Below are 55,231 nucleotides of genomic sequence, written 5' to 3' on the forward strand. Positions count from 1 at the left end.
ACCAGAGCAGGAACGGATTCTGGTTATGAACGGGGACAAACCGGGGGCAAGGTCAACTCCGGTTGAATATTTAGTTCTGAATTAGAGTACATATTCATGAGCTCTCCAATGGTCATTTGAACGGTCTCTGTCGATACCGTTCTCTTGGCATCATCGATCTCATTTTTAAGCATCGCGAAATTTCCCGTTTGTAATTGAATGAGTGGCGGAATCGCTACGCCTCAAGATTAGACGATTTTTTAATCTCAAAACAGTCCCCCTGATTCCAGGGGGGGATAATGCTAAGGCCGCATCATTGTTGAATGAGTGGAACTGGGACCGAAAGCAGAGGCTCGAATTCTCATCCCGCCCTTACCCCTCACCCCACCCCCGGCGCCTCGTGCCCCGTCCTCTCCACGTACTCCCGATACCCGCCGCCGTACATGTGCACCCCCTCCGGGGTCAGCTCCAGCACGCGGTTGGAGAGTTCGGCGAGGAAATGCCGGTCGTGGCTGACGAAGAGCATGGCGCCTTCGTAATCGCCGAGCGCGGTGATCAGCATCTCCTTGGTGGCGAGGTCGAGGTGGTTGGTCGGCTCGTCGAGGACGAGGAAGTTCGGCGGGTCGAACAGCATCGCCGCCATGACGAGCCGCGCCTTCTCGCCGCCCGACAGCACCCGGCAGCGCTTCTCGACGTCGTCGCCGGAAAACCCGAAGGCGCCGCACAGCGCCCGGAGCGAGCCTTGCCCGGCCTGCGGGAACTTCGCCTCCAGCCACTGGAAGATCGTCGCCTCGCCGTCGAGCAGGTCCATGGCGTGCTGGGCGAAATAGCCCATCTTGACGCTGGTGCCGATCTTCACGTCGCCGGCATCGGGCTCGGCGGCGCCGGCGATCAGCTTCAGAAGCGTCGACTTGCCCGCCCCGTTCACCCCCATGACGCACCAGCGCTCGCGCCGGCGAACCTGGAAGTCGAGGTGCTCGTAGATCACGCGTGAGCCGTAGCGCTTGTCGACGTGTTTCAGCGTCGCCACGTCCTCGCCGCAGCGCGGCGCCGGCGGGAAGTCGAACTGCACCGTCTGGCGGCGGCGCGGCGGCTCGACCCGGTCGATCTTGTCGAGCTTCTTCACCCGGCTCTGCACCTGCGCCGCATGGGAGGCGCGCGCCTTGAAGCGCTCGATGAAGGCGAGTTCCTTGGCGAGCATCGCCTGCTGGCGCTCGAAGCGCGCCTGCGCCTGCTTCTCGGCGAGCGCGCGCTGCGCCTCGTAGAACTCGTAGTCGCCGGAATAGGAGGTGAGTTGGCCCGCGTCGATCTCGATGATGCGGTCGACGATCCGGTTCATGAAGGCCCGATCGTGCGAGGTCATCAGCAGCGCGCCCTCGTAGCCGCGCAGGAAATTCTCGAGCCAGATCAGACTCTCGAGGTCGAGATGGTTCGACGGCTCGTCGAGCAGCATGGCGTCGGGCCGCATGAGCAGGATGCGGGCGAGCGCCACGCGCATCTTCCAGCCGCCCGAGAGCTTGCCGACGTCGCCGTCCATCATGTCTTGTGAGAACGCGAGCCCGGCCAGCACCTCGCGGGCGCGCCCCTCCAGCGCATAGCCGTCGAGTTCCTCGAAGCGATGCTGCACCTCGCCATAGGCCTCGATGATCGCGTCCATGTCGTCGACGCGATCGGGATCGGCCATGGCGTGTTCGAGCGCATGCAGCTCGGCGGCGATCTCCGAGACCGGACCGGCGCCGTTCATCACCTCGGCGACGGCGGAATGGCCCGACATCTCGCCGACGTCCTGATCGAAATAGCCGATGGTGATGCCGCGATCGATCAGCACCTGCCCCTCGTCGGGGATCTCGCGCCCGGTGATCATCCGAAACAGCGTCGACTTGCCCGCCCCGTTCGGCCCGACGAGCCCGACCTTCTCACCCCGGAGTACCGCCGCCGAAGCCTCGACGAAGAGAAGCTGGTGGCTGTTCTGCTTGGAAATGGCGTCGAGACGGATCATGAGGCGGCCGAGCTACGGGTAGGGAAAAGACGGCGCGCCCCGGCCGAGTTCACGGACTTTCGGGGCGCGAGGTACGGCGCGTCTGTCGCATGCGAGAGGGGAGGGGGCAAGGGGGAAAGGGGAAGCGGCAAGGGGAAAGGGCGCCGCCGCGGCGCTCAGCCGTCCTCCGGCGGCGGCAGCTGGCCGGCCCAGGTGGTGAGCGCGGCGTGCCCGGCGGCGGTCAGCCCGTACACGCCGCGCTCCAGCCGCTCGAACCAGCCGTAGACGTTCGCCTGCAGGATCTTGGCCGCGTCGGGCGCCCGAGCGCGCAGGTCGCGCGGCCGCCCGGGCGCCGCGGCGAGGACGCGAGCGATCGCCAGCGCCTGCTGACGGTAGGCCGTCATCTGCGGCGTTCGCGTCGATCCGCCGAGGTTGGGATCGCCGGTGCGGCGGCGATGTTCCTCGACGAGGCGCGACCGGCGCTTGACGTCGCGGCGCGGCTTCCAGGGCGCCGGCTCGACCACCACCTCGACGCCGCCGGCCGGCAGCACGGTCAACAGGCCGAAGCCGAGGAAGCGGCAGAGCTTCTTCACCCGCGCGTCGCTCTCCCGCCCGCGCCCGCGTCGCGATGCGGCGACGGCGAGCCAGATCTCGTCAGAGGCCGCGGTGCGCTCGACCGCCTGCAACACCAGTTCGAGCGTGAAGGTCCGCTTCAACTCGCCGATCACGACGATTTCCGGCTCCGAGCCGGAGAGCGCCACCAGATCGCAGCCCCGCACCTCGCCCTTCACCTCGAAGCCGAGGGCCTCGAGATGGCGTTTCACCGGAAGGTAGAGGTCGGTTTCCAAGGGGCCTGTCTCGCGCGGGAATCATCGGCGCCCGAGTGTGCATGCCCGCCTCGTAGGGCGGAATAGGCGAAGCCGTATTCCGCCGACCGAGCCGGCGAGGGCACACACCAGCGTCCCCACATCGTCATCCTCGGGCTCGCCCCGGGGACCCATCGGCGCCCGTCACGCTTCCACCTTCGTTCGACGCTGCCCGAAAAGAACCGCCGGCCGCGAGCCTCCCCGCGGCCGGCGCTGTCGTGTCACGCAGGCGATCTCAGTCGACGACCTCGGCCCGGCCGGTGATCATCGAGGCCGGGTAGTCCCACCACGGCTTGCCGGTGAAGGCCATGTAGACGTGGGCGATGACGAAGGTCAGCATCAGGAAGGCCGCCGCCACGTGGACGAAGGCGACCGTCGCCAGCGACGGCGTCGCCCCGAGGAGGCCGCCGATCTCGTCGCGATACATGTAGACGAGGCCGGAGAGCCAGATCGCCGGCGCGATCACCAGATCGAGGAAGAGATAGGCGAGCCGTTGCAGCGGATTGTGCTTGGCGACGCGCCGCTTGCGATAGGGGTGGTGCACCGCCGGCTGGAAGATGCCGATGAGGTAGTAGCGCGCCACCGCCCCCAGCCCCTCGGTGGTCGGTGCGTATTGGCGCCACTCGCCGGTGATCAGGTGCCAGAAGATGGCGAAGGCCCACAGGATCATCAGCGCCCAGGCGAGGAGCGTGTGGGTGTTGGCCGCCATCCCCCAGTCGAGGAAGGAGATGGAGCCGTGCACCGTGAAGCCGGTGACGCCGAGCCCCGACACCAACACCGCCTGGGTCCAGTGCCAGAACCGTTCGAAGCGGGAGAAGACGACAGCGGTGCTCATGACTGCCTCGCACGGTTCGAGGAGACGAGACGGATGGCGAGATGCAGCAGGACGCCGGCGAGGGTGGCCGCCGCGAGCGCCCAGCCGAGGAGCTCGAGCCAGCCGAAGCGATCGCGACCGGGGATGTAGCCGCCCGGAAGATCCTTCAGTCGGCCGTCCTTGGCGTGACACTGCACGCAGGCCAGCGCCTTCTCCTTGGGCGCCACCATGTGGGTGATCGGCCAGTAGTAGACGCTCTCGACGAAGGCGAACTTGCCGGAATAGACCGCGTTGGTCGCCTTCGCGGCGAAGGCCAGCGCCTTACCCCAGTCGAAGTTGCCCCAGAAGGCCGAGTCGTCCTTGCCGAACACGTGGTTCATCAGGAGAGTCTTGTTCTCGGTGTCGTAGGGCTGCTTGCCGCGCATCGCCTTGAACGGCCAGATGCGGGACTTCGGATCGTCGGCCGAGCCGCCGAGGGTGTTGATCGGCACCACCTTGGTGTCGTCGGTCTTCTGGTCGGCCAGCGTGTAGGCGATGTCGCCGTTGAACCAGCGATAGGTCGGCACGACGTTCGAGGCCCACTCGAAATTGCCCTTCATCGTGTCGTAGGTCGCCTCGCCGTGTGCATCGGCGACGACGAAGGGCTTGCCGTCCTTCAGCTTGCCGGCGGTCGACCAGTCCCACAGGGTCTTGGTCGGCTTGGCACGAGCGAATTCGGGCACGTGGCAGGTCGAGCAGGCGACCCGATCGGTGTGGCGATTCATCTTCGCGGCCTGCGCGCCGCCCTTGTGCGGCGTCACGCCGTGGCAGGATTCGCAGGTGGCGCGATTGCCGTCGCCGCGCCCGGGAACGTCGATGCCGTCGGTGTCGATCGCCTTGGTGGCGAACCGCGAACCGGCGGTGATGTGCGCCCGGGTGGTGTGGCAGGTCGCGCACGAGAAGTTCGCGCCGTCCTTGCCCATGTGGACGTCGAGGTCACGGGTCGGTGCCTCGAGCGAGGTGTCGAGGTCGCCGTGCTTCACCGCGTCGCCGCCGCCGCCGAGGAAGTGGCAGGCGCCGCAGGTGTCGCGGCTCGTCTGCCCGACCCCTTGCGCCACCTTGACCAGATCCACCGCCGGCCAGGGCTTACCCTTGGGGAATTCCTTCGGCGTGTAGGCGGGATGGCCGGCGTCGGTCGGGAACTTTCGATAGGTCTTCGTCGTGTCGTGGCAGACGAGACAGTCGACGTTGGTCTCCGACGCGAAGTCGAACTTGTCGTCCTTCCAGCCGAAGCCGATGTGACAGGACGTGCACCGCGGTTCGTTGGTCGCCAGCGATCCGCAGAAGTTGTTGATGACGTTCTTCTTGCCGAGCTTCTGGCCGGTCGTCGGATTGGTGTAGTCCCAGGTCCAGTGGAGGCTCTTGTGAACCTGCTTCGACGCTTCCGTGTGGCAGCTCAGGCAGGCCTTGGTGACCTCCGGCCCACTGGCGAATGGGCCTTGCAGTTCCTTGAATTTCGTGTGGTCGGCCGTCGAGACCTGTCGCGCCGGACCGGCCTCCTTGCCCGGTCCGGCGGCATACGACGTTCCCGTCGCGATCAGTGAGAGAGTTAGAAGCAGTCCAGAAATCCAAGATCTTCTGCGATCGCGTGAAGTGCTCATGGGATACACTCCTTCCACGATCGGGAGTTCATTCCCGAGGGTCTCGGATCGCCATGACACAGCGCAAAAATTTTATTCGGGTGTCACGGCATTCCCTTGGAAGAGATGGAGTTCAAAACATATATGTTGCGTATATGATTGGAATTGTCACAAATCGAACGCGAACGACGATGTGAATACTATTCAGACGCGATGTAGAAACATTCGGTCCGTCGGATATATAAGGAATATCAGATGTTTTCCTGCATTATCGAATTTCAGTTTTTCCTGATGTTCCGATCGATCGACCTGCGCTGAACGCCGACCGCCGTCGGTGTCGTCGGCGTCGGCGGGATCGGCGCTGGCCGGAGGTCGATAGGGGCGCGCGGCGTGACTTGCGCCGACCCGCCGTTCGGGCACGCGCCGCATGCTTCGGGGGGACGCCTCCGTCGAAACGCGATCCGTATTCGGAGTTAGGTGAAATTCCGGGTGCGAACGCGGCTCCTGCGCTCGGATCGGCGTCGTCGGATCACCCCGCCGCCGTCTCCGGCCAGTCGAATCGTGCGAACTCCGGCAGCTCCAGCGCCAGAGTGACCCCGCCGGCCTCGATGGCGTCGCCCATGTCGATCGCCTCTTTCGCCCGGTCGAGGCGGACCAGCGCCAGGGCGAGGCCGTCGGCGGAGGATCCCAGCGTGCCGAGGGTCTTGTCGCCGCAGGTGATGTCGGTGCCGGCGTCGGGCCACGCCGGCCGCGCCTCGAGCGCCTTGGCGATGACGATACGCTTCCTCGCCGTGCCGCGATGCTTCATCCGCGACACCACCTCTTGGCCGATGAAACAGCCCTTCTTGAAGTCGACGCCCGAGAGGTCGTCCATGTCGGCGTCGTGCGGGAAGGTGTCGCCGAGCGGGAAATCGAGGCCGCTCTCCGGCACGCCGAGGGCGATGCGGTGGGCGTGCCAGTCGTGCATCGAGGCGGTGGCGGCGATCGAGGTCCCGGCCGGGGCGAGCACATGGGTCGCGAACCCGGGCAGGCGCGGGTCGGCGAAGGCGAGCCCGCCCGCCGGCGCCGCGGCGTCACCGAAGGCGTAGGCGACGGTGAAGTCGGCGGAGCGGTCGGCGAGGGTGACGGCGGCGCGCAGGCGATAGAAGGTCAGCCGCTTGAGGAGATCGGCGACCTTCGCCCGCTCGGTCTCGATCAGGTAGCCGGCCTCGGTCTTGGTGAGGAAGAAGTCGAAGAGGATCTTGCCCTGCGGGGTGAGCAGCGCCCCGAAACTCGCGTCGCCCGGGCCGAGCGATTTCACCGTCGCGGTCACGAGCCCGTGCAGGAGCTGCGCCGCCTCCGGCCCGCCGACCTCGATCACGCCGCGATCGGCCCGAACCACCACACCACCCGCCATAGCTCCGCGCTCCCTCTTTCGTCTCGCCCGATCGTGGTCCGCCGCAGGCCGGCTGTCACGCCCCGAGTGTGGGCGGATTGCCGCTTCGGCGGGCCGTGGCGGACATGGGGAGGGGAGGGCGGCTCGGCAAGGGCGGGGACGCGCCCGCCTCCGCCTCCTCCGCCCCGAGGAGCGAGGGCGATGTTCAGAAACGGGTTGTCAGCGCCGTCAGCCATTCGGGCGACAGGGCCACCAGATGGGCTTCGAGCTGCTTGTCGTAGCCGCCGACGACCGACACCCCGAGACCGACGAGAAGAACGCCGAGGGCGATCTTGGCGCCCTTGCCGCCGCTGATCAGTCGGTCCCGCCACGCCATCATGACGCTACGCGACACGAGGCCGAGCCCGACCAGCGGCAGCGCCGCGCCGATGCCGAAGACCGCCATGATGATCGCGACGCTCGTGAGCGAGGATCCCTGCGCCGCGAGCACCGAGGCCGCGCCGAGCGTCGGACCGACACAGGGGCTCCACACCGTGCCGAGCAGCGTTCCGACGCCGAACTGCGCGGCGAGACCGCTCGTCGACGTCCGCATGAGCCGTCGATTGGCCCAATCGGAGATCGGCCCGCCGGCCGCCGCCAACCGGACCTGGAGCGCCGGGATCGCCAGCACCAGGCCGACGGCGATCGCCGCCACCGCCGCGACCTTGCGGAAGACGTCGCCGTCGAGCCCGATCGAGAAGCCGATCGTGGCGACGAACAGGCCGATGGTGACGAAGGACGTCGCCACCCCGAGGGCGAGGACGAAGGGGCCGGCGCGATGCTCGCTCGCCGCGGCGCCGAGCACGATCGGCACCAGCGGCAGCACGCAGGGCGACAGGATCGACAGGAGGCCCGCCAGGAAGGCGAGGCCGGAATTGGCCAGGTCCATCGGAGATCACCTCGTCTCGGCGCCCGCCGCGGCGCGCGTCGGGCCCGGTCGCCGGCCGTCGCCCCGTGAGGCGCGGCCTTTCTCCGGGCTCCGCGGGCACCGCGGCGGCGCTGCGTCAGATCGCCTTCGCCAGCAGGGCGGCGATCGAGTCGCGGTTGGTGTCACCGACCGACCGGCCGGTTTCCTTACCGCCCTTGAAGGTGATCAGCGTGCTCTGCGTCCGCACGCCGAAGCGCTTCAGCGCGTCCTTCTGGCTGTCGAAATCGACCCGGAACACCTTCAGCTCGCCGAATTGCGGAGCCTTGCGCAGGTCCTCGAGGATGGGCGCCTGCGCCCGGCAGGTCGGGCACCACGGCGCGTGGACCTCGACCAGGATCGAGGCCCCGGCGCCGTGTGCCGCATCGAAGGCGGCGGCGTTGTAGGGAACGACGTCGCCGCCGGCGGCGGCCGGCAGGGCGGCGAAGAGCGAGGCGGTGGCGCAGGCGGCCAGAACGAGACGACGGGTGGGCATGACGGACATCCTCTGCGAAGCGGGAACGGCGCCGAAGCCGGCGCATCTCCTCTTCGCAGCGGTGCGGTCGTGCGTTACCGGTCGCCGGCCGGCTTCACGTCCATGTGACGACCCGTGACTCGGGATGCGCAAACGCGCCGCTGCGGCGCACCGTCTCGGGTGGGGGCCGTCCCTCCGCTCGCGGGATCGGCGCACCGGCACGGCGGTGGTGTCGCTGCGCTCAGTCGGCCAGCTTGAACCAGTGCCAGGTGCCGTCCGGGCCGATGCCGACGGTGTAGAAGGTGTATTTGCCGATGACCTTCATCTCCTCGAAGTCGGAGGAGGTGACGATCTTGTAGACCTCGACCAACTGGTCCGGCGTCAGCTTGTCCGGGGCCATGGCGACGAAGGCCGGCCACACGTACATCTCCTGCGGCGTTCCCGGCTTGATCCGCGTCCAGCCCGATTCGAGCACGTCGGTCAGGATGGCGAGCAGCTCGAAACCCTGGCCGTCGCCCGACTGCGACTTGAGGAACTCGACCGGGTCGCCGATCTCGTGGATCGACAGGACCGGCGGCATCTCGTTCGACTGCATGACGATCTTGATCTTCTGCAGATCGCCGGAATAGGCGGCGTCGAGCAGGCGGCGACGCATCTTTGCCACCGCCGGCGGCAGGCCCTCTTCGCCCTTGTGCATCTCCGCGATCGCCCCGTCGGCGGCCGGCGACGTCGGGCCGGCCTGCGCCGGCGCGGCGGGCGCGCCGGGGCCGACCGACGGCTTCGGATCGACGACGATGCGTTCGGTGCCGACCTTCTTCGGCGGGTCCGACGGCGCGGCGGCGAGCGGCGAGAAGGTCACGGCGAGGGCGAGCGCGACCACCGCGCCCCTTGCCAGCGACCGGGCCGGGCGCGTAACCATCGAGGTGGCCACAGGTGCGGGAAGACAGTCGAGCGAGGGTGCGAGAATGGCCATCGCGAGGCTCCGTGCGCCCGCCGCGGGCACGGCCGGCATGTTATCGCCCTACCGCTCGGATGGAAGGGCCACGTCGCCGCTCTTTCCTCGGCTGTGGCTTCCGCGCACCGGCCGAGGATCCGGATCCAGGGAGGGGAAGTGATCGACGTCTGGCTCCTGATCACCGGCATCGGCGTCGGCATCGTCTTCTCCGCGCCCGTCGGGCCGGTCAACATCCTGTGCGTCCAGCGCGCCTTCCGCGGCGGCTTCTTCTCGGGGCTCGCCGCCGGCCTCGGCGCCGCCACCGCCGACACCTTCTTCGCCGCCATCGCCGCCTACGGCGTCACCGCCGTCTCCGGTTTCGTGGAGGGCCATTCCGATTGGCTCCAGGCGATCGGCGGCCTCTTCCTGGTGATCTTCGGCCTGAGGATCGCCAACGCCCACCCCCATCTCGACGAGAACGCCCCCGAGCCCGCCTCGCTCCTCTCCACCACCATCGCCACCTTCGGTATGACCATCACCAATCCGGCGACGGTGCTCGGCTTCCTCGCCCTCTTCGGCTCGCTCGGCGACCTCGCGCCGCGACCGGGCGATTGGCTCGGCGCCGGCTTCTTCGTTCTCGGCGTCGCGGCGGGGGCGTCGGGCTGGTGGTTCTTCGTCTCCGCCGTCGTGGCGATGCTGCGCGACCGCATGACCGACGACACGCTCTTCCGCGTCAACCGCCTGGCCGGCGGTCTCCTCGTGCTCTTCGGCGTGGCCATGGTGGGCCGGCTCCTCATTCGCTGAGGACCCGGACGGGGCGTCACTGCATCCGGCGATCGATGGTGAATTCGCCGGTGAGCAGACGCTGCGGCAGCTTCTCGGCGAGTTCGGCGACGGCCGTCTCGCCCCAGGTCGAGACCAGATCGGTGAAGACGGCGAAGAGGGCGGCCTGGGCGACGATGTCGCGCTCGATCCCCTCCGCCTCGGCGTCGGCCATGGCGTCGGTGATCATCTCGAAAGCGGCGCGCTTCTTCTCGGCGACCGACCAATCGAGGTCTTGGAGGTGCGTTTCGTCGAGCATTCCGGTCTCGGCGTCCTGTGCGGGGTCGCCCTTCGGCCCCGCCGTCCCGTCGATCATCGATAGCACGATCGGACCGCGAACACCCCTCCGCGGTGGCGACAATGTTAACAGACGTTAAAGAACGTTGTTCGATGGTTAACGCGGCGGGCGAAAACGCCACGACTTCGCCGGCGTCACGACCGGCCCCAGCGCACCACCACCTCCTGCGCCAGCGCCGCCCCTTCCGCGGTGTAGCGCTCGATCAGCGTGCGCGCCGTGTCGGTGCAGGTGTGGTGGGTCGCGGCGAGGCCGCGATAGGAATGGTTGAAGCTCTCGACGAGCCGCCGGGCGCGCTCGGGGGAGGGCTGTTCGGCCTCCACCAGCGCCGTCATCTGGTCGCGCCAAGTCTGCGCCTCGTCGGTGGCCCCGCACAGCGGACGCAGGTGATGCAGCGCCCCGAGGATCTCCGCGAGCCGCATCAGCTTGTCGTCGTAAGGCGCTATTTCCTGAGCCCGGGCGGCGACCGGCATCGCCGCGACCATCGCCGCCACGACCATGACGGCGAAGCGCGCGGCGAAGGATCGCCCGCGTCGTGCCGTTCGTCCGTGGTCCGTCGGTCTCTGCCTCATCGGGTCCGCCACCCGCGGCCGGATTCGTCGCCGCCTGGAGGAGAGCGATAGCAGATCTTCACCGCTCGACACCATCGAAGAGACGCCGCGCCGCGCGAATCCACGGCTCCACCCCCGCCATCAGCGGCACCTCCGCGAGCCGATCGAGCGACACGAAGCGCGCCGCCGCCGCATCGGAGCCCGCCGCCGGCTCGCCCGCCACCCAGTCGGCGGCGAAGACCTCGAGCACGATCCGCCGTGGCCCGTCGGCCGGCGGCGGCTCGGGGCGGATCTCCCGGGTTCCGACCCGCCCGATCAGGCGGATGGCGACCGCCACCTCCTCGGCGACCTCGCGCAATGCCGCTTCTTCGGCGCTCTCCCCCGCCTCGATGCCACCGCCGACCGGCGCCCAGCGGCCGATGCCCGGCGCCTTGCCCCGCTCGATCAGCAACACCTCGTCGGCGCGGAAGATGCAGACGCTCACGCCGAGAAGGACGCGCTCGGGTGTCTCGTCGGTCGGGCCGGCCATGGCGGATCAGGGAAAGAGTTCGTCGACCGCCGCCTGGGCTTCCGATTCGCCCGGGTCGTGGATCGGCGAATGCAGCACCGGCGCGCCGTTGACGATGCCGCTCGCCGCGGCGATCCCCGGCTTCAGCCGGCCGTCGAGGATGTCGCGGATGCGGAAGGCGACCTCCGGATCGGACGGATCGTCGGCTTCGACCAGTTGCAGCGCTTCGGCCATGGCGCAGTCGAGATGGGTGATCGCCGCGTCGAACTCGTGGCGGATCGCCGGATCGGCGGCGTGATAGGCGGCGACGGCGAGGTCGCGTTCGCGGAAATGCGACGCGCGGAAATAATCTTCGTAGCTCGCCGGAGCCCAACCGAGGACCTCATCGGCCATGTCCGGCATGTCCGGCACGAGCTCGAGCAGCATCACCACGTTGTTGAAGTGGTTGAGGTAGTCCGTCGCCAGCCGGGTGACCGGGTTGATGTTGGCGGCGGCGAGCACGTCGGGCCGCAGACGGTCCGCCAGTGCCGCATCCTGTTCCGCCCGACCCATCACCCATCCACCTGATTTCACACTCGATCGACCGAGCGTAGTATGGCGGCGGTTACGATTTGCTTACGGTGGTTTTCCGCCGGCGACGGAGAGAAGGAGAGGGGTCCCGATGTGCGGTCGTTTCGCCCTCACCGCCACGCCGGACGAAGTCCGCCGCCTCTTCGCCTTCCTCGACCAGCCGAACTTTCCGGGACGCGACGACATCCGGCCGACCGAACCGATCGGCGTCGTCGTCGTCCGCCAGGGCGAGCGGCGCTTCGAGCTGGTGCGCTGGGGCTTCGTGCCCGGCTGGGTCGAGGACCCGCGCGAATTCTCGCTGCTGATCAACGCCCGCGCCGAGACCGCCGCCGAGAAGCCGTCGTTCCGCGGCGCCATGCGCCACGGTCGCTGCCTCGTCCCCGCCGACGGCTTCTACGAGTGGCGCGCCGAAGGGGCGGGACCGAAGCGGCCGTATTTCATTTCCCGCGCCGACGGCGGCCTCGTCGCCTTCGCCGGGCTGACCGAGACCTGGGCCGGCGCCGACGGCTCGGAGGTCGACACCGCCGCCATTCTCACCGTACCGGCCAACGAGGTGGTGGCGCCGATCCACGACCGCATGCCGGCGGTGATCCCGCCGGAACATTTCGCCGATTGGCTCGACACCGCCCATGTCGATGCGAAAGCGGCGGCGAAGCTGCTCGTCCCGGCCCCGGCCGATCTCTTCACCGCGACACCGCTGCCGACCGCGGCCGAGCGTCGCGCGAGCAGCCGGCCGAAACCGCCACCGAAACCGCCGGCGCCGCCGAAGAAGGCGGACGGCGGTCAGATGGACCTCTTCTGAAGCGATGCCGCGGTCGGCGCGTCGCGCGGCGAGGGATCAGTCCCGCACCGTTCCGCAGGCCCAGATGCGTTGCGCCGGCACGGTGCGGGTGCGGCACACGCCGTGGGAATCGCAGACGCGGATGGTCTTCGCCGCCCCCTGCACCCAGCGGCAGCCGGGTTGCTGACCGGCGCGCAGCGGCGAACTGATCCCCGCCTTGACGTTGGCGGCGATGCCGTCGCCGGCGGCGGCGAGCCAGACGAGCGACGCGGCGGCGAACACCGCGGCGCGTCGGGAGATGGTGGGGCGCGACGTCATCCTCTCTCCTTCCGATTCGGATCTCGAAAGACCCTGCCGGCCGATCGTGGCCATGGTTCGGCGGGCGTGCGACCCCGTCGTTCGGAGGAAAGCGCGTTTTCTCGCCGTTTCCGCCGGCCCGGCCCGCTTGCGGGGGCGCCCGCGTCCGTGCCATAGAACCCGCCGAACTCGAACGAAGACAAAAGGGCAGTTTCCATGGCCGACACCAAGGGCCTGATGGCCGGCAAGCGTGGCCTCGTGATGGGCGTCGCCAACAATCGCTCGATCGCCTGGGGCATCGCCAAGGCGGTGCGCGAGGCGGGGGCGGAAGTTGCGCTGACCTATCAGGGCGATGCGCTGAAGAAGCGCGTCGAGCCGCTCGCCGCCGAACTCGGCGGCATCGTCGCCGGCCACTGCGACGTCACCGACGCGGCCTCCATCGACGCGGTCTTCGCCGAAGTCGAGCGGGTGTGGGGCAAGATCGACTTCCTTGTCCACGCCATCGCCTTCTCCGACAAGGACCAGCTCACCGGCCGCTACGTCGACACCACGGCGGAGAACTTCGACAAGACCATGAACATCTCGGTCTACTCCTTCACGGCGGTCGCCCAGCGCGCCGAGAAGCTGATGACCGACGGCGGTTCGATGATCACGCTCACCTACTACGGTGCCGAGAAGGTCATGCCGCACTACAACGTCATGGGCGTCGCCAAGGCGGCCCTCGAGGCGTCGGTGCGCTATCTCGCCGTCGACCTCGGCGGCAAGGGTATCCGCGTCAACGCCATCTCCGCGGGCCCGATCAAGACGCTCGCCGCCTCCGGCATCGGCGACTTCCGCTACATTCTGAAGTGGAACGAGTACAACGCGCCCTTGAAGCGCACCGTGTCGATCGAGGAGGTCGGCGCTTCGGCGCTCTACCTCCTTTCCGACCTCGGCCGCGGCGTCTCCGGCGAGATCCACCACGTCGACGCCGGCTACCACGTCGTCGGCATGAAGGCGGTGGATGCGCCGGACATCTCGGTGGTCAAGGACTGAGATCGGGCGACGGTCGATACGAGAATTTTCGTCGGGCGCTCCGGGAAACCGGAGCGCCCGACGGCGTCTCGGGGAGCACGGAATCTGAGGCTGTTCCCTGCACGTGCATCGATCTTGTCAGTTCATTGAGGCCGAGTTCTGTTGGGGAACCTGTGGACAACGCGGTATGGGGAGTTCGGACTCTTTACAACTGAATCCTCGGCACCCCTACTACCCCTTGTGGGTTGAGACCATTGATTCGCTAATGGCGAGGTCTGCCCACGATGAAGCTCCCGTCCAAACCGAAGTCACCGCTCGCGTCCGATCCGGATCCCGTGTTCCGGTACGAGCGCGAGAAGCCATTGGATGGCGGCGGCCGTCAGGCGGTGACGATCGCACTGACGAACAAGACACTGCGTTGGCTGGTTCTGTCGAGCATCGCCGCTTTCGGGGCCTATCAAAACTTCGACGCGGCGCTCCCTCTTTTGACGCGCCTGCTTCTTCGCTGACCTCTCCTCCTCGTCATCCCCGGGCTCGACCCGGGGACCCATGGGCTGCGCGACGCTTCGATACACCGCCGGGTCGCCGGGTCGAGCCCGGCGATGACGGATGCGGAGAGGTTGGTTCAGGAGCGACGGAGATGCGGCGACACGTTCGCGGGCTCCCGCATCGACCCCGGTTGAGATCCCTCCCTCCCTCGGCTAAGACGCGGGCGACGCTCCGCATCCCGAGGTTCGGCCGGTGACCCGCACGATCTATCACATCCGCCACGGCCTGACCGACTGGAACGTCGCCAAGCGGCTGCAGGGGGCGCAGGACATCCCGCTCAACGCCACCGGCCGTGCCCAGGCCGAAGCCAACGGCGTCGCGCTCGCCGCCCATTTCGCCGAAACCGGCCGCGATCCCGCGTCTCTGCGCTGGGTGTCGAGCCCGCTGATGCGCGCCCACGAGACGATGGCGCGGATCCGCCGCGCCGTCGGTCTCGGCCCCGACGGGCACGAGACCGAACGCGATCTGCGCGAGGTCGGCTACGGCGTCTTCGAGGGCATGACCCACGCCGAGATCGCGGTCGCCGATCCCGAGGCGGAAGACGCGCTGAACAACGACAAATGGCACTACTGCCCGCCGCGCGGCGAGAGCTACGTCATGCTCGCCGACCGCGTCGCCCGCTGGTGGGCGACCACCGAGGGCGACATGGTGATCGTCTCGCACGGCGGAACCTTCCGGGCGCTGCGCATCGCCATCGAGAACAATCGCGATCCCGACCTCGCCGTATACTACGTTCCGCAGGACCGAATATTCCGCTGGCAGGACGCCCGGGGGGCGTGGTTATAGTGTTCCGCAGAAAGTTTTTCCCGATGTCGTGGCGTGCGACGGGGGGCTTTCGTGCCGGAGACACGGACCGGCGGTGAGACGGATCGAAGAGGATCCGCGGAAAGAACTTCGGGAGAGACGGAATGTGTACCCTGGATGGATGCGGGACCAAGAGCAATCTGCCGCCGATCGTCGTGCCGGAGGCCGATCGGCGCGCCTTCCTCGCCGGGCTGGCTTCTCTGCCCATCGCCGCCATCCTCGCCGACCCGGCGTTGGCGCAGGCGACCGCCTCGCGCGTCGAGATGGTGACGATCCCCACCCAGCGTGACCGCTCCCTGAGCCTCGCCGTCGCCTATCCGGCTCAGCCCAAGGGGCCGGCGGTGATCCTCGTCCACGAGTGGTGGGGTCTCAACGACCAGATCAAGTCGGTCGCCGCCGAACTCGCCAAAGAGGGCTATCTGGCGATCGCCGTCGATCTCTTCGGCAAGGTCGCCGGCAGCGCCGAGGAAGCCAAGGCGCAGATGCAGGCGCTCGATCCGGAATGGGCGACCCAGGCGATGGTCGCCGCGGTGCAATGGGCCCGTCGCCACGAGCGCTCCACCGGCAAGGTCGCGACCTGCGGCTGGTGCTTCGGCGGCGGCTGGTCGCTCAACACCTCGCTCGCCGTGCCTGTCGAGGCCACGGTGATCTACTACGGCAACGTCAAGAAGTCGCCCGAGCAACTGAAGGCGCTCGCCGGCCCGGTGATCGGTCACTTCGGCACCCTCGACAAGTCGATCGACGGCGCCATGGTCGCCGGTTTCGAAGCGGCGATGAAGCAGGCCGGCAAGGCCGACAATCTCACCGTCTACTGGTACGACGCCGACCACGCCTTCGCCAATCCGACCGGCGCCCGCTACGACGCCGAGGACGCCGCGCTCGCCTGGAGCCGCACCCTGCATTTCCTGAAACAGGCGCTGGCGTGAGACGGCCTCGGCGATTTGACCGCGCCGGGGCGATCCCCTAGATCGAAGGCTCGATCCGGGGACCGTCCATGTCGCACAACACCTTCGGCCATCTCTTCCGTGTCACCACCTGGGGCGAGAGCCACGGCCCGGCGCTCGGCGCCGTCGTCGACGGCTGCCCGCCCGGCATCCGGCTCGACGCTGCCGACATCCAGGCCGATCTCGATCGCCGCAAGCCCGGGCAGAGCCGTTTCGTCACCCAGCGCCGCGAGGACGATATCGTCGAGATCCTCTCCGGCGTCTTCGCGGACGACACCACCGACGGTCAGCGCACCACCGGGACGCCGATCTCGCTGATGATCCGCAACACCGACCAGCGCTCCAAGGACTACGGCGACATCCGCGACAAGTTCCGCCCCGGCCACGCCGACTTCACCTACGACGCCAAATACGGCATCCGCGACTACCGCGGCGGCGGCCGATCGTCGGCGCGCGAGACCGCGGCCCGCGTCGCCGCCGGTGGGGTGGCGCGCAAGGTGCTCGATGCGCTCGTCCCCGGTGGGGTGAAGGTCCGCGCCGCGGTGGTGCAGATCGGAACGGAAGCGATCGATCGCGCCAACTGGGACTGGTCGCAAGTCGGCATCAACCCGTTCTTCTGTCCCGACCCGGACGCGGTTCCCCGCTTCGAGGAGTATCTCGATCGCATCCGCAAGGCCGGCTCGTCGATCGGCGCGATCGTCGAGGTCCAGGCCGAGGGCGTGCCCGCCGGCTGGGGCGCGCCGATCTACGGCAAGCTCGATCAGGACATCGCCGCGGCGCTGATGTCGATCAACGCCGTCAAGGGCGTCGAGATCGGCGACGGCTTCGAAACGGCGGAACTGACCGGCGAGGAGAACGCCGACGAGATCTTCGCCGGCAACGACGGCCCGAACTTCCGCTCGAACCACGCCGGCGGCATCCTCGGCGGCATCTCCTCGGGCCAGACCATCGTCGCCCGTTTCGCGGTGAAGCCGACCTCGTCGATCCTCACCCCGCGCCACACCGTCGATCGCCAGGGCCGTGACACCGAACTGATCACTCGAGGACGCCACGACCCTTGTGTCGGCATCCGCGCGGTGCCGGTGGCGGAAGCCATGATGGCGATCGTACTGGCCGACCACGCGCTGCGCCATCGCGGCCAGACCGGCCGCTGACGTCGCCGCGACGAGATCGTCGCCGCAACGCGGCCCGCGGTCGCGAGAGGATCGAAGAGATGAGCGAAGCCGACCTGCCGATCGAGCCCGAGACCGATGTCGACATCCTCGCCCCCGGCACGCTGATCGCGCTGGTCGATCCGCTGTGCGGCTGGTGCTGGGGCGCGGCGCCGGCGCTGCAGAAGCTCGCGGCGAGCGGTCGTCGGCTCGAGGTGGTGGCCTCGGGCCTCTTCATCGGGGATCGCGAGTTGACCCCCGAGTTCGCCCGCTACGCCTGGGAGAACGACCAGAAGATCCACGCCCTCACCAGTCAGCCGTTCTCGCAAGCCTATCGCGAAAAAGTTCTCGGCCAGGAGGGCGGCAAGATCGACAGCGGCCCGGCGACGCTGGCGCTCACGGCGGTGCAGCTCGTCGAGCCGGAGAAGGGGCTCTCCATCCTCCATGCACTCCAGGCGGCACGCTGGGCCGATGGCCTCGACATCACGGCGGAGCCCGTGGTCGCCGACGTGCTGCGTCGCGCCGGGGCGAAGGAAGAGGCGATCGCCGCCTTCCTCGCCGAGGACGACGCGGTCATCGAAGCGCTCAACATGCGCGCCACGCTCGCCCGCGATCTCATGGAGAGCGTCGGCGCCCGCGGCGTCCCGACGCTGCTGCTCGTCACCGCGACCGGTGTCACCCGCGTCGACGGCCGCATCCTCTTCGAAGACGTCGAGAGCGTGGTGACGCGCGCGACCGCCTGAGCGGTCACGCCGCCCTCACTCCGCCGGCTGCGCCGCCGCGCCCGGCACCGGCCGTTCGACCGGCTCTTCGCGGATCGGCAGGTGGATGAAGCCGGCGAAGATGCCGAGCGCCACGCCGATCCACCACACCGGATCGTAGCTCTTGTTCAGGTCGTAGAGCCAACCGCCGAGCCACACGCCGAGGAACGAGCCGATCTGGTGGGAGAAGAAGACGATCCCGCCGAGCATCGCCAGATAGCGCGTGCCGAACATCAGTGCGACCAATGCGTTGGTCGGCGGCACGGTGGAGAGCCACAGGACGCCGAGCACCGAGGCGAAGATCACCACGCTCGTCGGCGTCGCCGGTACCAGCAGGAAGACGGTGAAGACCACAGAGCGGGCGAAATAGATGAAGCTCAGCAGCCAGCGCTTCGGCACCCGCATGCCGATGAAACCGGAGCCGAGCGAGCCGATCACATTGAAGGCGCCGATCAGCATCAGCGCGATCACACCCCACTTCGGCTCGAGCCCGACGTCGGCGAGATAGGCCGGAAAGTGGACGCCGATGAAGGCGACCTGGAAGCCGCAGACGAAGTAGCCGGCGGTGAGCAGCAGGTAGCTGCGATGACCGAGCGCTTCCCGGAGCGCCTCGCCGATCGACTGATCGTGGCCGTGGTACATCTTCGCCGGCGGCTTGCCCATCAGCGGGATGGCGAGAAGCGGGATCAGGGCCATCAGCGCCGCGAGGATGGTGAGGCTGTCGTACCAGCCGTAGGCCTGGATCAGCCCCTGCGTCACCGGCGAGAACAGGAACTGTCCGAACGAGCCGGCGGCGGTGGCGAAACCGAAGACCATCGTCCGCTTCTCGGGCGTCACCGCTCGGCCGAACGCCGCCATGACGATGCCGAAGGCCGACCCGGCGATGCCGAGGCCGACGGTGACGCCGGCGGCATGGAAGGCCAGCGGCGTCGTCGCCCAGCCCATGGCGAGGAGGCCGAGCGCGTAGAGACCGGCACCGATGGTCAGCGTCCTGGCGGTACCGAAACGGTCGGCGAAGGCGCCGAAGAAGGCGCCGCCGATGCCCCACAGGAGGTTCTGCCAAGCCATGGCGAGAGCGAAGGTCTCCCGCCCCCAGCCGCGATCCCCGGTGATCGGTGTCAGATAGAAGCCCATCGAAGCGCGCGGGCCGAAATTGATCACCGTGATCAGGCAACCGCACACCACGATCAGCCACAGCGGAAAGCGCGACCCTGTGTCGCTCGACGACTGCGTCATGCTCCGAAGCACCCCCTCGTGCCGACTCGCCAGCGCCGCGACCGGTCGTCGCGTCGGTGGTCCACTCGCGGCGATCTACGCAGGAATACGTGCCGGGGAAAAGTCAAAAGAGCCGAAGTCTCCCATTCGCCGCGTTGATGGGACGGCGGGCGGCGCGACGCGCATTTCGATGATGCGCGTATGACGACGGGGTCTGTTCAAACCGCTCACGAGCCCCTATATTGCCTGTCGCCCGCGTGAATGAGGGCGAACGCCGGATGTTCCCGGTGTTTTTTCGGGCCGTTGATATGCTCAATATGAGCATAAGTCCGGAAGGAGAAGTGGAATGACCGAGACGGTCGAGGCGACGAACGAAGTTTCCGTGGGCAAGGCCCCGGCTCGGCGCACCCGTGGCGCCGCGGCGAAGCCGACCACGCCCGCCGCCGGCCGCGGTCGGCGCAAGGCCGCCACCGCGACGTCCGACATCTCGACGTCCGACGCCGCGAAGACCGCCGCCGAGCGTTTCGGCGTGCTGCCTCGTCCGAACCTCGACTACACCCCCGAGGTCGCGGCCGCGACGGCGCATCTCTACGAGCGCGTCGCCCACGTCATCCCGGCGGTCGAATGGCCGTTCCATGCCCCTTACGTCAAGGCGATCAACGACCTGAAGAAGGTCCGCAACGCCGTCATCCTGGCGCACAACTACATGACGCCGGAGATCTACCACTGCGTCGCCGACGTCGTCGGCGACAGCCTGCAGCTCGCCCGCAAGGCGGCCGAGACCGACGCCGACGTCATCGTCCAGGGCGGCGTGCACTTCATGGCCGAGACCTCGAAGGTGCTGTCGCCGGAGAAGACCGTGCTGATCCCCGACGGCAGGGCCGGCTGCTCGCTCGCCGCCTCGATCACCGCGGCCGACGTGCGTCTGCTGCGCCGGCGTTTCCCCGGCGTGCCGATCGTCGCCTACGTCAACACCTCGGCCGAGGTGAAGGCGGAGGTCGACATGACCTGCACCTCCTCCAACGCCGTCGAGGTGGTCGAGAGCTTCGGCGTCGATCGCGTCATCTGCCTGCCCGACCAGTATCTGGCGCGCTGGGTGGCGGCCAATTCCAAGGTGAAGATCATCACCTGGAAGGGCTCCTGCGAGGTCCACGAGCGTTTCACCGGCGAGGAACTCGCCGCCTATCGCGACGCCGATCCGGGCGTGCGCATCATCGCCCACCCGGAGTGCCCGCCGGACGTCATCGCCGCCTCGGACTTCGCCGGTTCGACCGCCAAGATGATCGACTTCGTCAAGTCGGTCCCCGCCGGCGGCCGCGTCGTGCTGGTCACCGAGTGCTCGATGGCCGACAACGTCGCCTCCGAAGCGCCGCAGGTCGATTTCGTGCGGCCGTGCAATCTCTGCCCGCACATGAAGCGCATCACCCTGCCCAAGATTCTCGACGCGCTGCTCGAGATGAAGGAGGAGGTCACCGTCGACCCGAAGGTGGCCGAGCGTGCCAAGGCCGCCGTAGAGCGGATGATCCACCTGAAGAACTGAGGTCCCGATGTGGGGCGGCCCGTCCGCCCCACGTCGCCGGGCGCGTCGGCGCCCGCTCCCCCGGCGCCTCATCGCGCGCCGCTGCGTCCACCTCCGGGCGGAGGCCATCATGGCCGACAGCGCATTCCACGACATCTCCACCCCGCGCTCGCACGACGGCATCGACGATGTCGTCATCATCGGCGGCGGGCTCGCCGGCATCTTCTGCGCCCTGTCGTTGGCACCGCGCCCGGTGACGGTGTTGACCGCCGCGCCGCTCGGCGGCGGCGGGTCCTCGTGGTGGGCGCAAGGCGGCATGGCCGCCGCCGTCGGCCGCGGCGACAGCCCGGAGAAGCACCTCGCCGACACGGTCGCGGCGGGAGCCGGCACGGTCGACGCGCGCGTCGCCCGGTTGATGACCCGCGAGGCGGAAGCCCGCATCCAGGACCTGCTCGGCTACGGCGTGCCCTTCGACCGCGACGCGAGCGGCGATCTCGCCGTCGGCCGCGAGGCGGCCCATTCCGAACGCCGTATCGTCCACGTCAAGGGCGACCGCGCCGGCCAGGAGATCATGGCGGCGCTGGTCGAGCGGGCGCTGGCCACCCCGTCGATCCGCATCCTGCCCGGCTGGGTCGGCGAGAGCCTGACCCGCGACGGCCGGTCGATTCGCGGCGTCGTCGCCCGTCCGAGCGAAGGCCGGGCGCTGACCACGGTGGAGTTCCCGGCGCATGCCGTGGTGCTCGCCTCCGGCGGCATCGGCCATCTCTACCGGGTGACCACCAACCCGCCCCAGGCCAACGGCCAGGGCCTCGCCATGGCGGCGCGCGCCGGCGCGATCATGGCCGACACCGAATTCGTCCAGTTCCACCCGACCGCCATCGACATCGGCCGCGATCCGGCGCCGCTCGCCACCGAGGCGTTGCGCGGCGAGGGCGCCATCCTGGTGAACCGCGACGGCCGCCGCTTCATGGCCGACTATCACGGCGACCTCGAACTGGCGCCGCGCGACATCGTCGCCCGCGCCATCCATGCCGAGATCCTCGCCGGCCGTGGTGCCTTCCTCGACGCCCGCACCGCCGTCGGCGCCGCCTTCCCGCAGAAGTTCCCGACCGTGTGGGAGAGCTGCGTCTCCGCCGGCATCGATCCGACCCGCGACACCATCCCCGTCGCGCCGGCGCAGCACTACCACATGGGCGGCGTCCTCACCGACGCCAACGGCCGCACCTCCGTCGACGGCCTGTGGGCCTGCGGCGAGGTCGCCTCGACCGGCGTCCACGGCGCCAACCGGCTGGCCTCCAACTCGCTGCTCGAGGCGGTGGTCTTCGGCTCGCGCATCGCCCGCGACATCCAGGGGCTGATGCCCAGCCCGCGGGTGGCGCGCTGGTCGGTGCGCCGCGCCGACGAAGAGGCCGAGCTTCCCGGCCCGGCCGACCCCGGCACCATCGACATCATCCGCACCACCATGACCGACCACGTCGGCGTGGTACGCACCGGCGAGGGCCTGGCCAAGGCGCTGGCGATCTTCGACGAGCTCGAAGCCCGCACCCGCGACGTCGCCACCTCGAATTCGCTGATCGCCGCCCGCCTGATCGCCGCCGCTGCCTGGGGCCGTCGCGAGAGCCGCGGCGGCCACTGGCGCGCCGACTTCCCCGAGACCGATCCGGCCCGGGCGAAGCGCACCTATCTGACGCTGGCCGACGCCCGCCGCCTGTCGGTGGAGGCCCGCGCCTCTTCCACCCCGGAGACCATCCCCGCATGACCGAGGCTCGTGAGCCGGCGGCGCCCGCGCCCGCCTACCTGCCCGAACTGCCGCGCCTGTTCGTCGATCGTGCCGTCGAAGCCGCCCTCCTCGAGGATCTCGGCCGCGCCGGCGACATCACCGCCCAGGCGACGCTGCCCCCCGAAGCCAAGGCGATCGCCGCTTTCGTCGCGCGCAAGCCCGGCGTCTCCGCCGGCATCGACTTCGCTCGCCGGGCGATGGCGATGATGGATCCGGCGATCCGCTTCTCCACCCTGATCGCCGACGGCACCAGATTGAAGCCCGGCGATGTCGTCGCCCGCGTCGAGGGTTCGGCTCGCGCCGTGCTCTCGGCGGAGCGGGTGGCGCTGAATTTCCTCGGCCACCTGTCCGGCGTCGCCTCGGCGACCCGCCTGTTCGCCGACAAAGTGGCGCACACGAAGGCCAAGATCGTCTGCACCCGCAAGACGACGCCGGGCCTGCGCGCCTTCGAGAAATACGCGGTGAAATGCGGCGGCGGCGCCAACCACCGCTTCGGCCTCGACGACGCCATCCTGATCAAGGACAACCACATCGCGGTGTGCGGCTCCGTCGCCGAAGCCATCCGCCGCGCCCGCGGCTTCGCCGGCCATCTCGTGAAGATCGAGGTCGAGGTCGATCGACTCGATCAGCTCGTCGAAGCGATGACCGAGCGCCCCGACGCGGTCCTCCTCGACAACATGGGCCCCGACATGTTGCGCGAGGCGGTGAAGATCGTGGCCCACCGCGCCGCGACGGAAGCCTCCGGCGGCGTGACGCTGGAGACCGTCGCCGCCATCGCCGAGACCGGCGTGGACCTGATCTCGACCGGCTGGATCACCCACTCCGCCCCGGTGTTGGACATCGGGTTGGACATCGATGTGAGGTGAGGGGCAGAGGCGTCGCGCCGCGAGCGTGAAACCCTTCTCCCCTCGCGGGAGAAGGTGCCCGAAGGGCGGATGAGGGGGCTGGGCCCCTCCGCCTGTCTCGGAACCCGCGGTCGCCTCCGAGTTGCCGCTTCGCGGCGCCCCCTCATCCGGCCCTGCGGGCCACCTTCCCCCGCGAGGGGGGAAGGAAGAGGGTACGCGGCGCCCCTCTCACACCGGCACCCGCGTCGTCCGCTTGACCGTCCGGAGCGTCAGCTGCGACTGCACCCGCACCACCCCCGGCAGGCGCGTCAGCACTTCCGAGTGCAGGCGCTCGAGGTCGGCCATGTCGCGGAAGATCACCCGCATCAGATAGTCCGACTGGCCGGCGAGGAGATAGCACTCCTGGATCTGGGCGACGTGGCGCACCTTGGCCTCGAAGGCGTCGAGGCGGGCGCGGTCCTGGCTGTCGAGGGTGATCGACACGTAGGCGGTGCCCTCGAACCCCGCCTCCTGCTGGTCGAGCACCAGATGCGCGCCGGCGACGAGGCCGCTCTCCATCAACAGGTTCACCCGCCGGAGACAAGCGGAAGCCGACAGATGCACCCGCTCGGCCAGCTCGGCATTGGTCAGCCGGCCATCGGTCTGCAGCTCGGAGAGGATCTGGCGGTCGCGGTCGTCGAGGGAGGTTGACGGATACGTCATGGGCATAAAATTCGATCAATTCGAGACGTGGCCGAATTTATCACCGTTCCGAACCGTTTGAAATCCCCTCTTCGGCGAGAAATTGCGTGTGAGCGGCCGCATCATTCGAACATCGTTCGACGGCGACGGGGATCTCGCCGATCGACCTCGAGGAGGATCATCCCATGCGCATCGGTGTGCCCAAGGAAATCAAGGACCACGAAGATCGTGTCGGCCTGGTGCCGGCCTCGGTGCGTGAGCTCGTCGCCCATGGCCATCAGGTCCTGGTCGAGAAGGGCGCCGGCAAAGGCGCCGGCATCGCCGACAAGGACTATCTCAAGGCCGGCGCCAAGATCACCGACGAGACCGACGCGATCTGGGCCGGCTCCGAGATGATCGTCAAGGTCAAGGAGCCGCTCGCCGTCGAGCGCAAGAAGCTCTCCGCCGGCCAGACCCTCTTCACCTACCTCCACCTCGCCCCCGATCCGGACCAGACCCGCGATCTCGTCGACAGCGGCGCCACCTGCATCGCCTACGAGACGGTGACCTCGCCGACCGGCGGCCTGCCGCTGCTCACCCCGATGTCCGAGGTCGCCGGCCGCATGGCGGCGCAGGTCGGCGCCCATGCGCTGGAGAACGCCTCCAAGGGCCGCGGCATCCTGATGGGCGGCGTGCCCGGCGTCGCCCCGGCCAAGGTCGTCGTCCTCGGCGGCGGCGTCTCCGGCACCCACGCCACCACCATAGCGCTGGGCATGGGCGCCGACGTCACCGTCGTCGACCGCTCGCTCGACGTGCTGCGTCGCCTCAACGTCCAGTTCGGCGCCCGTCTGAAGACCGCCTACTCGACCCGCGAGGCGATCGCCGATCTCGTCGCCGACGCCGATCTGGTCATCGGCACCGTGCTGATCCCCGGCGCCGCCGCACCGAAGCTGATCACCCGGCCGATGCTCAAAACCATGAAGCGCGGTTCCGTCATCGTCGACGTGGCGATCGACCAGGGCGGCTGCACCGAGACCTCGCGTCCGACGACTCACTCCCGCCCGACCTACGTCGTCGACGGCGTCGTCCACTACTGCGTCGCCAACATGCCCGGCGGTGTCGCCCGCACCTCGACCTTCGCGCTCAACGCCGCGACCCTGCCCTTCACCCTGGCGCTCGCCGACAAGGGGTGGAAGCGCGCCATCGCCGAGGATCCGCACCTCGCCGAAGGCCTCAACGTCCACGCCGGCCGCGTCACCTACGCGGCGGTGGCCGAAGCCCTCGGCTACGATCTCCTGCCGACCGCCAAGGCGCTCGCCGCCTGATCGCTCGGTCTCCCGAGGAGAAAGAAAGGCCCCGCGCCGATCTCCCCGGCGCGGTGTCTTCGTTTTCGCCGTCGCGTCCCGTGTCCGACGTCATCTCGCGAAAGGTGCGGTTCGCTCGAACAGCACCAGCTCGAGCCCTTGCCGTGTCGTCCGGCCGAAGGGGCGAAAGCCGAGCCGGCCGGCGAGGCCGAGCGACACGGTGTTGGCCGGGTCGATCATGCAGACGCCGCGTGCGGCGGGGAACCGCCCGTCGAACCACGCGACCGCCGCCGCCATCGCCTCGCCGCCGTAGCCCTTCCCGCGCGCCTCTCCGGCGATGATCCACATCGCTTCCGGAGCCTCGTCGAAATGCGCACCGATCCCGCGGCGGAAACGAGCGAAACCGACCTCGCCGACGATGCGCCCGGTCGCCTTCTCCTCCACCAGGAAGGGGGCGAAGCCGAAGACCCGACGATGGCCGACGAGCCTGAGCAGCCGCGCCCAGGCGCCTTCCGCGTCGAGGATCGGTGTGAAGGAGACGCCGTCCGGTGGTGGCGCCCACAAAGGCGTGTAGGCGTCGATGTCGGCGGCGCGGTGGGCGCGCAGAATCAGGCGCTCGGTGACGATCGTTTCGCCCGTGAGGTCGTCGCTCACGACCATGGTGCGCACTTCACACCCGCGCCCACAGACGCGGCACCGCGTCCCACAGCGTCGCGGCGGCGAAGCCGAGGAAGAGGCCTCCGGTGATGCGGACGATCCACACCGCGTGGGTGAGGTAGAGCCGCCGCATGACCGAGGTGCCGACCAACCAGGCGAGGATGACATCGCCGGCGAGGAAGCCGAGGAAGGCGGCGGCGAGGAGCGCCGGCATGGCGTCGAAGGAGAGGCTCTCCGACTGACCGGTGAAGAGCGCGGTGAACATGGCGAGCGCCACCGGATAGCTCTTCGGGTTGGTCAGCCCGAACATCACGCCGCGGCGATAGGGGTGGTGGCCGATGAGGTCGTCGGCGCCGCGCGCCGAGGCGGCGTTCACCGCCCGCCAACCGAGATGGCCGAGATAGAGGCCGCAGGCCAGCGCCACCAGATCGAACAGCAGCGGATCGAAGACCTGCGCCCCGACCAGCGCCAGGATGGCCAGCGAGCACCACAGCAGGTCGCCGAACAGGTGTCCGGCGAGGAAGAACAGCGCCGGTCGTCGTCCCTTGGCGGCGCCGATGCCGACGAGCGCCAACACCGCCGGCCCGGGCGAGACGACGTAGAGACATCCGGCCACGGCCGAGGCGAGGAGCGTGGTGATCTGCATGGACGAGATCCTAAACGCACGCGTGTCGTGCCGTCTCGGGTCGGCTCGAATGTCGGCCATGCGCAGCGGCGGTTCTCCACCGAGTTTGGCACGGTCGATGCGAAACATCCGCTCGAACCCGGCGCGAACCCACCGTTCGTGTCGGGCTCGCGACCATGTCCGGTCGAAAGACGACGAAATCCGACGAGAGGATCGCGATCATGGCGGTACACATGGTGAAGGTCGCCTACGAGGGGGCGGTGACGAAGGCGCTGAAGAGCGCCGAAGCCGGTCCCACCACCGGCGGCGTGGTGGTCTACGAGATCCGCGACGTGCCGGCGAACCTGACGATCGACGACGTCGTCGATGCGGTGAAGCGGGTCGGCGGCAAGCCCAGGCACACCGATCACGAAGTGAAATGGGCCGACCTCGCCGGATGACGCCGAGGCGCGGTGGCGGAAGGAAGAAGGGCGACGCCGATGGCGCCGCCCCTTCGTCGTGCGATCCGCGAGCGGGGTCACACCCGCTTGAGGTCGTCGATGTAGACGCCGATCTCGCGATGCAGCGCGGTGCGGAACTCGCCGAGTTCGTGTGCGGTGGCGAGCACCCCTGCGGCGGCGCGGCCGGTGTGGCCGGCATCCTCGCCGACCGCGCCGATCCCGTTGGAGACCATGCGGGTGCCGTCGGCCGCCTGCTGGATGTTCTGGGCGATCTCCTTGGTGGCGAGATCCTGGTCGCCCATGGTGCCGGCCATGTCGCGGGCGATCTCGGTCAATTCGCGGATGGTGTCGCCGATCGAGCCGATCGCGTCGACGACCTTCTGCGTGTCGCCCTGGATGTGGGCGACCTGCGAACTGATCGCCTCGGTCGCCCGCGTGGTCTCGTTGGCCAGCGCCTTGACCTCGGTCGCGACGATGGCGAAGCCGCGCCCCGCCTCGCCGGCTCGTGCCGCCTCGATGGTGGCGTTGAGGGCGAGGAGATTGGTCTGCGAGGCGATGGTGTTGATGAGTTCGACCACCTCGCCGATCCGCGCCCCGCTCGACGCCAGATTGCGCACCACCTGATCGGTGTTGCCGGCCTCGCTCAGCGCCCGTTCGGCGATCTCGGCGGTGCGGTCGACCCGGCGCAGCACCTCGTGTACCGAGCTCGCCAGCTCCTCGCTCGCCGCCGCCACGGCCTGGACGGTGCGCGACGTCGATTCCGCTTCGCGCGCCGCATCACCCGAGCGGGACGCGGTGCGTTCGGCGACCGCGTTCATCTCGCGCGCCGTCGCTTCCATGCGGTCGGCCGCGGCCGACATGTCGCCGAGCAGCTTCTCGATCGACCGGCCGAAGGTCTGGGTGCGCTCCTCGCGCCGGACGCCGCGCTGGTGACGATGCTCGGCGTCCTCGCGCGCCTGGGCCTCGCCCTTGCGCCGCGCCTCGACCGCTTCTTCCAACGATTGTGCCGCATGAACCATGGCGGCGATCTCGTCGATCGGGCCGGGGGCGGGCAGATCGACGGCATGGCCGCCTTCGCCGATCGTCTTCATCGCGCCGGTGAGCGCGGTGAGCGGCCGTCCGACGTCGTGCTGCAGCCAGACGGCCATGGCGACGCCGCCGACCGTCATCGCCAGTGCCAACACGCCGAAGATCAGCATCGCCCGCGTCCGAGCGGCATCGAGATCGGTGCGGTCCGCCGCCATCACGTAGGAGCCGATGCGCTGGCCCGAAAAATCGGTGAGCGGCTCGCCGGCGACCGTCCACGAACGGTCCTCGAAGGCGGTCGTCTCGTAACGGCCGCTCACGCCCTCCTGGATCGCCGCCGAGAGGGCGTGATCGGCCGGGAAGCTCGAGGCGAGCATCTTGCGCGTCGAAGTGCCGTTTTTCTCCTTCGTGTCGACGAGGAGGGCGAGACGCAGGCCGGTGCGCTCGGTGAAGGCCTTGACGAATTCCTGTTCGAAGCCGAAGCCGAATTCGACGGTGCCGAGATGCTTGCCGCCGCTCGTCACCGGGCTGACGGCGCGAATGCCCATGCCGGCGACGCCGCCCTCGAGGCCGCGCACCTCGCGGGAGCCCTGATTGGCCTCCACCACGGTCTTGCGGAAGCCGGAGAGATCGTCGCCGAACTTCTCCGGCTTGTGGACCCGCAGGAACGAGATGGCCGGCGGCAGGTGGAACTGGAACTGGTCGAAGCCGTCTTCCTTGATCGTCGGGAAAGCCGGAAGCAGCGCCTTGCCGAGCGCGTCACGGTTCTGCGCCGCGAAGGCGTCGACGAAGGTCGGTACGTGGGCGACCAGACGCGCCATCGACTGGGCCCGTTGTGCCTGGGTCGCGATCTCGGCGTTGAATTGGCGCGATCCGGCGGCGAGTTGGCGTTGAACGTCGTCCTGGATCAACCCGCCGATGAACCACATTCCCGTGCCGACGCAGAGTGCGACGGCGGCCGTGATGCCGGCTCCGATGCCGAGCGCGAAGCGTGTACGAAGGCGCATTGAAAGTTCCCCGCGAAACCATGCGATTGGACAATCTCGCTCCGACACGGTTGACGGGATGTTAAATTTACCGAAGAACTTCGATTTCGATCCGAGGTTTCCTTTGACCTTCAGCAAATGACATCAGGGGTTCCCCTGAACGGGGCCGATGTCGCCGCCGTATTACGCCACGTAATGGAGGGGACGTGCCCGTCATACTCTACGTCGACGCAGATGCCTGCCCCGTGAAGGATGAAATATTGCGTGTCGCAGGAAGACTGAAGTTGAAGACGTGCTTCGTCTCCAATTCATGGATGAGATTACCTGATGATCCGCTGGTCGAACGAGTCGTCGTCGCCCAGGGGATGAACATCGCCGACGACTGGATCGCCGAGCGGGCAGGGCGCGGGACTGTGGTGGTGACCGCCGACGTGCCTCTCGCCGACCGCTGCGTGAAGGCGGGGGCCCGGGTGGTCGCGCCGAATGGTCGCACCTTCGATGCCGCCTCGATCGGCATGGCGCTCGCCACCCGCGATCTGATGGAGGATCTGCGCTCGGCCGGCGCCGTCACCGGCGGCCCGCGGCCCTTCGCCCCGAAGGATCGTCAGACCTTCCTCCAGGCCCTCGATCGCGAGGTACGCCGAGCGGCGAAGGACCTCTGATACCGAGCGGATGAAGTTCCGACCTGTTCGGAACTTCATCCGCGAAGGCGAGCCCGAACGGGCGTCGGCCGGTCAGGCCGCAACTCACGAAATTCGGACGAGTCCGAATTTCGTGAACTCGGTATGATGCGGTACCCGCGATATTTCGACTGGCTCGAAATTTCGCGGGTACCGCATGAGTTCGACGACGTCGGCGGCCGTGGTTCGACCTTCCCCGAAGGCGGTCCGGCCGCCCTCAGCGCTTCTCGAACACCACCACGGCCTCGACGTGATGCGACCACAGGAACTGATCGATCGGCGTCACCGGGCTCATGCGCCAGCCGGCGTCGACGAGATAGCGCGCGTCGCGCGCCAGCGTCGCCGGATTGCACGACACCGCGACGATCACCGGCACGCCCGACTTCGCCAGTTCCTTGACCTGCGGCGCGGCGCCGTCGCGTGGCGGATCGAACACCACCGCATCGTAGCCGGCGAGCTCCTTGGCCATCAGCGGCCGGCGATAGAGATCGCGCGCCTCGACCGTCACCGGCTTGAGGCCCTGGGTGTGGCGCGCCGCATAGGAGAGCGCCTCGAGCGCCGGCTTGTCGTTCTCCACCGCATGGACCTGGGCGAGGCGCGACAGGCGCAGGGCGAAGGTGCCGCAGCCGGCGAAGAGATCGGCGACCCGCGCCGGCCCCTTGGCCTTCTTCGGCCGCGCCGCCAGCGCCGCGACGACCGCCGTCTCGACCAGCCCCGCCATCGCTTCCTCGGCCACCGCCACCGCCTGGATGAAGGCGCCCGGCGGCGGCATCACCGCGATGCCGCCGAAGCGGATCACCGGCGGATGCGCCTCGACCACGATCTCCCGGCCGACCGAGAAGCGGGCGAAGCCGAGATCGAGGGCCTGGGCGATCGCCTGCTGGCGCCGCTCCGGCGGCAGTTCCGCCTCGCCGACCGAAACGTCGAGCCCGGTCTCGGTGTCGAGCACGGTGAAGATCGCCCCCTTCGCACCGAAGGTCAGGAGATGCGAGATCTTGATCAGCTTCGGCAGGCTGGCGCGGATGCGCGGGGTGATCACCAGACAACCGTCGGCCTCCACCACCGTGTGGGAGAGCCGCTCGCGGAACCCGGCGACCGGTGCGCCGGTCCGCCGCTGCACCGCGATCACCGCCCGCCGGCGGCTCGCCGGTCCGGTGGCGACGCAGTCGCCGATCTCGATCTCGAGACCGCGATCGAGGAACGCCTCGAGGATCTGGTGGCGCTTCCAGGCGAGATAGGCGTGTTCGCCCCAATGCTGCAGCGAGCAGCCGCCGCAGCGGTCGTAGACCGGACAGGCCGGCTCGATCCGGTCGGGGCTGGCGTGGAGGATCTCCTCGATGCGCCCACGTTCGTTCACCCCTTCCCCGGTGATCGAGACACGAACCGTCTCGCCCGGCAGCGCCCCGCCGACGAACAGCCGCTTCTCGCCGGCCTCGGTTTCGAACACGGCGACGCCGTCGCCCTTGTGGGCGATGTCGCTGATGGTGACCGTCTCGGTCGCGGGAGCGGTCGGGTGGGAGGCTTCTTCGCGGTTCATCATGCGCTTCTGCCCCAACCGGGCCGTGAATGCGAGCGGAAAGCGGGCTCGTACCATCGGCCGTTGGAAAAGACCGATGGTATTCCCGACGCGAGTTTCGCATGCCTCTGACGCAAATGAGAAATTCGCGTGCAGTCGAAGGCGGGGTGCGTCGGCACCTTCGGCCTTTGGTATCACGCCGCTGCTTTGCGGGCGGCCACGACCCATTCGCGGTTGCCGTCGCCCCCGGTGATCGCCGCCGGCGCCCGGCCGATCGGCGTCCAGCGGTGGGCGACGAGCATCGCTTCGATGCGATCGACGGCGGCTGTCGCCTGCGCCTCGTCGCGGACGATGCCGCCCTTGCCGATGTGGTCGCGCCCGACCTCGAACTGCGGCTTGACCAGGAAGACGCCGACGGCGCCGGGCGCCGCGAGGTCGAGGGCAGGGGGGAGCGCCAGCGCGAGCGAGATGAAGGAGACGTCGGCGACGACGAAGGCGGGCGCGGCCGGCAGATGCGCGGCGGTCAGGTCGCGGGCGTTGAGCCCCTCGATCGCCACGACGCGCGGGTCCGTCGCGACCACCTCCGCCAACTGCCCGTGACCGACGTCGATGGCGGTGACCCGCGTCGCGCCGCGCGCCGTGAGCACCTGGGTGAAGCCGCCGGTCGAGGCCCCGACGTCGAGGCACTCGCAGCCCTCGGGCGACAGCGCGAAGGCGTCGAGCGCGCCGGTGAGTTTCAACGCCGCCCGCGACACCCAGGCAGCAGCCGGATCGGCGACGACGAGCGTCGCACCCTCACCGACCGCCGCGCCCGGCTTGGTCTCGACCCGGCCGTCGATCGTCACCTCGCCGCGTCGAATGGCATCGGCCGCCCGCGCCCGCGTCGCCATGAGGCCGCGTCGCACCAGCGCCTGATCGAGTCGTTCGCGGGACATGGGCTCAGAGACAGGCGGCGAAGCCGGTGGCGATGGTGTCGAACCACACCCCGGCGCCGAACCGCAACCACGCCCAGACGGCGAGCCCCATCGCGGCCACGAAGATCGGCGTGCCGATATAGAGAACGGGACGGGGCAGGGCTTTCGACATGAGTGCAGTATAGAGCCGAAGCGGAGTGGAGGGAAATGGCGGGACGCCCCCTTCTCCCCTCGCGGGAGAAGGTGCCCCGCAGGGGCGGATGAGGGGGTGCCGCGAAGCGGCAACCGGGTGGAAGCGTCGGGCTCCTTGGTCTGCGAGAGGCCCGAACCCCTCATCCGGCCTTCGGCCACCTTCTCCCGCAAGGGGAGAAGGGACCCTCGTGGCCTCGTTCTCGTGTTCCCGAAGATCCGAGATTCGGGTGCGTGTCGCCTCCTGCGCCTCACGCCAATCGATAGCGCGCCGCCAGATCGACCCGGCCGTCGCTCGCCACCAGACCGCGCGCCACCAGATCCTCGACATGGGCGAGCATCGACAGCGCCGCCGCGCCGTGCAGCGAGCGGTCGACCTCGGCGTAGACGATGCGCACCATGTCGGGGATGGTCTCGTCGCCGGCCGCCAGCCGATCGAGCACCGCCTTCTCGCGGCCGAGACGATGGCGCACCAGCGCCTCGAGGAACTCGCCCGGATCGGCGATGCCGTTGCCGTGGGCGGGCAGCAGCAGGCTCTCCGGCCGGTCGATCAGGCGGCGGAGCGACGCCATGTAGTCGACCATCGAGCCGTCAGGCGGCGCGACGATCGACGTCGACCACGCCATGACGTGATCGCCGGTGAAGGTCGTCTCCTCCTGCGGCAGCACGAAACACAGATGGTTCGGGGTGTGGCCGGGCGTGGCGATCGCCTCGAGCACCCAGCCCTCGCCGGCCACCACGTCGCCGTCGCCGAGGGTGACGTCGGGACGGAACTCGTGGTCGCCGGAGGCGTCGAGCGGATTGATCTCGCCGAGATCGAGCGGTCGCGCCGGCCGGTGCGGTCCTTCGCCGTAGACCCGGGCGCCGGTCGCCCGCGCCAGCGCCCGCGCCGCCGGCGAATGGTCGCGGTGGGTGTGGGTGGCGAGGATCGCCGAGACCGGCCGGCCGTCGATCGCCCGCAGCAGCGCGTCGATGTGGGACGGATCGTCCGGCCCCGGGTCGATCACCGCCAGATCCCGTGTCCCGACCAGGAAGGTGTTGGTACCGTGGAAGGTGAACGGCCCGGGGTTCTTCGCCACCACGCGGGTGACGAGATCGGAGAGCCGCACCGCCTCGCCGTGGCGCGGGTCGAAGCTGCGGTCGAAACGGGGCGCGTCGGCGGCCATCGGCGGTTCCCTCACTTGAGGAGCGAGACGACGAAGCGCAGGCCCATCAGCGCCAGGAAGATCGCGAAGGCGATCTCCAGCGTCCGCTTCGGCAGCCGATGGGCGAGGCGCGCACCGATCGGCGCCACCCAGACGCTGGTCGGCATGACCAGCGCCGCGCCGATCACCGACACGAAGCCGAGGGAGAGCGGCGGCAAAGCCCCCATCTTGCTCCACCCGGCGAGCACGTAGCCGATGGCGCCGGGGATGGAGATGAGGACGCCGATGCCCGAGGCGGTGGCGACCGAGCGGTGGATCGGCACCTTGCAGAAGCTCAGAACCAGATTGACGATCGAGCCGCCGCCGATGCCCATCAGCGCCGACAGGAGGCCGGTGACGCCGCCGATCACGGCGCGCCACGGCTCGCCGGGCACCCGTTCGGCGATCGCCCAGCTGTCCTTGCCGAAGCCCAGCTTGATCGCCGTCGCCCAGGCGACGAAGACGAACACCAGCTTGAACACCGCCGGCGGTGCGAAGGAGGCGATCCACGAGCCGAGGAGTACGCCGACGATCGTCGGGATGGCCCAGGCCTTGAGCAGTTCCTCGTCGACGGCGCCGCGCGCTCGATGCGCCATGAAGGAGCGGATCGAGGTCGGGATGATGACGGCGAGCGAGGTGCCGACCGCCAGCTGCATCTTGAGATCGTCCGCGACGCCGATGACGCCGAACAGCTGGAACAGCACCGGCACCATCACCGCGCCGCCGCCGACGCCGAAGAGACCGGCGAGCAGGCCGGAGATCACACCGGCGCCGAGCAGCACCGAGGCGAGAAAGGCCATTTGGCCGAGATCGAATTCACCCATCGTCGAGATCAGGCTCCTCTGTCGTCGATCAGTCTGTCGCGCCGTGCGAGGCCGGGGAAGAGCCGCATCCACAGACCAGCCACCACCAATGTGCCGACCCCGCCGAGAACCACCGAGCCGACCGGCCCGATCGCCGCCGCGAGCGCCCCGGATTCGAACTGCCCGAGCTCGTTGGAGGCGCCGATGAACACCGAATTGACCGCCGAGACGCGGCCGCGCATCTCGTCCGGCGTCTCCTGCTGCACCAGCGTCTGGCGGATCACCACCGACACCATGTCGGAGGCGCCGAGCAGGACGAGGAAGGCGAGCGACAGCCACAGCGAGGCGGAGAGGCCGAAGCCGACGGTGGCGAGGCCGAAGCCGGCGACCGCGGCGAACATGATGCGGCCGGCGTTGCGTTCGAGGGGATGGCGCGCCAGCCACAGGCCGACGATCGCCGCGCCCACCGCCGGCGCCGAGCGCAGTAGGCCGAGCCCCCACGGGCCGGTCATCAGGATGTCGCGGGCGTAGATCGGCAACAGCGCCGTCGCCCCGCCGAGCAGCACCGCGAAGAGATCGAGCGAGATCGCCCCGAGGATCACCGGACGGGAGCGGATGAAGGCGATGCCGGCGAGAAGCCGTTCGAGGCTCGGCTTGCCGCCGACACCGTTCACCGGTCGCGGTGGGATGGAGAAGACCGCGATCGCGCCGGCGGCGAAGGCGGCGAAGGCCGAGGCGAAGGCCACCGTCGGGCCGAACGCATAGAGCAGGCCGCCGAGCGCCGGCCCGCCGATCGTCGACAGTTGCCACGTCGACGACACCCAGGCGATGGCCCGCGGAAACTCCTCGCGCGGCACCAGCATCGGCACCAGCGCCTGCGACGCCGGCATGGCGAAGGCGCGCGCCGTGCCGAACAGCGCCGCGAGTCCGTAGACCGGGGCCGGGGAGGTCGTCCCGACGATCACCGTGACGAGCAACCCGAGCGACACCGCCGCCATGGTGGCGAAAGCGGCGGTGACGACGAGACGGCGATCGAACCGGTCGGCGACCTCGCCGGCGACCAGCGCGAAGAGGAGATTGGGCAGGAACACCGCCAGTCCGACGAGGCCGAGCGCCCAGGCCGAACGGGTGATCTCGTAGACGTACCAGCCGACGCCGACGTCATGGACCTGGATGGCGAGCCCGGTGGCGAAGCGTGCGCCGAGATAGAGACGGAAATCGCCGTAGCGAAGAACCTCGCGGCCGGAAGCCGGGTTCGGTGCCGTCGTGGCGGTCTGGGTCATCGAGGTGTCCGCGGGGGCAGGCGAGGCGCGGCCGTGTCGGGATGGCGCGTCCGTAGTTTTCCGCTCTAACACGTCGAGGAGGGCACTGTCTTCCTCAGCCGGTTCGCCTGCGCAATTTCGTGATCACGAATCCGCGCTCGCTTGGAAAGAGCAATGCCATGGCGGCGCCGTAGACGATCACCCCGGCGATGATCTCGCCGATCAGCGCGAGGGTTCCCCGGCCCCAGGGGACGGCCGCCAGCACCGCGCACATCACCCCGGTCGAGCCGAGGATGCGGACCCAGCGACTCCACTGCGGCCTGAGCCGGTAGTCCTTCATCGCGATCGCCATGGTCAGAAGGGCGGCGAGCAGCGTGCCGGCGACGCAGCCCACCGTCGCCCAGACCAGCCCGGCGATTCCGCCGCCGCCCCACACCAACCCCACCGCCACGCCGACGACGCAGCCGAGCGCCTCGATGGCCATCAGCGGCACCATCCGGCCGGGCGCGGTGTGGAGCAGGAACAGCTGGTCGACGTAGTGGGCGCGCTGGTTGCGGATCGATCCGGCGAGCACGGCGAGCGGCAGGATGGCGATCGTCGCGGCGCGGAACGGCTCGGCGATCATCGCCTCGACCAGCGGCCGGCTCACCATCGCCACCCCGGCGGTGGTCGGGGCGAGGAGGGCGAAGAGCATCGACCCGTTGTCGGCGAGCTGCTTCAGCGCGCCTTCCTCGTCGCCGCTCTCGTAGAGCCTGACCGCGATCGGGAAGGCGGCCGCGGTGAGCAGCATCGCCGCCACCGACGACACCCGCTGTCCGAGCCCCCATCCGACCGACAGGAGGCCGAGCGCCTCCGCGCCGGCGAGTTGGTCGACGACCAGCCGGATGCCGTTGGTGGCGATCCAGGCGAGCATTCCGGTCGCCAGCATCGGCAGTCCGTAGACGAGTGCATCGCCGATCACGTCGCGGCCCGGTATCGGGATCTTCGGCTTCACCCCGAGACGGATCATCACCACTGCGAGACCGAGCACCTGGACCACCGCGATGCCGGCGAGCGCCGCCGTCGGCGTCGCCCCGAAGGCGATGACGCCGACGAAGGAGGCGAGGGTGCCGACGAGCGGCCCGGCGAGCTGGGCGATGGTGTAGGTGGCGATCGCCTGCTCGGTACGCGCGATCTCGCTGTAGTGGGTGAGGAGCGAGCGGGTGACGAAGAGGACGGCCGAGGCGACGAAGAACTCGGCGCTCGGCGTCATGTCGAGCGCGAGGAGCAGTGGCACCGCCGCGACCACCTGGAGGAGCGCGCCGCCGAGCACCACGGCATTGTCGGCTTCGACGAGACGCCGCCGCCGGTCCTCGTCCATCGCCGCGCGGAAGCGCAGGGCATAGAGCGACCACCAGGCGATGGTCACCATGTAGACCAGTTCCTGTGCTGCGAGCACGTAGGAGACGACGCCGTAGGTCTCGGCGTCGAGCAGATGTGTCCACACCACCGCCGCCACGAACATGGCGAGCGGACCCAGGAGCTGGGCCGGGAGGTAGAGGAGCGTCTGTCTCAGCATCATCGCTCGGGCACCGCATTCGGCGCGGCGCCGGGGTCACCGGCGTGGTGCGCCCGGCCGCTCGAATCGCGTCGCCTCCGATGTCGCCCGAGGATGCCGGATGGCGCAAGCCGAACCGGGCGGATCGGCCGTGAATCCGGCGGCGCGACGATGCTCAGGGGAGCCCCCGGGCCTGCGATCGCGCCCGGGTCAGGCGGAACTCGATCGCCCCCGTTTCGCCCCCGTGGGCGCCGGCCGGGTGCGTGAGCCGCGCGCGAATCGCGGCCGCCAGAGCGGACACCTCGGCCCCGAGCGCGGCGAAGCGTCGACGCGGCACGACCTCGAAGGTCAGCGCCACCAGGGTCTCCGTGCCCACCTCGATGGTTCGTGCGACGCCCGGATGGCGCGGCAGCACCGCTCCGACACCGTAGGTCACCGTGCCCCGGCGGATCGCCTCCGCCGAGCCGGAGGTCGGGCGCAGCGTCGCCGCGCCGGCGAGGATCCGCACCGCACCTTCCCCCGTCGTCGGCTCGAGCCGTATGCGGATGCCGGGCGAAGCGAGCATCAGCCCGTGCCGCAAACGGTGGCGCGGCGGCGGGACGATCGGCGTATCGGGGAAGGTGATGTCGAAATGGCGCAGGATCTCGTCGATGTCGTGAAGGTGCAGTCGAGCTTCGTCGCGATCGATCAGAGACTGCACCTCGTGTCCGTCGGCGTCGCCGATCACACCGCGCCGCGGCCGGGGGAGGCCGGTCGCCGGGTCGGGTCGCCACAGGACGAGCGTATAGGAATCGGAGGGGATCTGCTGGATGATCGCGGCGATGTGGGCGCGGTCGAGCCGACGCGGCGGGCGCCCGGGGGCGACCATCCTCTCCGTCGTCTCCACCTCGTTCACCGACCGGACGTCGTTCGGCTGTCCCGTTTGCATCTCCACCTCTCGCCCGCGAACTCTAAGCGGAGTGCCCGGACAACGGGAGCCGAACCGGCCGAATTCGGCGAAATTGAACGATTCGCGGTTAATGCGCGGCGGCGACGGGTGCCGCGCCGCGGCCGCTCGCGCCGACGGTGGGCATCATCGTCATCACCATGACGGTGAAGAACGCCAGATTGGTCGACTTGCTGGAGAGGCCCGTCGACGCCGACATCACCACCACGAAGAAGGCGACCGGCCACAGGCTCGCCCGCGAGGTGGCGCGCACCAGTTCGAAGAGATAGGCGCCGAGCGCGGAGAGGAGCAGCAGCGCCGGGATCAGGCCGTAGAAGGCGACGAAGGCGACTTCGGTGCTCTCGATGCCGATGGTGATGCCCCAGGTCCGCTGCGCCTGGATCATCAGGTCCGGCGGCGGTCCGAACAGGAACTCCTCCCAACCGAGATCGGCGAAGATGCGGAACATGGCGATACGCGTTCCCGCGCTTCCCGAGTCGTCGGAGAAGCGCTGGATCAACCGGTCGGCCGCCCCGGCGTCGACGGCGACGATCGCCACCACGGCGAGAACCGTCACCGCCGCCACCGCCATCGCCGCATCGGTCAGCGTGAAGCGCCGGCCGGCGAGCACCCGCGATGCACCGAGAGCGCCGGCCATCGCCACGATCGCGAAGGCGAGGATCATCGCCACGCGCCCGCCGAACGCGACCAGCGCCGCCGACGCCAGGGACATCGCCGCGATCCGCAGCAGGAGCGGCATCGACCGACCGCCTCCCGTCGCCGTCATCACCAGCCAGCAGCCGGTGGCGAAGGCGTTGTTGAGCGGATGGCCGAGGATCGCCGTCGACCGCCAATCGTGGATGATCGTGCCGTCGACGTCGTACATCGGCGTCAATCGCCACCCGGTGAAGTATTCGACGAGGCCGACGATCGCGTTGACGGCGAAGAACAGATGCAGCGCCGTGCCGATCGGACGCCGCGAAGCCGGATCGAGAGCGCCGATCGCCACGAACACCAGGATCGGCAGGACGAAGGTGTCGATGATCGCCGACAGCGGCAGATGTTGGACCAGCGCGGTGTGGACGAACACCAGCACCACGGCGGCGCCCAGCGCGATCACGCCGGGATGATCGACGGCGATCTCCGCCGCTCGGTGCCCCGCTCCACCGCCTTCGATCATCGCCGCGACGACCGCCGCGACGGCGAACCAGGTCGCCGGATGGATCTTGGTGACGAACGACCCGCCCGAGACGGCGTAGGGAACCCCGAGGGCGACCAGCGCCATCGCCGAGATCATCGCCATCGCCGCCACGCTCGCCCACACCAGCCACGTCGTCACCCGGCCGGCCGTCGTCGGCCGCGCGCGAGGCGCGGACGAAAGGACGGGGAGGGGTCTGACCGGCGAGAAGGCGAGACTCACGGGATCGGCTCTCGGTGACGGGACGGGTCGATACGCGATCGGCCCGTTGCGGCTTTCGTGACGTCCCATCCGACACCGCGACCGGTGGAGAACCGGTATGCGCCGCGTGCGATCTCCGGACATGGTTGATCGATGGTTGCCGCCACCGGGATCGGCTGAAGTCCGCCGAAACATCGCCTCCCCGCGTCGTCGCCACGGCACGTTTCGACGTCCTTCGGGATGGTTCACAATTCGTCACCGAAATCGATAAAATTGTAAGTATCCGACCTGATCTCCATTAACCGAGAGATTGGGAAAGACTTTAAAATTCGATATGAATTGCCTAGCTTCTCGGAGATCGGGCGGGGTGGCGGTGGAGAACCTCATCCACTCCTCGAGAGGTGGCGCCGTGACGACTTTCGCACTCGAGTCTGCCGTGGAGAAGAAGACACACCAGGTCGGTCCCGGCGTCGCTCGGATCGATTCCTGGCGGATCAACGTGCCCGACGAGGCCTGGCTGATCGAACGCATCGTCCAGGATGCCGGCGAGGGCCGTGGCGGGACCGTCTTCACCATCAATCTCGACCATCTCCACAAATTGCGCCACGACGCGGCCTTCCGCGCCGCCTACGAACGCGCCACCTACGTCACCGCCGACGGCATGCCGGTGGTGTTGCTGGCGCGCTCGACCGGGGTCGACATCGAACGCGTCACCGGCGCCGATCTGGTGCTTCCGCTGTGTCGCGCCGCCGCCGCCGTCGGCATCGCAGTCTATTTCTACGGCACCCGCACGGAGATCCTCGATCGCGCCGTCGAGCACCTGCGTCATGAGATCCCCGGCCTCCGGGTCTCCGGCGTCGAAGCGCCGCCGATGGGCTTCGACCCGCACGGTGAAGCGGCGCGCGAAGCGGCCGAACGGATCGCCCGATCCGGCGCCGGCATCTGTTTCGTCGCCCTCGGCGCGCCGAAGCAGGAACTCTTCGCCAACGCGGCGCTGACCTGGTCGGAAGGCGTCGTCTATCTCGGCGTCGGCGCGGCGCTCGATTTTCTCGCCGGCGAACGCCGGCGCGCACCACACGCGATGCAGCGCATCGGCCTCGAGTGGGCCTGGCGCACCGCTCAGGAACCGCGCCGCCTGCTGCCGCGCTACCTGAAATCGGCGGTGTGGCTGTTCGGATACCTGTTGCGCTCGACGCTCGGCATCACCCGCGACGGCCCCCTCCCGCCGGAGGTCACGGTCGAACCGCGGTCGAAGTCGAAGATCGTCGCGCCGGCGCCGCTCTCCGCCCCTCGGAGGTGAAACGATGACTTCGCATCGGCTGTGCCTGATCCACCCGACCGACCCGCGCATCGAGCCTGCGGGCGCCGTCGAGACCCGGCTGAATGCCGTCCTGTCGGCGCTGCCCTCGGACTTCTCGGTTCTCTTCGTCGGCACCGACCACGTCGGTGATCTCCGCCCCGGCACCGGTGCGGCGATCTCGGTGGCCGGCCGATCGGTCGACTTCCTGCCGGTGCGCCGCAGCGGCTCGGGGTCCTTCGCCGCCGGATTGATGCGTCATCTCTCCGCGGTGCGCACCGCCGCGCGCGCCGAGGTCGCCTCCGTTTCGGTGCACGACTTCACCTGGGTGCCGCTCGCCCGTCTCGTCGGCCGGCCGATCGTGCTGGTGGTCCACGCCGATCCGCACGCCGGTGCGATCGCCGGGCGTGTGCCGCTGCGGACGGCGCTGCGCGAATCGCTGGCGCTGCGAGTGGCCGACCGTGTGGTGGCCTGCGACCCGGGGTTCGCCCGCCGGTGTCGCGATGCCCATCCGACGATCGCCGCCAAGACCGAATTGCTGGCTCTTCCCGTCGGCGAAGAGGCCTCGACCGTCTCACTCTTCGACGGCGACGTACAGGTCGCCCGCCTGTGGGAACGCCATCGCCGGCTCTTCGACGCCCACGCCGTCCGGCGCGGCCTGCACGCCGCCGCCTGATCCCTCACGCTTCGGACGTCGCGACGATCTCGTTCACCAGTCGCTCCCATTCGCCGAACCCCTTTTCGAAGGAGTAGGTCTCGGCACGGGCGAACCGCGGTCGTGGATCGCCGGGGTCGGCGAGCGCGATGTCGATGCCGGCCGCCAGCGACGCCGGATCTTCGACCGGCACGAGACGCCCGAAGCGCCCGCCGTCGAGGATCTCCGTCGGTCCGGTGCAGGCGGTCGCCACGATCGGCAGCCCGTGCGCCAGCGCCTCGACCAGCACCATGCCGAAGGCCTCGGTCCGCGACGGCACGGCGAGGACCCGCGTCTGCCGGTAGAGCGCCCGGACGTCGTCCACCTGTCCGAGGAAGGTGACGCGATCGGCGATGCCGAGATCGCGGGCCTGACGGGTCAGTTTCGCTCGCTCGCCGCCGTCGCCGGCGATCACCAGCCGCGCGCCGGGACGCTTCACCCGAGCGAAGGCGTCGATCAGCACGTCGACGCCCTTCTCGTGGCTGAGCCGCCCGGCCGCCAGCACCACGTCCGGTCGCACGGCGAGATCGGCGGCGGTGGACGCCGCGTCGCCGAGATCGATGGTGGCGGGATTGTAGATGCGCAGCGTCTTCGCCGGGTCGGCGCCCCAGCGTTCGATCAGTTCTCGCCGCAGCCCGTCGGAGACGGTGACGATCCGCGCCGCCCGCCGGTTCATCGCCGGCATGCCCCAATAGGCGAGTTTGGCGAGCCGGCCGGTCAGGTACTCCTGGAAGCCGTGGTAGGAGACGACGACCGGCGTCCGCGTCCCCGCCAGCGCCGACGCCGCCACCAGCTTGACGCAGGATCCCGAGATGGCGGCCAGCGCCACGTCCGGCCGGAACTCGCGCAGGATGTCGGCGAGCCGCCGTGTCGCGCGCAGATGACCGGAGCCGAGGATGACGACCCGCGGGTTCGTCGGATCGGCGAACGACGGGCGTCCGCCGTCGAGATCGATCGCCAGGACGACCTCGTCGCCGCGCGCCGCGAAACGATCGGCCAGCGTCGCCCACACCCGTTCCGCCCCGCCGCCGCCGAAGGCGCGGGTGGTGAACAGCAGTCTGAGGCGGCGTCGCGTGGTCATGATCGGCCGGCTCACTCACGCTCTGCGTTTCCGGCCCGGGCCGGTCGTCCTGAAACCAATACATTCGGAAAATGAACGGAAATTCCATGACGCTCGAGAATCGTCCCTGCCTCACCAGTCTCACACGATTCGCCTCGACCGATCGACCCGCGGATGTCGGGGGATCCGCCGCGGATCGGCGCGGCCTCGCGCCGGGTCGCGGTCCGAGATCCGACGCTTCGATCTCGAAGCGCCGATCTGTGCGAAGGCGAACATGGTTAACGATTTGTTGAAGGCTTTGGCTTCATCTGGGGCGTGGGATTTCCGAAGACCTTGTTCGTTTCTCGTACGGTCTCCTCGTCGATCGGGTCGCCGGTCGCAACACGTCGAACTCTCCCGACATCGCCGCCGAGATGGCCGCGGATGCCGGGCCGAACGGTGGGATCGCATGTCCGGGGTACCCCTCGAGCAACGCACGGTCGCCGCGACGGCGTCCGCCGTCCCGGGTGACGAGGCGACCGCCGTCGACCTCGCCGTGGTCGGCCGGCTGCTCGCCCGGCGCTGGTGGCTCGTCGCCCTGATCACCGCGCTCTTTCTCGGTCTCGCCGGCGCCTACGTCGTCCTCGCGCCCAAGACCTGGCGCGCCGCCACCCGCGTCCTGCTCGATCCGCGCGACAAGCAACTCGTCGGCTCCGACGTCAACAAGCCGCAATATTCGATCGAAGCCGGTTGGGTGGAGACCCGGGTCGAACTGGTGAAGTCCTTCGGCAATCTCGCCGCGGTGGTGAAGAAGGAGGGGCTCGCCGCCGATCCCGAGATCGTCGGGGCGAACGCCGCCGACCTCGGCCCCGAGGCGCTCGACGCCCGCGCGGTGCGCAATCTCGCCGAGATGGTGGTGGTCGAGCGGCCGAAGGAGAACAACATCGTCGACGTCACCGTCACGACGAAGTCGGCGGAGAAGTCGGCGCGCCTCTCCCAGGCGGTCGCCGAGGCCTTCGTCGCCGGTCTCGCCCAGGCCAAGGTCGCCCAGATCGAGCAGGCCAACGCGCTTCTGTCGCGTCAGGTCGAGACCATGCGCCAGAAGATGATGGAGGCCGAGGCCAAGGTCGAAGAATACAAGCGCGCCAACGGCATCGCCGTCACCCGCGGCAACCTCGTCGACGAGGAGACGCTGCGCCAGTTGAACGAAGGCCTCGTCGCCGCGCGCCAGAAGGCCCAGGACGCCAAGGAGCGTTGGGACAAGCTGAAGCAGGTCCTCAAGTCCGGCGAGATCCAGTTTCCCGCCGGTCTCGACGGTGTCGGCTCTTCGGTTCTGTCTCGGCTGAAGATCGAAGCGGCGCTCGCCGCCAAGCGCCGCACCGAGGTCGAGCAGGACTACGGTCCGCTCCATCCCAAGGCGCGCGCCGCCGCCGCCGAGATGGACCGCGACAGGGCGCTGATCCTCGATCAGGTGAAGTCGCTCACCGCCACCGCCGAGATGGACTACCAACTCGCCCGCGCGGCCGAGGACAACGTCCGCAAGAACCTCGATCGCGCCCAGGCCCGCCTCGCCGACAAGGGCGAGGCCACCGTCGCCCTGCAGGAGCTGGAGAACGAGGCGCTGGCCCGCCGCGAACTCTACAAGTCCTTCGTCTCCCGCATGGAGGAGACGCATCTGCAGAAGTCGACCCAGATCTCCGACGCGACCATCGTCTCGCCGGCGCAGGTGCCGTTGAAGCCCTATTCACCGCGGGTCGCGATCATCCTCGGTCTCGCCCTGCTCGCCGGTCTCGGCTCCAGCATCTCGGCGGCGTTGCTGCGGGGGCGCCGCGACGTCGCCGCCCTCCTCGCCGAGCGCCGTCGCGAAAGCGCCTCGGTCGAACCTCCCGTCGCGCGCCGGCTCGCCGCGGTGATCCCGGAGGATGTCGCTCCCGCCGCCGCTCCCACCTTCGCGGACGACCCCGTCGCCGAGCCGCCGCCGACGTCCGACCCCGATACCGAGCTCCGGGCCGAGCCGGCGCCCACGACGACCGCGCCCACGGCCGAGCCGCCGTCGCGCCCCGTCCGCGCCTCGGTCGAGCCGGTCCGGGTCGATCTCGCCCTCACGCCCGAACGCATCGCCCGTCTCGGCGGCCTCGCCGAAGGCGGCGGCGCGGTGATCGACGCCTTCGTCGTCGCCCCCGACGGCCGCACCGACGTCGCCGGCCTCGCCGGCCTGCGCCGTCTCGCCGCCGAACTCGGCGAAGGCCTGCCGCGGGTCCGTGTCCTCTTCTCCAATTCGGTTCCGACCCCGATCGTCGCCGCCCTCGCCCATGGCTTCGCCCGCGCCGAGGCGGTGCGCGGCGCGTCGATGATGGTGATCGATCTCGCCGCCGACCCGTCGCCCTTCGACGAGGCCTTCGAGCGGGCCGCGCCGATCGCCCGCTCGCGCCGGCGCCGGGTCGAGAGCGGCTTCGACGTGCGCGTCGACGAACACGGCGTCGGCTTCGCCCGCCCGTCCGACGATCTCGCCGCCGCCGGACCGTCGCGCCGCGCCGGTCGCCTCGCCGATTTCGTCGCCGCGGCGATGCGCGATCACGACGGCGTGGTGCTGCATCTCGGCGGATCGCCGTCGGCCGCCGTGCTCTTCGATGCGGCCGAGGTCGCCGATCACGTCACCCTGGTGGTCGACGACAAGGATCTCGGCGGTCGCCGCGTCGCCGGCGAGATCGACGTCATGCGGGGTCTTCTGCCCCACTTCGACGGCATCGTCGTCCTCCGGGTCGCCGACGGATCGTCCTCGCACCGCGACGATCGCCGTCGTTCCCGTCGCGCCTGAGAGCGACGGGCATCGGACAGGGCCGTCGGCATGAAGTCGTCGCCACCGCCGGGGCCGCGCCGGCGGCAAGGGAGAGGGACCGCGTGATCTTCGTCGACCACACCCATCTCGGCCGCACCGTGACCGGGCTCGAGCGCATCACTCTGGAACTCTTCGCCGCCGACGCGCTGGCGCCGTTGAAACTCCATCCGATCACCGCTTCGGGCACCGCCGGTCTGATCTTCGCCCAGCAGGTGACGATCCCGGCGCGTCTCCTCGCCACGCCCGGATCGATCCTGCTGGCGCCGGGCTTCCCGCCGTCGATTCCCGCCTCGCTCTTCGGCGCCCGCGTCGTGCCCTACGTCCACGACTGCTTTCTCCTCACGCGTCCGCAGGATCTGAACCGCCGCGCCGCCCTCTACATGGCACCGGCCTTCCGCCGCGCGGTGACGACCTTGCCCTGGTTCCTGGTCAATTCGCGCACCACGGCGACCGAACTGCGGGCCTTCTGTCGCCCCGACGCCGAGATCACCCTCTACCGCCCCGAAGTGCGCGACGTCTTCGCCATCGGCGCCGAAGCCGCCGCCCGCGCCGCCGCCGCCCGCCGGGTGCAGCGTGGCGGGCGCCTCGATCTGATCGCGCTCGGGACCGTCGAGCCGCGCAAGAACCTCCTCGCCGCCGCCGCGATCGTCGAAGCGCTGCGCACCCGATACGGCTGGGACGCCTGCCTCCACGTCGTCGGCCGGCCGGGATGGGGTGGTGAAGCGGATCGCCTGAAGGATCGCCCCGGCGTGGCGATGCACGGCTATCGCGGGCCGCAGGAGGTGCGCGATCTCCTCGCGAGCGCCCACGTCTTCCTCTCCACCTCGCACGACGAGGGGCTCGGTCTGCCGCTGCTCGAGGCGCAATACGCCGGGCTGCCGGTGGTGGCGCCGGACAAGCCGGTGTTCCGCGAGGTGCTCGACACCTCGGGCGAATTCGTCGATCCGTCCGATCCGGCCGCCGCCGCCGAGGCCATCGACCGGCTGGTCACCCGCCCCGACGTCTTCCTCACCGCCGCCGCCGGCGCCATGGCCAACGTCGAACGTTGGAACGCCGCCGCGCGCGGTGATCGCGGGGCGCTGATCGAACGGTTGGGGCGGTGGTCGAACTGAAACCGGAACTCCGCGTCAAGCGACGCGCGCGGTCCTCGCATCGTGGGCGCGCACCATCTTGGCGACGCAGGGCTCGATGTTCGCGGCCCCCGATTCGGAAGCGGCGATGCAGGCGCGGATGCGCGGATCCGTGCGCATCATCCGATCGGCCTCCTCCGAGGTCAGACCCTGGAGAAGGGGGCAACGAGTCGGATCGAATCTGTGGGTCGTCCCGTCTCCGATCTGTTCACCGCACATGAACACCCCTCCGATGCGCCTGAAGGTCGCGCCACGTGCGTACGCGACCATCGATCCGGATGCCGGCCTTTTTGGCATGATGAGTACGTCTTGATCAACCGGCTTCGGTGTCGCTCTGTCGTTTTGCGGATGACGAACCGTGAATAGCGGCGGCTCGGCCTCCCGATTCACGACGAACGGCAGGTCGAAGGATCCGTCACGAGTCGCAGGACGGTTCCCTGTGCCGCCGGTTCGACCGGGTTCTTCGTATCCCTGCGTGAATTCGTCTCGACTTTCGACGGACTGTTCTCTCCCCGAGGAAGAACGTCGACGAGAAATTCGCTGAAACGGGTGGTACGGCTCACCATTCGTCTATCGAGCACGGATGATCTCGCGGTCGTCTCCGTCTCAGGAAATTTGTCCGACTTGACTACTATCAAGTACGTATCGGGAAAAGGCGCGCAATGTTCGTCTCGGATAACGATCTCGAACGGGTCGGGATCCATCGGATTGCCCTGAATGACTGTTCGCGGCATCGGCGCTCTCGGTGAGAGCTTCGATGCCGCGCTTTTTTTGCTGCGGTGCCACCTCGTCCATGGTGTGAAACACCGAGATTACCAAATATCAAGGCTTCGAAATCTCGCCCTCGGCATCGTCCACTCGGAGCTGATCCGATCAGAACGGGGGACTCTATGTTCGACGCGCTCACCAAATCAGCGGCGCGAAACATCTTCTACGGGGGGTCGCTCGCCTTCCTGTTGATCTTCGTTTCGCTGACCGCCCAGAGCCACTACTACGTGGTCAATACCTCGACCGCCAAGGCGCCGATCACCGACGGCGTCGTGCTCGGTAAACACGTGTGGGAGAAGAACTCCTGCATCAACTGCCACACCCTGCTGGGTGAAGGCGCCTACTTCGCGCCGGAACTCGGCAACGTCTTCGTCCGCTACGGCGGCGACAAGGATCCGGCGGCGGCTCGCGAGACGATCAAGGCCTGGATGAAGGCCCAGCCGACCCACATCGAGGGCCGGCGTCAGATGCCGCAGTTCAATCTCTCCGAGAAGGAACTCGACGGCCTCGTCGACTTCTTCGCCTGGGTTTCGAAGATCGATACTCAGAATTGGCCGCCCAAGGTCTCGGGCTGAGGGAGGGGGATGAAGTCATGAAATACGAAAGCCAGAAGGTGGCGCTCGCCTACTTCATCGTCGCGCTCGCCCTTTTCGCCGTCCAGGTGACCGTCGGCCTGATCGCCGGCTACGTCTACGTCGCGCCGAACTTCCTGTCGGAGCTGTTGCCCTTCAACATTCTCCGCATGCTGCACACCAACTCGCTGATCGTGTGGTTGCTGCTCGGCTTCTTCGGCGCCGCCTACTATCTCGTTCCGGAAGAATCCGAGACCGAGATCCATTCGGTCAAGCTCGCCTACATCCAGCTCGCGATCCTCGTGGTCGGCGCGCTCGGTGCGGTGATCGGCTACGTCTTCCGCATCCACGAAGGCCGCGAGTTCCTCGAGCAGCCGCTCTGGGTCAAGCTCGGCATCATCGTCGGTGCGCTGATCTTCCTCTTCAACGTCTCGATGACGGTGTTGAAGGGCCGCAAGACCGCGATCACCAACGTCCTGCTCCTCGGCCTGTGGGGCATCGCCATCTTCTTCCTGTTCTCGCTCTACAATCCGTCGAACCTCTCGGTGGACAAGATGTACTGGTGGTACGTCGTCCATCTGTGGGTCGAGGGCGTGTGGGAACTGGTGATGGCCGCGGTGCTCGCCTTCCTGATGCTGAAGATGACCGGCGTCGACCGCGAGGTGATCGAGAAGTGGCTCTACGCCATCGTCGCCCTGTCGCTCTTCACCGGCCTGCTCGGCACCGGCCACCACTACTACTGGATCGGCACGCCGTCCTACTGGCAGTGGATCGGCTCGATCTTCTCGAGCCTCGAAGTGCTGCCCTTCTTCGCCATGGTGCTGTTCACCTTCAACATGGTGTGGAAGCGTCGGCGTGAGCATCCCAACAATGCCGCGCTCCTGTGGGCGCTCGGCTGTGCGGTGCTCGCCTTCTTCGGCGCCGGCGTGTGGGGCTTCATGCACACCCTGCACGGCGTGAACTACTACACCCACGGCACCCAGGTGACCGCGGCCCACGGCCATCTCGCCTTCTTCGGCGCCTACGTCTCGCTGAACCTGGCGATCATGACCTACGCCATGCCCTACCTGCTCGGCCGTCAGCCCTACAACCAGGTGCTCAACATGCTGAGCTTCTGGGTGATGTCCTCGGCCATGGCCTTCATGACCTTCACGCTGACCTTCGCCGGCGTGGTGCAGACCCATCTGCAGCGCGTCCTCGGCCAGGGCTACATGGAGGTTCAGGACCAGATGACGCTCTTCTACGTCCTGCGCCTCGGTTCCGGCGCGGTCGTCGTCATCGGTGCGCTGATGTATCTGTGGTCGATCTTCGGACCGGTGAAGCCCGAGCTCGTCTCGCGCGACGCCAACGCCGCCCCGGCCGAATGACGTGATCCCGACGGGGACGGGATCACCCGCCCCCGTCGATCCTATCGGTCGCACGCCCTCGGACGGACCCCGGCCGAGGGCGTGTGCACGACAGACACGAGAATGGACCGGAGATGGATCCGATGAACGCCCCGCTCGCCGGCGAGACCGGCCGGCCCACCGCCGATGTCCCGTACTATCGTCCGGTCGGCGACGAATGCGCCATCTTCGAGCGCGCCTTCCGCCTGCGCCTGCCGCTGCTCCTCAAGGGACCGACCGGTTGCGGCAAGACCCGCTTCGTCGCCCACATGTCGGCGCGGCTCGGGCTGCCCCTCCACACGGTCGCCTGCCACGACGATCTCACCGCCGCCGACCTCACCGGCCGCTATCTCCTCAAGGGCGGCGAGACGGTGTGGGCCGACGGTCCGCTCACCCGCGCCGTCCGCTCCGGCGGCGTCGCCTATCTCGACGAGGTGGTCGAGGCGCGCAAGGACGTCACCGTGGTTCTCCACCCGCTGACCGACGACCGGCGCATCCTGCCGCTCGAGCGCACCGGCGAGGTGCTGACCGCGCCCGCCGACTTCATGCTCGTGGTCTCCTACAACCCGGGCTACCAGAATCTGTTGAAGTCGCTGAAGCCTTCGACTCGCCAGCGCTTCCTGGCGATCGAGTTCGACTATCCGAAGCCGCTCGTCGAGGCCGAGATCGTCGCCGCCGAATCCGGTCTGGCGCTGGACAGGTGCCGCCGCCTCGTCGACCTCGCCGGCCGCCTGCGCGGCCTCAAAGGTCAGGACCTCGAGGAGGGCTGCTCCACCCGCCTCGTCGTCTACGCCGCCTCTCTGATCCACGACGGTCTGAAGACCGAGGACGCCATCGAAGTGGCGATGATCGAACCGCTCTCCGACGACCGCGACGTCAAGCAGGGCCTGCGCGATCTCGTCTCGGCGGTGTTCGGCTGAGGGGGAGGGGATCTCCCGCCCCGGCGCGCCGACGGCGCGACCCCTTCTCCCCTCGCGGGAGACGGTGGCCCGCAGGGCCGGATGAGGGGGCGCCGCGTAGCGGCATCGGGGAAGACCCGCGAGGACGCGGTATGCGCCGAGGGGCCGAGACCCCTCATCCGCCCTTCGGGCACCTTCTCCCGCAAGGGGAGAAGGAAGAACCGGCCTCCGGCCGGAGACGTCGGGTCTGGTGCGACGGGGATGGTCCGGCGCGACCCGCGAGGGGAGGGGACCCCGATGGACTGGCATGCCTTGTTCGAGCCCGAGGAGACCGTCGGCCGGTTGTGGAACCGGCTGGTCGGCGAGAAGGCGACGCTGCCGCGTCACGACGAGGCGGCGGTTCCCTTCGCCGCGGTGTCGCGCTCGATCGGCGTCGTCTTCCGCGGTCTCGGCGGCCTCGCCTCGGTCGAGATCAAGGCGGCCGAGGACGCCGTCTCCACCCATCGCCTGTCGTGGCGCCAACGTCTCGCCCGCGACGACGAGCGGGTGACCGCGGCGCGCTTCACCGGCGAGGCGCTGTTGCTGCCGGCCGAGATCGCCCTCTTCCCCGAGACCGACCTCAACCGCGCCCTCTATCTGTGGCTCGCCGGCTGGGCGGTGGCGGCGGCCGAGGTGCCGCTCGACAAGGCCTGGGATCCGCTCGCCCGCGACGTCGCTCGGCTGCGCCACGCCCACCGCGCCACCCTCCTCACCGTCGAACGCTTCCCCGGCCTCGCCCGCTTCTGGTCGATGCTCGCCGCCGCGACCCTCGCGGCGCGGCCCGACCGCCGCCTCACCGCGACCGAGGCCGCGGTCGAGGCCGTGGTGACCCATCTCCTCGGCCGCCCGGCGCCGACCGCCGATCCGCTGCGTCTCGCCGAGCTGGTGACCGATGCCAGCCTGCCGCTCGATCGCCTCCTCGGGCCGGGCGACTACAAGCCCTATCTGCCGGTGGCGCTGTGGGGCGACTTCGATCCGACCCGCACCGCCCGCTCCGGCGAGCGCTCCGACGACGGTACCGACGCCGGGTCCGGCAAATCGGACGGTGGCGAGAAGAAGTCCCGCCGCGCCAAGCGGAAGAAGAGCGATCAGGTCGAGCGCCCCGACGCCTTCTTCATGCACCGCTTCGACAAGATCCTGTCCTGGGCCGAGTTCCTCAACCTCCACCGCGACGTCGAGGACGACGAGGAGGAGCAGGCCAAGAAGGCGATGGACGATCAGGACGAGATCGGCCTCGCCCGCATCACCAAGAAGGCGGCGACCAAGCTCGCCTTCGATCTCGATCTCGCGCCGGAAGAAGTCGCCGGCGACAGGCTTGCCGGCCGCCACACCTATCCCGAATGGGATTGCCGCAAGGGCGTCTATCTGCCCGATCACACCTCGGTGCTCGCCGGCCTCGCCGAACCTGCGGCGGAGGACACGTGGAAACTCGACGCCGGCGCCCGTCGTCGCATCCGCGAGGTCAAACGCCGCTTCGAGGCGCTGACCGCCGGCCGCGTGCGCCACCGCGCCCAGGTCGACGGCGCCGAACTCGATGTCGACGCCGTGGTGCGCTCGACCGCCGACCTGCGTGCCTGCGGCGAGGGCTCTGACCGCGTCTTCGAACAGGTGCGGACGACCGAACGAGATCTCGCCGTCACCGTGCTGGTCGACACCTCGCGCTCGACCGAGAGCTACGCCGACGACCGGCCGGTGATCGAGGTCGAGAAGGAGGCGCTGATCGCCTTCACCGAAGGGCTCACCGCCATCGGCGACGCCCACGAGATCCTGTCCTTCTCGTCGCTGAAACGTAGCCGGGTGAGGGTCGAGACGCTGAAGACCTTCGAGGAGCCGCTCTCCGCCACGGTCAAGGCGCGCATCGGCGCCATGCGGCCGGGCCACTACACCCGCCTCGGCGCCGCCATCCGCCACGCCACCGTGGGGCTTGCGAAACGCCCCAACCGTCGCCGCCTGTTGATCGTGCTGACCGACGGCAAGCCCAACGACCTCGACCACTACGAGGGCCGCTTCGGCATCGAGGACAGCCGCAAGGCGATCGAGGAAGCGCGCGCCCAAGGCTGCTCGGTCTTCGGCATCACCGTCGACAAGGAGGCCCGCGCCTACATCCCCCGCATCTTCGGCGCCAACGGCTTCGCCGTCATCGGCCGCCCGGGCAAATTGGCCGAAGCGCTGCCGGTGCTCTACCGCCACGTCGTGGGGGTGTGAGGGGAGGGGCTCACCCCGCCCCGAGTCGCGCCAGGACCTCGCCCGGTATGCCGTAGATGCGCACCGCATCGTCGTGGCGACGGAAGCCGATCATCTCACGCTGGACGAAATAGGCCCACACCGCCTGCGCCGCCTCGCGCAGCAAGGCATCCCGCACTTGCATCGGTCCGTCGCAGACGGAAAGCGCGGCGAGGCTCTCCTCGACCCGCCGGCCGGCGCGGCCCAGCGCCGAGGCCTGTTCGCCGGCGATCTCGTAGTCGAGCGCCACCATACCCTGTGGTGGCAGACCGGTAGGCGCGGAGCGGCCGGGTGGGCGGAGCGACATGGGTTTCCCTTCTCCCGTCCCGTGGCGCGCGATGGTGCGAAGAGGGCAGCATGCCCCGTCGTGCCCGCCGCGCAAAGTCTCGGCCCTGGAAAGGAGCGATGCCGAGCCGCGGCGAACCGGGCGCGGCGCGGCCGAAACGCTCGGGAGCGGCGCGGGGGGGGGCGCCGTGTCCTGTCCGAGATGCCTGCGTGAAGAGCCCGCCGGGACCGGGCTGATGCGGATGGTCGGAGTGGCAGGATTTGAACCTGCGACCCCCTCGTCCCGAACGAGGTGCGCTACCAGACTGCGCTACACTCCGTGACCGCGAGGCGCTGTATAGCGACCGAGCCCCGCCCCCGCAAGCCCGTTTTTCCAAGTCCGGCAATCCTGTGGACGGAGACACCGGTCGCTTTCCGCCGGCGCCGTGCCCCGCCGCGGAATTCCGGCCGCTGCGCACGCGCCGCAGGCGACCGTCGGGCCGGCTCCGCCTTCCGCGAACGCCGTCCGGCCGGCCGCGCGTCCGCCGTCACGCGGCGTCGCCGCCGCCTCGCCCCCCTGTTGCTCGCCTCGGGCTAAGTCGATATAGGAACCGCGCTCGATGATCCGCCCCGGCGGATGCGTCGTTGGGGCGTCGCCAAGTGGTAAGGCAGTGGATTTTGATTCCACCATTCGCAGGTTCGAATCCTGCCGCCCCATCCAGTCTCTCGAGATCGACGACGAAGCAGCGACACAACCCGGAGCACGTGAAACGCGTGTTGCGCGGACTCATGCGTGAGCGTCGAATGGCTCCCGTTCTTCGATCGGGAGGCCGTCCGTGTTTCCGCTTCGGGGTCTGGTCGCCGTCGCCGCCGTCCTGACGCTCACCGTCGTGGACGCCGAGGCGCGCTGCGTCCTCGATCCCACCCCGTGCCGGGGCTGCGGCTGCAAGGGTGGTCCCGGCTGGCGTCACATCGCCAGCGGGCGCTGCGTCGGTTTCCGCGATCTCGCGGCGAAATGCGGCGATCCTCCCTCGCCGAAGCTCTGCGTCTTCGAGAACGCCCCCGGCACCGGCGCCAATCGCGATTGCGCGCTCGCCCCCGCCGTGCCGCCGCCCGACGACGAGCCACCGCGGTGAAATCTCGCCTCGCTCCGAGCTGCCCGCGATTTCGGCGATGCCTCCCTTGCCCCCCGACGGCTTCCGCGCCACCTTCCCGACATGGCGCCTACGCCTTTTCGATCGCTTCTCTCGCGGGTGCGTCCCTGCTATCAGAGCGCGGTCATTCTGTCGCACCCGATGCGCGCCCCTCGATCCATCGGAAGGGTCACTCATGTCGATGCTCGAATCCTATCGTGCCCATGTCGCCGAACGCGGTGCTCTCGGCATTCCGCCGCTGCCGCTCTCGGCCAAGCAGACCGAAGCGTTGATCGCGCTGCTCCGCGATCCGCCGAAGGGTGAGGAGGCCTTCCTCGTCGAACTGCTGACCCATCGCGTGCCCGCCGGCGTCGACGACGCGGCCCGCCTCAAGGCCGGCTTCCTCGAGGCCGTCGCCAAGGGCAAGGAGAAGAACGGGCTGGTTTCCCGCAAGCTCGCCACCGAACTGCTCGCCACCATGCTCGGCGGCTTCAACATCAAGCCGCTGATCGACCTGCTCGCCGACGGCGAAGTCGGCGCCGTGGCGGCCGAGGGTCTGAAGAAGACCCTGTTGATGTTCGACTACTTCCACGACGTGAAGGACCTCGCCGACAAGGGCAACGCCAATGCCGCGTCGGTCGTGCGCTCCTGGGCCGACGGCGAGTGGTTCACCTCGCGTCCCGAAGTGCCGCAGTCGATGAACGTCACCGTCTTCAAGGTGTCGGGCGAGACCAACACCGACGACCTGTCGCCGGCGCCCGACGCCTCGACCCGCCCCGACATCCCGCTGCATGCGCTGGCCATGCTGAAGAACCCGCGTCCGGGCATCACCCCGGACGAGCCGGGCGTCCGCGGTCCGGTGAAGCAGCTCGCCGAGCTCATCGCCATGGGCAACCCCGTCGCCTATGTCGGCGACGTCGTCGGCACCGGCTCGTCGCGCAAGTCGGCGACCAACTCCGTGCTGTGGTTCACCGGCGAGGACATCCCGTATGTCCCCAACAAGCGCTTCGGCGGCGTCTGCCTCGGCTCCAAGATCGCCCCGATCTTCTACAACACCATGGAAGACGCCGGCGCGCTGCCGATCGAACTCGACGTCTCCAAGATGGAGATGGGCGACGTCGTCGAGCTGCGCCCCTACGAGGGCAAGGCGCTCCTCAACGGCTCGGTGATCTCCGAGTTCAAGGTGAAGTCCGACGTGATCTTCGACGAGGTGCGCGCCGGCGGCCGCATCCCGCTGATCATCGGCCGCGGCCTCACCGCCAAGGCCCGCGAGGCCCTCGGCATGCCGGCCTCCGACCTCTTCCGCCTGCCGGCCGAGCCGGCCGACAGTGGCAAGGGCTTCACCCTCGCCCAGAAGATGGTCGGCCGCGCCTGTGGCCTGCCCGAGGGCAAGGGCATCCGCCCGGGCACTTATTGCGAGCCGAAGATGACCACCGTGGGGTCGCAGGATACC

The 55,231-nt window shown here is 69.0% G+C and carries 55 protein-coding genes and 2 tRNA genes (1 of these 57 cut by a window edge); 25 read left to right on the forward strand and 32 right to left on the reverse strand.

Going from position 1 to position 55,231, the window contains the following annotated elements; all coding sequences use genetic code 11:
• Positions 1-358: 358 nt before the first annotated feature.
• The 9 genes from V7Q42_RS13805 to V7Q42_RS13845 all read right to left on the reverse strand — a co-directional run bounded on the left by V7Q42_RS13805 (position 359) and on the right by V7Q42_RS13845 (position 9,022).
• Positions 359-1,978 (reverse strand): ABC-F family ATP-binding cassette domain-containing protein, encoded by a 1,620-nt coding sequence (locus V7Q42_RS13805; RefSeq protein ID WP_333824672.1) that lies wholly within the window; start codon positions 1,976-1,978, stop codon positions 359-361.
• 155 nt (positions 1,979-2,133) lie between these two features.
• Positions 2,134-2,805, reverse strand: a complete 672-nt coding sequence (locus tag V7Q42_RS13810) for a DUF2161 domain-containing phosphodiesterase (RefSeq protein WP_333824673.1) — start codon at positions 2,803-2,805, stop codon at positions 2,134-2,136.
• Between the two features lie 253 nt (positions 2,806-3,058).
• On the reverse strand, positions 3,059-3,658 hold the full coding sequence (locus tag V7Q42_RS13815; RefSeq protein ID WP_333824674.1) for a cytochrome b/b6 domain-containing protein: 600 nt from the start codon (positions 3,656-3,658) through the stop codon (positions 3,059-3,061).
• Entirely contained in the window at positions 3,655-5,277 is a 1,623-nt protein-coding gene (locus V7Q42_RS13820; RefSeq protein ID WP_333824675.1) for a tetrathionate reductase family octaheme c-type cytochrome, read from the reverse strand. Before V7Q42_RS13820 ends, V7Q42_RS13815 begins: the two co-directional genes overlap by 4 nt.
• 183 nt (positions 5,278-5,460) lie before the next feature.
• A complete protein-coding gene (locus V7Q42_RS13825) occupies positions 5,461-5,685 on the reverse strand; it encodes a hypothetical protein (RefSeq protein ID WP_333824676.1) in 225 nt (74 codons plus the stop codon).
• Between the two features lie 100 nt (positions 5,686-5,785).
• Complete coding sequence (gene ygfZ / locus V7Q42_RS13830) at positions 5,786-6,652, reverse strand: CAF17-like 4Fe-4S cluster assembly/insertion protein YgfZ (protein ID WP_333824677.1); 867 nt, start codon at positions 6,650-6,652, stop codon at positions 5,786-5,788.
• 184 nt (positions 6,653-6,836) lie between these two features.
• Positions 6,837-7,559 carry a cytochrome c biogenesis CcdA family protein gene (locus V7Q42_RS13835; protein ID WP_333824678.1) on the reverse strand — a complete coding sequence of 241 codons (723 nt, stop codon included), beginning with the start codon at positions 7,557-7,559 and terminating at the stop codon, positions 6,837-6,839.
• Positions 7,560-7,674: 115 nt separating this feature from the next.
• Entirely contained in the window at positions 7,675-8,070 is a 396-nt protein-coding gene (locus tag V7Q42_RS13840) for a thioredoxin family protein (RefSeq protein WP_333824679.1), read from the reverse strand.
• A gap of 220 nt (positions 8,071-8,290) precedes the next feature.
• Positions 8,291-9,022: a hypothetical protein gene (locus tag V7Q42_RS13845; protein WP_333824680.1), complete on the reverse strand. Its 732-nt coding sequence runs from the start codon at positions 9,020-9,022 to the stop codon at positions 8,291-8,293.
• 138 nt (positions 9,023-9,160) lie between these two features.
• Between V7Q42_RS13845 and V7Q42_RS13850 the strand changes: the two genes are divergently transcribed.
• Entirely contained in the window at positions 9,161-9,787 is a 627-nt protein-coding gene (locus V7Q42_RS13850) for a LysE family translocator (protein WP_333824681.1), read from the forward strand.
• 16 nt (positions 9,788-9,803) lie between these two features.
• Here V7Q42_RS13850 and V7Q42_RS13855 read toward each other — a convergent pair whose 3' ends face one another.
• The 4 genes from V7Q42_RS13855 to V7Q42_RS13870 all read right to left on the reverse strand — a co-directional run bounded on the left by V7Q42_RS13855 (position 9,804) and on the right by V7Q42_RS13870 (position 11,711).
• The gene (locus V7Q42_RS13855) at positions 9,804-10,064 is read right to left on the reverse strand and encodes a hypothetical protein (protein WP_333824682.1); all 261 of its coding nucleotides are present in this window, start codon (positions 10,062-10,064) and stop codon (positions 9,804-9,806) included.
• A gap of 173 nt (positions 10,065-10,237) precedes the next feature.
• On the reverse strand, positions 10,238-10,672 hold the full coding sequence (locus V7Q42_RS13860; protein WP_333824683.1) for a TIGR02301 family protein: 435 nt from the start codon (positions 10,670-10,672) through the stop codon (positions 10,238-10,240).
• A gap of 58 nt (positions 10,673-10,730) precedes the next feature.
• A complete protein-coding gene (locus V7Q42_RS13865) occupies positions 10,731-11,180 on the reverse strand; it encodes an NUDIX domain-containing protein (RefSeq protein WP_333824684.1) in 450 nt (149 codons plus the stop codon).
• 6 nt (positions 11,181-11,186) lie between these two features.
• Positions 11,187-11,711, reverse strand: coding sequence for a hypothetical protein (locus V7Q42_RS13870; protein ID WP_333824685.1), 525 nt, complete (start codon positions 11,709-11,711; stop codon positions 11,187-11,189).
• A gap of 109 nt (positions 11,712-11,820) precedes the next feature.
• On the opposite strand from V7Q42_RS13870, the gene V7Q42_RS13875 reads away from it, so the two are divergent.
• The gene (locus V7Q42_RS13875) at positions 11,821-12,531 is read left to right on the forward strand and encodes an SOS response-associated peptidase (RefSeq protein ID WP_333824686.1); all 711 of its coding nucleotides are present in this window, start codon (positions 11,821-11,823) and stop codon (positions 12,529-12,531) included.
• Between the two features lie 36 nt (positions 12,532-12,567).
• Here the strand turns inward: V7Q42_RS13875 and V7Q42_RS13880 are convergent, their stop codons facing one another.
• Positions 12,568-12,828, reverse strand: a complete 261-nt coding sequence (locus tag V7Q42_RS13880) for a hypothetical protein (RefSeq protein ID WP_333824687.1) — start codon at positions 12,826-12,828, stop codon at positions 12,568-12,570.
• Between the two features lie 195 nt (positions 12,829-13,023).
• Between V7Q42_RS13880 and fabI the strand changes: the two genes are divergently transcribed.
• The 6 genes from fabI (at position 13,024) to V7Q42_RS13910 (ending at position 18,012) form a co-directional block, all read left to right on the forward strand.
• Positions 13,024-13,842: an enoyl-ACP reductase FabI gene (gene fabI / locus V7Q42_RS13885; protein WP_333824688.1), complete on the forward strand. Its 819-nt coding sequence runs from the start codon at positions 13,024-13,026 to the stop codon at positions 13,840-13,842.
• Between the two features lie 263 nt (positions 13,843-14,105).
• Positions 14,106-14,330 carry a hypothetical protein gene (locus V7Q42_RS13890; protein ID WP_333824689.1) on the forward strand — a complete coding sequence of 75 codons (225 nt, stop codon included), beginning with the start codon at positions 14,106-14,108 and terminating at the stop codon, positions 14,328-14,330.
• 232 nt (positions 14,331-14,562) lie between these two features.
• The gene (locus V7Q42_RS13895) at positions 14,563-15,156 is read left to right on the forward strand and encodes a histidine phosphatase family protein (RefSeq protein ID WP_333824690.1); all 594 of its coding nucleotides are present in this window, start codon (positions 14,563-14,565) and stop codon (positions 15,154-15,156) included.
• A 122-nt stretch (positions 15,157-15,278) separates the two neighbouring features.
• Positions 15,279-16,100 (forward strand): dienelactone hydrolase family protein, encoded by an 822-nt coding sequence (locus V7Q42_RS13900; protein ID WP_333824691.1) that lies wholly within the window; start codon positions 15,279-15,281, stop codon positions 16,098-16,100.
• Positions 16,101-16,168: 68 nt separating this feature from the next.
• Positions 16,169-17,272 carry a chorismate synthase gene (gene aroC, locus V7Q42_RS13905; protein ID WP_333824692.1) on the forward strand — a complete coding sequence of 368 codons (1,104 nt, stop codon included), beginning with the start codon at positions 16,169-16,171 and terminating at the stop codon, positions 17,270-17,272.
• Positions 17,273-17,331: 59 nt separating this feature from the next.
• Entirely contained in the window at positions 17,332-18,012 is a 681-nt protein-coding gene (locus tag V7Q42_RS13910) for a DsbA family protein (protein ID WP_333824693.1), read from the forward strand.
• A gap of 15 nt (positions 18,013-18,027) precedes the next feature.
• Here V7Q42_RS13910 and V7Q42_RS13915 read toward each other — a convergent pair whose 3' ends face one another.
• Positions 18,028-19,266: an MFS transporter gene (locus V7Q42_RS13915; RefSeq protein ID WP_333824694.1), complete on the reverse strand. Its 1,239-nt coding sequence runs from the start codon at positions 19,264-19,266 to the stop codon at positions 18,028-18,030.
• 325 nt (positions 19,267-19,591) lie between these two features.
• Here V7Q42_RS13915 and nadA point away from each other — a divergent pair, with 325 nt between their 5' ends.
• From nadA to nadC, 3 genes are all read left to right on the forward strand, one after another.
• The gene (gene nadA, locus V7Q42_RS13920) at positions 19,592-20,785 is read left to right on the forward strand and encodes a quinolinate synthase NadA (protein ID WP_333824695.1); all 1,194 of its coding nucleotides are present in this window, start codon (positions 19,592-19,594) and stop codon (positions 20,783-20,785) included.
• Between the two features lie 109 nt (positions 20,786-20,894).
• Positions 20,895-22,523 carry an L-aspartate oxidase gene (locus tag V7Q42_RS13925; protein ID WP_333824696.1) on the forward strand — a complete coding sequence of 543 codons (1,629 nt, stop codon included), beginning with the start codon at positions 20,895-20,897 and terminating at the stop codon, positions 22,521-22,523.
• On the forward strand, positions 22,520-23,410 hold the full coding sequence (gene nadC / locus V7Q42_RS13930; RefSeq protein WP_333824697.1) for a carboxylating nicotinate-nucleotide diphosphorylase: 891 nt from the start codon (positions 22,520-22,522) through the stop codon (positions 23,408-23,410). Before V7Q42_RS13925 ends, nadC begins: the two co-directional genes overlap by 4 nt.
• A gap of 207 nt (positions 23,411-23,617) precedes the next feature.
• On the opposite strand, the gene V7Q42_RS13935 is transcribed toward nadC, so the two are convergent.
• Positions 23,618-24,091: an Lrp/AsnC family transcriptional regulator gene (locus tag V7Q42_RS13935; RefSeq protein ID WP_333824698.1), complete on the reverse strand. Its 474-nt coding sequence runs from the start codon at positions 24,089-24,091 to the stop codon at positions 23,618-23,620.
• Positions 24,092-24,255: 164 nt separating this feature from the next.
• On the opposite strand from V7Q42_RS13935, the gene ald reads away from it, so the two are divergent.
• The gene (gene ald, locus V7Q42_RS13940) at positions 24,256-25,374 is read left to right on the forward strand and encodes an alanine dehydrogenase (protein WP_333824699.1); all 1,119 of its coding nucleotides are present in this window, start codon (positions 24,256-24,258) and stop codon (positions 25,372-25,374) included.
• A 90-nt stretch (positions 25,375-25,464) separates the two neighbouring features.
• On the opposite strand, the gene V7Q42_RS13945 is transcribed toward ald, so the two are convergent.
• Together V7Q42_RS13945 and V7Q42_RS13950 are read right to left on the reverse strand one after the other, a co-directional pair.
• Complete coding sequence (locus tag V7Q42_RS13945; protein WP_333824700.1) at positions 25,465-26,013, reverse strand: GNAT family N-acetyltransferase; 549 nt, start codon at positions 26,011-26,013, stop codon at positions 25,465-25,467.
• 10 nt (positions 26,014-26,023) lie between these two features.
• A complete protein-coding gene (locus V7Q42_RS13950; protein WP_333824701.1) occupies positions 26,024-26,656 on the reverse strand; it encodes a LysE family translocator in 633 nt (210 codons plus the stop codon).
• A gap of 200 nt (positions 26,657-26,856) precedes the next feature.
• Between V7Q42_RS13950 and V7Q42_RS13955 the strand changes: the two genes are divergently transcribed.
• Positions 26,857-27,075: a hypothetical protein gene (locus tag V7Q42_RS13955; protein WP_333824702.1), complete on the forward strand. Its 219-nt coding sequence runs from the start codon at positions 26,857-26,859 to the stop codon at positions 27,073-27,075.
• Between the two features lie 77 nt (positions 27,076-27,152).
• On the opposite strand, the gene V7Q42_RS13960 is transcribed toward V7Q42_RS13955, so the two are convergent.
• Entirely contained in the window at positions 27,153-29,108 is a 1,956-nt protein-coding gene (locus V7Q42_RS13960) for a methyl-accepting chemotaxis protein (RefSeq protein ID WP_333824703.1), read from the reverse strand.
• Between the two features lie 161 nt (positions 29,109-29,269).
• Here V7Q42_RS13960 and V7Q42_RS13965 point away from each other — a divergent pair, with 161 nt between their 5' ends.
• A complete protein-coding gene (locus V7Q42_RS13965; RefSeq protein ID WP_442958203.1) occupies positions 29,270-29,749 on the forward strand; it encodes a YaiI/YqxD family protein in 480 nt (159 codons plus the stop codon).
• Between the two features lie 235 nt (positions 29,750-29,984).
• On the opposite strand, the gene V7Q42_RS13970 is transcribed toward V7Q42_RS13965, so the two are convergent.
• From V7Q42_RS13970 to V7Q42_RS14010, 9 genes are all read right to left on the reverse strand, one after another.
• Positions 29,985-31,307 carry a class I SAM-dependent RNA methyltransferase gene (locus tag V7Q42_RS13970; protein WP_333824705.1) on the reverse strand — a complete coding sequence of 441 codons (1,323 nt, stop codon included), beginning with the start codon at positions 31,305-31,307 and terminating at the stop codon, positions 29,985-29,987.
• Positions 31,308-31,477: 170 nt separating this feature from the next.
• Complete coding sequence (locus tag V7Q42_RS13975) at positions 31,478-32,218, reverse strand: TlyA family RNA methyltransferase (RefSeq protein WP_333824706.1); 741 nt, start codon at positions 32,216-32,218, stop codon at positions 31,478-31,480.
• A gap of 4 nt (positions 32,219-32,222) precedes the next feature.
• Positions 32,223-32,369, reverse strand: coding sequence for a hypothetical protein (locus V7Q42_RS13980; RefSeq protein WP_333824707.1), 147 nt, complete (start codon positions 32,367-32,369; stop codon positions 32,223-32,225).
• A 268-nt stretch (positions 32,370-32,637) separates the two neighbouring features.
• Entirely contained in the window at positions 32,638-33,552 is a 915-nt protein-coding gene (locus tag V7Q42_RS13985) for an MBL fold metallo-hydrolase (RefSeq protein ID WP_333824708.1), read from the reverse strand.
• 11 nt (positions 33,553-33,563) lie between these two features.
• On the reverse strand, positions 33,564-34,394 hold the full coding sequence (locus V7Q42_RS13990) for a sulfite exporter TauE/SafE family protein (RefSeq protein ID WP_333824709.1): 831 nt from the start codon (positions 34,392-34,394) through the stop codon (positions 33,564-33,566).
• An 8-nt stretch (positions 34,395-34,402) separates the two neighbouring features.
• Positions 34,403-35,656 (reverse strand): MFS transporter, encoded by a 1,254-nt coding sequence (locus V7Q42_RS13995; RefSeq protein WP_333824710.1) that lies wholly within the window; start codon positions 35,654-35,656, stop codon positions 34,403-34,405.
• A 94-nt stretch (positions 35,657-35,750) separates the two neighbouring features.
• Positions 35,751-37,193, reverse strand: coding sequence for a lipopolysaccharide biosynthesis protein (locus V7Q42_RS14000; RefSeq protein WP_333824711.1), 1,443 nt, complete (start codon positions 37,191-37,193; stop codon positions 35,751-35,753).
• 154 nt (positions 37,194-37,347) lie between these two features.
• On the reverse strand, positions 37,348-38,100 hold the full coding sequence (locus V7Q42_RS14005; protein WP_333824712.1) for a hypothetical protein: 753 nt from the start codon (positions 38,098-38,100) through the stop codon (positions 37,348-37,350).
• Between the two features lie 88 nt (positions 38,101-38,188).
• Entirely contained in the window at positions 38,189-39,436 is a 1,248-nt protein-coding gene (locus tag V7Q42_RS14010) for a VpsF family polysaccharide biosynthesis protein (RefSeq protein WP_333824713.1), read from the reverse strand.
• Positions 39,437-39,932: 496 nt separating this feature from the next.
• On the opposite strand from V7Q42_RS14010, the gene V7Q42_RS14015 reads away from it, so the two are divergent.
• Together V7Q42_RS14015 and V7Q42_RS14020 are read left to right on the forward strand one after the other, a co-directional pair.
• The gene (locus V7Q42_RS14015) at positions 39,933-40,796 is read left to right on the forward strand and encodes a WecB/TagA/CpsF family glycosyltransferase (RefSeq protein WP_333824714.1); all 864 of its coding nucleotides are present in this window, start codon (positions 39,933-39,935) and stop codon (positions 40,794-40,796) included.
• A 4-nt stretch (positions 40,797-40,800) separates the two neighbouring features.
• Positions 40,801-41,469, forward strand: a complete 669-nt coding sequence (locus V7Q42_RS14020) for a hypothetical protein (protein ID WP_333824715.1) — start codon at positions 40,801-40,803, stop codon at positions 41,467-41,469.
• A 4-nt stretch (positions 41,470-41,473) separates the two neighbouring features.
• Here V7Q42_RS14020 and V7Q42_RS14025 read toward each other — a convergent pair whose 3' ends face one another.
• Positions 41,474-42,568 carry a glycosyltransferase gene (locus V7Q42_RS14025; protein ID WP_333824716.1) on the reverse strand — a complete coding sequence of 365 codons (1,095 nt, stop codon included), beginning with the start codon at positions 42,566-42,568 and terminating at the stop codon, positions 41,474-41,476.
• A gap of 427 nt (positions 42,569-42,995) precedes the next feature.
• Between V7Q42_RS14025 and V7Q42_RS14030 the strand changes: the two genes are divergently transcribed.
• Positions 42,996-45,344 (forward strand): GumC family protein, encoded by a 2,349-nt coding sequence (locus V7Q42_RS14030; protein WP_333824717.1) that lies wholly within the window; start codon positions 42,996-42,998, stop codon positions 45,342-45,344.
• A gap of 83 nt (positions 45,345-45,427) precedes the next feature.
• Positions 45,428-46,477 carry a glycosyltransferase gene (locus V7Q42_RS14035; protein WP_333824718.1) on the forward strand — a complete coding sequence of 350 codons (1,050 nt, stop codon included), beginning with the start codon at positions 45,428-45,430 and terminating at the stop codon, positions 46,475-46,477.
• 15 nt (positions 46,478-46,492) lie between these two features.
• Here V7Q42_RS14035 and V7Q42_RS14040 read toward each other — a convergent pair whose 3' ends face one another.
• Positions 46,493-46,618 carry a hypothetical protein gene (locus tag V7Q42_RS14040; RefSeq protein WP_333824719.1) on the reverse strand — a complete coding sequence of 42 codons (126 nt, stop codon included), beginning with the start codon at positions 46,616-46,618 and terminating at the stop codon, positions 46,493-46,495.
• A gap of 767 nt (positions 46,619-47,385) precedes the next feature.
• On the opposite strand from V7Q42_RS14040, the gene V7Q42_RS14045 reads away from it, so the two are divergent.
• From V7Q42_RS14045 to V7Q42_RS14060, 4 genes are all read left to right on the forward strand, one after another.
• Positions 47,386-47,838, forward strand: coding sequence for a c-type cytochrome (locus V7Q42_RS14045; RefSeq protein WP_333824720.1), 453 nt, complete (start codon positions 47,386-47,388; stop codon positions 47,836-47,838).
• Between the two features lie 17 nt (positions 47,839-47,855).
• Positions 47,856-49,202 carry a cbb3-type cytochrome c oxidase subunit I gene (locus tag V7Q42_RS14050; protein WP_333824721.1) on the forward strand — a complete coding sequence of 449 codons (1,347 nt, stop codon included), beginning with the start codon at positions 47,856-47,858 and terminating at the stop codon, positions 49,200-49,202.
• Positions 49,203-49,324: 122 nt separating this feature from the next.
• Positions 49,325-50,140 carry a CbbQ/NirQ/NorQ/GpvN family protein gene (locus V7Q42_RS14055; RefSeq protein ID WP_333824722.1) on the forward strand — a complete coding sequence of 272 codons (816 nt, stop codon included), beginning with the start codon at positions 49,325-49,327 and terminating at the stop codon, positions 50,138-50,140.
• A gap of 276 nt (positions 50,141-50,416) precedes the next feature.
• Positions 50,417-52,363, forward strand: coding sequence for a nitric oxide reductase activation protein NorD (locus V7Q42_RS14060; protein ID WP_333824723.1), 1,947 nt, complete (start codon positions 50,417-50,419; stop codon positions 52,361-52,363).
• A 10-nt stretch (positions 52,364-52,373) separates the two neighbouring features.
• Here V7Q42_RS14060 and V7Q42_RS14065 read toward each other — a convergent pair whose 3' ends face one another.
• Complete coding sequence (locus tag V7Q42_RS14065; protein ID WP_333824724.1) at positions 52,374-52,688, reverse strand: DUF6665 family protein; 315 nt, start codon at positions 52,686-52,688, stop codon at positions 52,374-52,376.
• A 221-nt stretch (positions 52,689-52,909) separates the two neighbouring features.
• Positions 52,910-52,986 (reverse strand) — tRNA-Pro (locus V7Q42_RS14070).
• A gap of 305 nt (positions 52,987-53,291) precedes the next feature.
• Between V7Q42_RS14070 and V7Q42_RS14075 the strand changes: the two genes are divergently transcribed.
• The 3 genes from V7Q42_RS14075 to acnB all read left to right on the forward strand — a co-directional run.
• A tRNA-Gln gene (locus V7Q42_RS14075) sits at positions 53,292-53,366 on the forward strand.
• A 115-nt stretch (positions 53,367-53,481) separates the two neighbouring features.
• Positions 53,482-53,781 carry a hypothetical protein gene (locus tag V7Q42_RS14080; protein ID WP_333824725.1) on the forward strand — a complete coding sequence of 100 codons (300 nt, stop codon included), beginning with the start codon at positions 53,482-53,484 and terminating at the stop codon, positions 53,779-53,781.
• A gap of 193 nt (positions 53,782-53,974) precedes the next feature.
• Positions 53,975-55,231, forward strand: partial view of a bifunctional aconitate hydratase 2/2-methylisocitrate dehydratase gene (acnB, locus tag V7Q42_RS14085; protein WP_333824726.1) — the 5' portion only. The gene runs 1,335 nt beyond the window's last position; 1,257 of the gene's 2,592 nt are visible here — the first part of the coding sequence; the start codon lies at positions 53,975-53,977; its stop codon lies off the right edge, out of view.

The sequence above is a fragment of the Pinisolibacter sp. genome, assembly GCF_036782435.1.
In the GTDB taxonomy this organism is placed as follows: Bacteria; Pseudomonadota; Alphaproteobacteria; order Rhizobiales; family Ancalomicrobiaceae; genus CALBKH01.

What these genes read in the sequence shown, in the direction of transcription:
- V7Q42_RS14045 (WP_333824720.1), top strand. Translation starts at nt 47,386, where the DNA reads ATGTTCGACGCGCTCACCAAATCAGCGGCGCGAAACATCTTCTACGGG.
- V7Q42_RS13955 (WP_333824702.1), top strand. Translation starts at nt 26,857, where the DNA reads ATGGCGGTACACATGGTGAAGGTCGCCTACGAGGGGGCGGTGACGAAG.
- V7Q42_RS13960 (WP_333824703.1), bottom strand. Translation starts at nt 29,108, where the DNA reads ATGCGCCTTCGTACACGCTTCGCGCTCGGCATCGGAGCCGGCATCACG.
- V7Q42_RS13925 (WP_333824696.1), top strand. Translation starts at nt 20,895, where the DNA reads ATGGCCGACAGCGCATTCCACGACATCTCCACCCCGCGCTCGCACGAC.
- fabI (WP_333824688.1), top strand. Translation starts at nt 13,024, where the DNA reads ATGGCCGACACCAAGGGCCTGATGGCCGGCAAGCGTGGCCTCGTGATG.
- V7Q42_RS13880 (WP_333824687.1), bottom strand. Translation starts at nt 12,828, where the DNA reads ATGACGTCGCGCCCCACCATCTCCCGACGCGCCGCGGTGTTCGCCGCC.
- V7Q42_RS14065 (WP_333824724.1), bottom strand. Translation starts at nt 52,688, where the DNA reads ATGTCGCTCCGCCCACCCGGCCGCTCCGCGCCTACCGGTCTGCCACCA.
- V7Q42_RS14025 (WP_333824716.1), bottom strand. Translation starts at nt 42,568, where the DNA reads ATGACCACGCGACGCCGCCTCAGACTGCTGTTCACCACCCGCGCCTTC.
- V7Q42_RS13915 (WP_333824694.1), bottom strand. Translation starts at nt 19,266, where the DNA reads ATGACGCAGTCGTCGAGCGACACAGGGTCGCGCTTTCCGCTGTGGCTG.
- V7Q42_RS13890 (WP_333824689.1), top strand. Translation starts at nt 14,106, where the DNA reads ATGAAGCTCCCGTCCAAACCGAAGTCACCGCTCGCGTCCGATCCGGAT.
- ald (WP_333824699.1), top strand. Translation starts at nt 24,256, where the DNA reads ATGCGCATCGGTGTGCCCAAGGAAATCAAGGACCACGAAGATCGTGTC.
- V7Q42_RS13825 (WP_333824676.1), bottom strand. Translation starts at nt 5,685, where the DNA reads ATGCGGCGCGTGCCCGAACGGCGGGTCGGCGCAAGTCACGCCGCGCGC.
- V7Q42_RS13980 (WP_333824707.1), bottom strand. Translation starts at nt 32,369, where the DNA reads ATGTCGAAAGCCCTGCCCCGTCCCGTTCTCTATATCGGCACGCCGATC.
- V7Q42_RS13975 (WP_333824706.1), bottom strand. Translation starts at nt 32,218, where the DNA reads ATGTCCCGCGAACGACTCGATCAGGCGCTGGTGCGACGCGGCCTCATG.
- V7Q42_RS13870 (WP_333824685.1), bottom strand. Translation starts at nt 11,711, where the DNA reads ATGGGTCGGGCGGAACAGGATGCGGCACTGGCGGACCGTCTGCGGCCC.
- V7Q42_RS13990 (WP_333824709.1), bottom strand. Translation starts at nt 34,394, where the DNA reads ATGGGTGAATTCGATCTCGGCCAAATGGCCTTTCTCGCCTCGGTGCTG.
- V7Q42_RS13820 (WP_333824675.1), bottom strand. Translation starts at nt 5,277, where the DNA reads ATGAGCACTTCACGCGATCGCAGAAGATCTTGGATTTCTGGACTGCTT.
- V7Q42_RS13815 (WP_333824674.1), bottom strand. Translation starts at nt 3,658, where the DNA reads ATGAGCACCGCTGTCGTCTTCTCCCGCTTCGAACGGTTCTGGCACTGG.
- V7Q42_RS14000 (WP_333824711.1), bottom strand. Translation starts at nt 37,193, where the DNA reads ATGCTGAGACAGACGCTCCTCTACCTCCCGGCCCAGCTCCTGGGTCCG.
- V7Q42_RS13950 (WP_333824701.1), bottom strand. Translation starts at nt 26,656, where the DNA reads ATGCAGATCACCACGCTCCTCGCCTCGGCCGTGGCCGGATGTCTCTAC.
- nadA (WP_333824695.1), top strand. Translation starts at nt 19,592, where the DNA reads ATGACCGAGACGGTCGAGGCGACGAACGAAGTTTCCGTGGGCAAGGCC.
- V7Q42_RS13985 (WP_333824708.1), bottom strand. Translation starts at nt 33,552, where the DNA reads ATGGCCGCCGACGCGCCCCGTTTCGACCGCAGCTTCGACCCGCGCCAC.
- V7Q42_RS13860 (WP_333824683.1), bottom strand. Translation starts at nt 10,672, where the DNA reads ATGAGGCAGAGACCGACGGACCACGGACGAACGGCACGACGCGGGCGA.
- nadC (WP_333824697.1), top strand. Translation starts at nt 22,520, where the DNA reads ATGACCGAGGCTCGTGAGCCGGCGGCGCCCGCGCCCGCCTACCTGCCC.
- V7Q42_RS14030 (WP_333824717.1), top strand. Translation starts at nt 42,996, where the DNA reads ATGTCCGGGGTACCCCTCGAGCAACGCACGGTCGCCGCGACGGCGTCC.
- V7Q42_RS13935 (WP_333824698.1), bottom strand. Translation starts at nt 24,091, where the DNA reads ATGACGTATCCGTCAACCTCCCTCGACGACCGCGACCGCCAGATCCTC.
- V7Q42_RS13805 (WP_333824672.1), bottom strand. Translation starts at nt 1,978, where the DNA reads ATGATCCGTCTCGACGCCATTTCCAAGCAGAACAGCCACCAGCTTCTC.
- V7Q42_RS13865 (WP_333824684.1), bottom strand. Translation starts at nt 11,180, where the DNA reads ATGGCCGGCCCGACCGACGAGACACCCGAGCGCGTCCTTCTCGGCGTG.
- V7Q42_RS13910 (WP_333824693.1), top strand. Translation starts at nt 17,332, where the DNA reads ATGAGCGAAGCCGACCTGCCGATCGAGCCCGAGACCGATGTCGACATC.
- V7Q42_RS14055 (WP_333824722.1), top strand. Translation starts at nt 49,325, where the DNA reads ATGAACGCCCCGCTCGCCGGCGAGACCGGCCGGCCCACCGCCGATGTC.
- aroC (WP_333824692.1), top strand. Translation starts at nt 16,169, where the DNA reads ATGTCGCACAACACCTTCGGCCATCTCTTCCGTGTCACCACCTGGGGC.
- V7Q42_RS13900 (WP_333824691.1), top strand. Translation starts at nt 15,279, where the DNA reads ATGTGTACCCTGGATGGATGCGGGACCAAGAGCAATCTGCCGCCGATC.
- V7Q42_RS14050 (WP_333824721.1), top strand. Translation starts at nt 47,856, where the DNA reads ATGAAATACGAAAGCCAGAAGGTGGCGCTCGCCTACTTCATCGTCGCG.
- V7Q42_RS14060 (WP_333824723.1), top strand. Translation starts at nt 50,417, where the DNA reads ATGGACTGGCATGCCTTGTTCGAGCCCGAGGAGACCGTCGGCCGGTTG.
- V7Q42_RS14005 (WP_333824712.1), bottom strand. Translation starts at nt 38,100, where the DNA reads ATGCAAACGGGACAGCCGAACGACGTCCGGTCGGTGAACGAGGTGGAG.
- V7Q42_RS13995 (WP_333824710.1), bottom strand. Translation starts at nt 35,656, where the DNA reads ATGACCCAGACCGCCACGACGGCACCGAACCCGGCTTCCGGCCGCGAG.
- V7Q42_RS13875 (WP_333824686.1), top strand. Translation starts at nt 11,821, where the DNA reads ATGTGCGGTCGTTTCGCCCTCACCGCCACGCCGGACGAAGTCCGCCGC.
- V7Q42_RS13945 (WP_333824700.1), bottom strand. Translation starts at nt 26,013, where the DNA reads ATGGTCGTGAGCGACGACCTCACGGGCGAAACGATCGTCACCGAGCGC.
- V7Q42_RS14040 (WP_333824719.1), bottom strand. Translation starts at nt 46,618, where the DNA reads ATGATGCGCACGGATCCGCGCATCCGCGCCTGCATCGCCGCTTCCGAA.
- V7Q42_RS13855 (WP_333824682.1), bottom strand. Translation starts at nt 10,064, where the DNA reads ATGCTCGACGAAACGCACCTCCAAGACCTCGATTGGTCGGTCGCCGAG.
- V7Q42_RS13845 (WP_333824680.1), bottom strand. Translation starts at nt 9,022, where the DNA reads ATGGCCATTCTCGCACCCTCGCTCGACTGTCTTCCCGCACCTGTGGCC.
- V7Q42_RS14020 (WP_333824715.1), top strand. Translation starts at nt 40,801, where the DNA reads ATGACTTCGCATCGGCTGTGCCTGATCCACCCGACCGACCCGCGCATC.
- ygfZ (WP_333824677.1), bottom strand. Translation starts at nt 6,652, where the DNA reads ATGGCGGGTGGTGTGGTGGTTCGGGCCGATCGCGGCGTGATCGAGGTC.
- V7Q42_RS13970 (WP_333824705.1), bottom strand. Translation starts at nt 31,307, where the DNA reads ATGATGAACCGCGAAGAAGCCTCCCACCCGACCGCTCCCGCGACCGAG.
- V7Q42_RS13835 (WP_333824678.1), bottom strand. Translation starts at nt 7,559, where the DNA reads ATGGACCTGGCCAATTCCGGCCTCGCCTTCCTGGCGGGCCTCCTGTCG.
- V7Q42_RS13840 (WP_333824679.1), bottom strand. Translation starts at nt 8,070, where the DNA reads ATGCCCACCCGTCGTCTCGTTCTGGCCGCCTGCGCCACCGCCTCGCTC.